The organism is Actinomyces sp. S4-C9, assembly GCF_000758775.1.
In the GTDB taxonomy this organism is placed as follows: Bacteria; Actinomycetota; Actinomycetes; order Actinomycetales; family Actinomycetaceae; genus Gleimia; species Gleimia europaea.
Map to the genome: position 1 here is coordinate 1 of NZ_JRMU01000011.1, position 57,671 is coordinate 57,671.

Here is a 57,671-nt window from a genome sequence, read left to right on the forward strand (position 1 = left end):
AATCGTTTTTTCTCACCATTTGGTCTCAGTCACGAGCCCAAACATTTCGAGAAAACCACGAAAGGCGTTGAAAAAGGTTCCGTTTCAACTACTTGCTTCGTTGTGGAACCGAGAATCTACTCTAGTAGGTTTCGAACCCCTTGTCAACTGACTTTTTGTGATCCGCACTACCTCGTAGTTCATCCAATCGGATCGCTCCGATCAGGACCGAAACCAAATTAGTCACGTCACTCATCTAGAATCAAATTTCCAGCGCGTGACTTGGCGCACCTAGAACTATTTCGCCAATACCCCGACAAACGGGGGGGATTCCTGTTCAGGAATCCCCCCCTACGGTCAGCCGCTAACGCAGAAGCTAGCGACCTCCTCGCAAATTTTAAATACGCTCCATGATCAGTTCACGAACACGCTTCGCATCGGCTTGGCCTCGCGTGGCCTTCATAATCGGGCCCATCAATGCTCCGATAGCGGCCATCTTGCCGCCGCGGATCTTATCCACGACATCTGGGTTATCAGCCATCGCGGCCTCCACAGCGGCGATCAGAGGACCATCGTCAGAGACCACAGCCAAGCCGCGGGAATCCACAACCTCAGCAGGATCTCCCTCGCCAGCCAGGACACCCTCAAGCACCTGGCGGGCAAGCTTGTCGTTAATCTTGCCGTCATCAACCAACGTCTGAAGTTCGGCCACTTGAGCCGGAGTCACCGCGAGCTCCTCGAGCTCAACCTCCGCCTCGCGCGCAACGCGGGACAGCTCTCCCATCCACCACTTACGAGCCGCAGCGGAGGAGGCGCCTGCCGACACCGTATCCTCAATCAAATCGATAGCGCCGGCGTTCACCACGTCGCGCATCTCCAGCTCAGAGAAGCCCCACTCGTCGCGCAACCTGCGGCGGCGCACTGCCGGGAGCTCCGGAAGCCCGCCACGCAAGCGCTCAACCCACTCCGGGCTAGCCACAATCGGACCCAAATCCGGATCCGGGAAGTAACGGTAATCCTCCGCATCCGACTTATCGCGGCCCGCCGACGTCGTACCATCCTCCGCATGGAAGTGACGCGTCTGCTGTACTACCTCGCCGCCATCAGCGAGAACCTGCGCCTGGCGAGAGATCTCATAACGCACAGCCTTCTCAATACCGCGGAACGTGTTCACATTCTTCGTCTCAGTGCGCGTACCAAGCGGCGAGTCCGGGGTCTCGCGAAGCGATACGTTCACATCAGCACGCAAATTACCGCGCTCCATACGAGCCTCAGAAACTCCAAGCGCCCTCGCGATATCACGCAACGCCTGCACGTACTTCGATGCGATCTCCGGAGCGCGAGCACCCGCCCCCTCGATCGGCTTCGTCACGATCTCAATCAGAGGCACCGACGAACGGTTAAAGTCCACCAGCGAATACGCCGCACCCTGAATGCGCCCATCCTCTGAACCAATATGCGTGTTCTTACCAGCGTCCTCCTCTACGTGAGCACGCTCAATCTCAACTCGGAACGTATCGCCATCATCCAGCTCAACATCCACCCAGCCGTTATGCGCAATCGCAACCGCAGCCTGCGAAATCTGGTAAGCCTTCGCCAAATCCGGGTAGAAGTAATGCTTACGAGCGAACCGGCTAACCTCAGAAATCTCACAATTCAAAGCAAGACCTAGGCGGATAGCCCACTCAATCGCAGTCTTATTAATCGTCGGCAAAGCGCCCGGCAAACCAATCGAAGCCGGCGCAATATTCGTGTTCGGATCGCCACCAAACTCATTCGGCGATTGGTCAAACATCTTCGTCTTCGTACCCAGCTCGACGTGAACCTCAAGACCCAAAACCGGGTCAAACTTCTCCACAGCCTCGCTGTACTTCATCAACTTATCCATGACCTAACGATCCTCTCCCTCGCGCGCTACGCCGTCCGCGCCCTCAATCATCGGGTTCTTATGTGCCACATCCTCCTGCGACTCAACCACAGCTGCCACGCGGTACATCACATCGTCACCGCGTACCGGGCCAGTCACCTGGAAACCAACCGGAAGGCCATGAGCAACACCAGACGGAACCGACATCGCCGGCATACCACCCAAGTTCGCAGGCGTAGTCGTAATATCACTCAAATACATGAGCGTCGGGTCATCCATCTTCTCGCCAAGCTTAAATGCCGTGGTCGGCGAAGTTGGTGACACAATCACGTCAACAGACTCGAACGCCTCCATCAACTCCTCCTGCAGGAGCGTACGCACGCGCATCGCCTGCACAAAATACTTATCGAAGAAACCCTTCGACAGCATTCGCGTACCAAAAATGATGCGACGCTTCACTTCAGAGCCAAAGCCCTCACCGCGGCTAGCCGCAATCAGACGCTCCGATGTAACCGGAGGCTCTGGCTCGGCGCGCAAGCCGTAACGAACGCCGTCAAACTTAGCGAGGTTCGACGACGCCTCCGCCGGCATAATCACGTAGTACGCATCCAAAGCAATGCCAAGGAGTGGCAGATCAAGCTCCACAACCCGCGCGCCCTTGCCCTTCAAGAACTCGAGCGTGGACTCAAAGCTTGCCACCACGTCGTCCTCATACGCATCACCAGACAGCTGCTTAACCACGCCAAGCTTCACGCCTTCCAACGGGCGTTCCCCTGCCTTCGCAGGCTCCAGGGCGGCCTCTTCCATCGACGGCCATGCATAATCCAACGACACCGCATCGCGATCATCAAAACCATCAATAACATCCTGCAACGCCGCGGCATCTGCCACCGTGCGCGCCACCGGACCCGCTTGATCCAGCGAAGACCCGAGAGCAATAATGCCCTGACGTGACACCGCACCATACGTTGGCTTCACACCAACCGTTCCCGTCATCGCAGCAGGCTGGCGGATCGAACCACCCGTATCCGAACCAATCGCAAGCGGCACCATAAACGCCGCCACCGCAGCCGCCGAACCGCCACCGGAACCACCCGGAATGCGCTCCAAATCCCACGGATTATGAGTTGGCCCAAAAGCCGAATGCTCGGTTGAGCTACCCATCGCGAACTCATCCATATTCGTCTTGCCCACGATAGGGAGCTTCGCGGCCTTAATCTTCTCGACAATCGTCGCATCATACGGAGGGACCCAGCCCTCGAGCATCCTCGACGCAGCCGTCGTCGGCACACCCCGAGTCACAACATTATCCTTCAGAGCAATCGGCACACCCGCCAGCGGATGCAACTGCTCACCAGCCGCGCGAGCCTCATCCACCTCACGCGCCGTCTTAAGCGCACCCTCCTCGTCAACAAACAGGAAAGCATTCACCACCGGATCAACCTCAGCAATACGATCCAGCATCGCGCGAGTCACCTCAACCGACGAAACCTCGCCCTCACGCAACATCTGTGCAAGCTCTAGCGCCGAGCGGAAAACCAAATCAGACTTCGCCATAATTACTCCTCACCCAAAATCTGCGGAACCTGGAACATGCCATCCTCAGCCGCAGGCGCCTGCGCCAAAACCTCTTCACGATCCAGCGTCTGACCAACCTCGTCATCACGCCACACGTTCACCAAAGGAATCGGATTAACCGTCTCCGCAACCCCCTGCGTCTCCCACGCTGCGAGGCGCTCCAAACGCTCCTCCAACGCACCAAGATCTCGAGCAAACCCGGCGGTCTCCTCATCGGTCAGGACAATATGAGCCACTTTTGCAATGCGGGCGACTTCTTCCCTAGAAATATTCGACATGCACCCAGTATAAAACCCCCAAAAACACGGACGCGAAACATGTCCAAAAAAAGCCCCAACCAGAGCAGAAACGGCGAGATGGTGGGGAAAACACGATTCAGCCCCAAAGCGGCAGAACTAACCCCACTTTTTGCCAGTTTCCCTCACGGACGCGGCTAACCACACCGCCTCACACAGTATTCAGACCCAAAGCGACAGAACTAACCCTACTTTTTGCCAGTTTCCCTCACGGATGCGGCTAACCACACCGCCTCACACAGTATTCAGACCCAAAGCGGCAAAACTAACCCCACTTTTTGCCAGTTTCCCTCACGGACGCGAATTGGGTAGCGGTTTGGGTAGCAGTTTGGTCGGGCACGTGGTGGGAGCGCAGCGAGTGCAGCAGTTTGGGTCGGGCACGTAGATAAGCAGTTACTTGATGCGGCGAGCCGCGCCAGCCTCAGCCCTGCATTAGAGTGAGGGGCATGAGGAAACGCGGGAAAAACCTATTCAATGCGCGCCAAGCACTACGAGTCGCCAAAATTGCCGGCATCACCACCGTAAGCGCTCAAATCGCGGCGGCCATCACGCTCACAGCCGTCGACGAAGTCCGCAAACGTCGTGCCCCCGGAGGCGGTGGATTCCCCGCCCTCCCCCCGCTAGACACAAACCTAGGCGACAACACCATCCGCACATACACGGAAGGTAGCTCCCTATACTCCGACATGCTCGAAGCGATCGAGAACGCCACTGACTACATCTACTTCGAAACCTTCATCTGGAAATCAGACAAAGTCGGCCAGCGCTTCAAACAAGCACTCATCCGCGCCGCACACCGAGGCGTACAAGTCTTCTGCGCCTTCGACGGCTTCGGCAACCTCGTAGTCAACCCCGCCTTCAAGCGCTTCCCTAAACACCCCAACCTGCACGTCATCATCCTGCCCGCCATCCGCTCCGGCGTAATCACCCTCAACCCGCGAAAAACCGGACGCGACCACCGAAAGGTCCTCGTCACTGACGGCAAAATCGGGTTCGTTGGCGGCTACAACATAGGTACGCTCTACAAAACAGAATGGCGAGACACCCACGTTCGCATCCAAGGGCCAGCCGTTTGGGAACTCGAAATGGCATTCGTTGACTACTGGAACGCGAAACGCTGGAACCACATGCCCAAACTCCCCGACCAAGGAGCACGCGCGTGGAACTCCTCCATCTACGCGGCTCTCAATCAGCCAAACAAGATGCTCTTCCCTATCCGCGGCCTCTACATCGACGCCCTCGAACGCGCCAACGATCACGCATTCATCACATCCGCATACTTCATCCCCGACCGCGAAATCTTTGCCTCTCTAGTTGACGCAGCGAAGCGTGGAGTCAAAGTCAAAGTACTCGTACCCCAACGCTCAAACCACGTGGTTGCAGACTGGATCTCACGCGCATACTACGATGACCTCATAAGTGCCGGAATTGAAATCTGGCAATACGAACACGCCATGATCCACGCCAAAACCGCAACCGTTGACGGACGCTGGTCAACGGTTGGCACCGCAAACATCGACCGACTCTCAATGTTTGGGAACTACGAAATCAACATCCAAACCTGGTCCGAAGAACACGCGGCGCAAATGGAAAAAATCTTCGAAAACGACCTCAGTACCTCATCTCAACTTCGCGAGGAAGAGTGGCGCGCCCGATCCATGCTCAAGCGGGGCGTTGAACAACTCCTCAAGCCGCTGGGCGTACTCATGTAAACCCTGTCTCAATCCGTCCGAATCTAGCTAGCTCAAGCCAGAGACGAGGAAGACCAAACAAAGACGAAGGGCCCAACCAACTGGTTGGGCCCTTCCTCAAAAGCGGAAACTACTAGCTAGCGCGGCGCACACGAGCGCGGCGACGCTTCAACGTGCGGCGTTCATCCTCACTCATGCCACCCCAAACACCGGCATCCTGGTTATTCTCCAGCGCCCACTGCAAGCACACCTGCTGCACCTCACAAGTAGCACAAACTTGCTTTGCCTCTGCCGCCTGCGCAATTGCGGGACCAGTGTTACCGATCGGGAAGAACAGTTCCGGGTCAACACTTAGACACGCCGCGCGACTACGCCAATCCATCAATACTCCTAAAGAGCGACAACGCAGGCAAAACCCGCGAACACAACAACATTCCAATGACGCTCTTTAGTCTCACCCACTGGGCAAAGTTACACAAGGGTTATGGAAACGTTTCACACTTTAGAACCGTGTGCAAATAGTCACGTTAACGCGCCGGCGCCCCGATTCTGTACCACACCTCACAGCAACCAGCCCAGTACGCAGCATCCTCCGCCGCGCCGAGCTTCACGAACAGAGGTAGCGAAACGGTGCGTAGAACGTGCCGGGGAAGTTTGCCCACCACCGAAACCTCGCTCCTTTCCGGCTGGTATCCGCCAGCAAGCAAGACAGTCTCGGTTACCTCCACTACCTCACGGCCATTTCTCGCCGCATCTACGAGAATCTGACTTTTCAAATCAGACGGAAACTCACCCACCAGCCATACACGCTCACTTGAGTTTCCCCCGCATGCCACGAGCGCCTTACTTCCAGTCGAGAGAACGCCGTCCTGCACTAGGGCCAATAGGCCTTCTGCCGGGTTGATTGGCCGCGCTACCTCCACTAGGGCGGCGCCTTCAGAATCAACAATGCTAACCGCGGCGCCCTCAAACCTGCCCCATGGGTGAGCGATCAACCCCTTGGCTCCAGTCCGCACCAGCCCCATACCTCGAGCCTGCTGTGCAGTAACCTTTACGAGACTTCGCCGCCACGTCCTCACCAATGAATAATCGTCAGCGCTAACCCCCGCCACAACCCCTGCTGCACGTCCCATCCACTCACGCAACCACTCTTGACCTTGAGCAAAGCCCGAGCCGTCAATGGCGCGCAGCAACGCACCTAAATCCTCAACCACCACGGGAACTCGCTTCCGCGCGGCGAAATCCATCTGATGGAGCGCTTCAAACACCTGCCTCTGCTTGGCCGGAATATATAGAGCCCCGCACGTACTTGCTATCTTTTCTAACAGCTCCCCCTCGTCCGCAACGACCGCGACTTTCTCCTCCTCCAGCCGCAGCGGCCGATATGTTCTGCCCGCAACGTCATCCAGCCACCCAATAATCGGACCACCTTCATCACCGATACCTGGCGGGTCGGCCTCGCGCGCCAAATCTGCACTAAAACCTGGTGAAACCAGCTCGGGAAGCGAGGGCCGCCAAAGCGCAGGCACCTCGCCCTCGCTGACGGTTTCTTGAAGCGCCCCCAAGTTTGATTCCAGATGCGAGAAGTAAGCCCACTGCACCTCTTTCATGGAACCAGCGTCAACCACTGCGCGGCCCGGCACTCGCGGCAGTTCGGAGGCTGCGCCGCTTGCCACCATCTCGAGGGAATCAGCCACGCTTGCCGTACGCAAACAGACGCGAAGAGTCAGATTTGCACGCATCGACGGAGTAACCACACCGCCCGGACTTTGCGTTGCCGCAATCAAATGCATGCCCAGAGACCGCCCTCGAGCCGCCAAATCAACCAGGCTCTCAAGCGTCTCCGGATGCGTCCTAATCATCGCGCGAAACTCATCAATAACGCACACAATACGCGCCGGACAATCATCCGGGCTTCGTTGCTCCCACTGGTCAACACTTACGAAGTCTCGCGCCGCAAGAGCTTCCTCTCGCTCCCGAAGTTCCGCGCCTAACCCAGCTATTGCCCTCTCCGTGTCATCTGGAGCCAGGTCTGTGAGAAGCTGTTCAGCGTGAGGGAGTTGCGCTAGATCGCGGAATGCCGCTCCTCCCTTGTAGTCGATCAATACAAGCCGTAACTTCGACGGATCCTTCTTCCGGCACATTTGCAATATCCACGTGCGAAGCGCCTCTGATTTTCCCGACCCTGTTGTTCCAGCTACGAGGGCGTGGGGACCATCTTTCACCAAGTCCAAGAACTCTGTTCCAGTCTCGCTGTTTCCGATCGGAACCGACAGATCTGGCCCAGCCATCGGCACTGGCAAATCTTCAACGAGCACGCGAGGCGGTATGTGCACCTCAGATACCCCCTCGCCAACTGGTAGCACCGGACGCAGCGGAACACCCGGTGGGCATTCGACGCGGTGGTCTGCCACGTGTTCCGAGGCGTTCAAAACCGTGAGCAGTGCCGCTCCTTCCTCGTCCCGCAACACGTTTGGGGATTGCCTAAGGACCCGGGCGTCAATGCCACTTTCGCGCGCGTATACGAGTGCTTGAGACAGCACCCACGTAGCCCAACCTTTCGCATCTGACAAAGCGAGCGACTCGCCTACACGAACCGAAACCACCGAGCCCGGCGAGAAGCGTACCCTTCCCAGCACGTACCCAGCCCTTTTTGGCAAGGGAAAACTGCACCGCGTCCATGTTGGTGCCGCAGAAAGATCTATTTCCACCTCCTTCGAGTTACGCCAAGAAGGCGCCTTTTCTGAGGATGAAGTTGCCGCGCCGGCTTTCCCACGCGCAGGCATTGAAAGGCCGTACAAAATACCCCAACGACACCCGGGTTTGCGCCGGCTTCGCAACGCCAGCACACCGTAGCTGATTGCGAGTGCCATCAAGAAAACAACAGTGACGGCTACCTGCCATCCCAACAGGCGACCTATCAGCCAGATCAACGACAGCATTGGTAGTAGCAGGAGCAACCCGCGTTTATTCATTGGCCGCGCTCCGCCCCATTCGAGCGCCTTCTGCAAGTTCATTGTCGAAGGGCGCGAGCGAACCTGCCACAGGTTTCCTCCCACGCAGAAAATCCGACCAGGGGCTACCTTTGCCGAAGCTTCATCAACCTGAGCTCTGCGAAGTGTCCTCGTCATTGAACGCAACAAGACCCACGACCGCGCAAACCCTGGCAATATTGCTGCTTTTCTACCGACCGCAAAACCGTTCGCGGAACCCAGATCTCGCAACGCCACCTCAAACCCACCACGACTGTAAATGCCTTTCACCTGCAAGTGCCTGCGCGAAGTTAACGGGTCTTTCACCTGTACATCCCCATTTCTGCCCATAATCACCGGCTTGGAAGTCACGGGGAACCCTAAACCAGCGTCAGGACCGGCAATGCAAAGCACATGAAGCGGGGAAAAGAGCAGATCATTCACGCTTACACTCAAGCCTGCGCTAACGGCCAAGGCCAGAAGGTTCTTCACAGCTGGGGAAACTGCTTCACTTCATTCGCCTGTGGATAAGGGATGAGTGGTTACCGGTTTATATGTCCGTGGTTTGAGGTAAGAATTAGGGCATGACTGAAAGCACGTTGGAACTACTGAGCGGCCGCGACGAATCCGGCGAGTTCTCGCAGAAAACCCCGAAAACCACAAGTGAAGGCGGGGCGCCCAGTGAGCGTGCCCGCGAGCGGTGGGGTGAGCTCGTAGAGATTATTGAGCAGGCGCGTGGATCGTACTACCAGGAAGACTCCCCCATACTCGCCGACGCTGAATACGACGCGCTGTACCGCGAGTTGGAGGATCTTGAGCGGCAGTATCCGTCTCTTCAAACTCAAGATTCTCCTACCCAATCGGTTGGCGGCTTTGCATCCGATGCTTTCAGCAAGGTCACTCACGAGATACCGATGCTCTCTTTGGATGACGTGTTCTCTGTAGAAGAAGCCCACGCGTGGATGGACCGTTGTATGAATGCACTGGGCGTGCAAACCATGCCAATGACCGCAGAGGTTAAAGTAGACGGCCTTGCCGTTTCAATCCTCTACGTGAATGGCAAGCTACAACGCGCGGCAACCCGTGGTAACGGAAGCGTTGGTGAGGATGTCACCGCGAACGTCCTCACCATTAAGAACGTGCCAGCCCAGCTCAGTGGCGAAAACGTGCCCGAGCGGGTGGAGGTGCGCGGGGAAATTTTTTTCCCCACCAAGGACTTCGAGGAATACAACAGCGCGCGAGCCGAGGCCGGACTTAAACAGTTTGTTAATGCACGCAATGCCGCCGCCGGATCGCTTCGTCAAAAAGATGCTGCTGAAACCGCGAAGAGGCCTCTTGCCATGGTGTGTCACGGTATAGGCGTTTTTGAGGGCGCGCAACGCATCCCGCAGTCCCAGCACGAGTGGTATGAGCTCATCGCTGGCTGGGGACTGCCTACCTCCTCTTATACACGGGTGGTGCGAAGCCACGACGAGGTCGATTCTTTCATTCGCGAATACGGGGAAAAACGTAGCAGCCTGGACTACGGCATAGATGGCGTTGTGCTCAAGGTGGATTCGAGGGTGAACCAGCAGGCGCTGGGCACAACATCGCGTGCTCCCAGGTGGGCAACCGCCTACAAGTACCCACCCCAGGAGGTGCATACGCGCCTGCTTGACATCCGCACCCAAGTTGGTCGGACGGGGCGAGTCACCCCATTTGGAATCATGGAAAAAGTTCTTGTAGACGGCTCTTACGTGTCTCGCGCTACATTGCACAACGCATCCGAAGTTAAACGCAAAGGCGTACTAATTGGTGATCTCATTGTGCTTCGCAAAGCAGGAGACATCATTCCCGAAATCGTTGCGCCCGTTGAGGATGCGCGAGATGGAACCGAACGCGAGTTCATCATGCCCTCCAACTGCCCATCATGCGGGGCCCGTTTAGCTCCTGCGAAAGAAGGAGACATTGATCTGCGTTGCCTCAACTTCGAAAAATGTCCGGCGCAGCTAACGGAACGGATAGTGTACATCGGCTCTCGCAAAGCCCTCGATATTGAGGGGCTCGGCGAAGAGGCCTCCCTTGCCCTCACTCAGCCCGAGTTGGACCGAGAAGAGGTGGCAGCAGCCCTGGTCTCTGGAGAGGCAGTATTACTTGCGGACGGAACCCTTCTCGAGCTTGATCCGTCCCAGGTTGAAACGCTGGGGCATGCGGACGAAATCACCGCCGCGGAAGGCCTTTTGCCAACACCCCAGAAACCGGCTCTTGGGACAACGGCTGACCTCTTTGATCTCAACGCCGATAGCGTGCGAGATGTGTGCGTATGGAGAAGGCGTGCGTTCCCTACAAACATTGCGAAAGAAGTTGGCGTTAAAGAAGGCTGGCAACAGGTTCGCTACTTCTACACTGCGGGCGTTCGCGATACTGCCGGCGGCGGTTGGAGAACCGAGCCACGCCCCACAAAAACCTTCGAAAAGATCATCACTGAGCTCGAGCGCGCCAAAAACGAACCGCTTTGGAGGGTACTCGTTGCGTTCTCTATCAGACACGTTGGCCCTCAAGCTGCTCAAGCTCTTGCAAACCACTTCAGTTCGGTGAACGAAATCGCGAACACACCGGTTGAGGATCTCGCTCAAGTTGAAGGCATTGGGCCAGAGATTGCAGGAGCCGTATCCGACTGGTTTACGCTCGAAGCCCATCAAGACCTTGTTCAAAAGTGGGGTGCCGCGGGTGTGCGCATGGAGGCTGAGCAAACCGAAGAACTTGAGCAAACTCTAGCCGGGCTTACGATCGTCGTGTCTGGAACCGTTCCCAACTACGATCGCGAAAGCGCCAAAGCAGCGGTTACCGCGCGAGGCGCCAAAGCCACCTCCTCCGTATCCAAAAAAACTAGCCTCGTAGTTGCCGGGCCTGGCGCAGGATCCAAGGCAACCAAAGCCGAAGAACTGGGGATTCCAGTTATCGATTCCAACCTCTTCGACGCGCTTCTTGCAGGCGGTCTCCAAGCCCTCGACCTTCAAGATGGCGCTGGCAAATAGGCGATAGAAGCCTAGAAACCAACGGAATATGAACCAGCGGCGGCTTTCTGCTATATAGGAGAAAGCCGCCGCTACTGATGCCAGTCGCCATATGCGTTTGAAAAACTAGGCTAACTAGCCCTTAACCGAACCGGACATCAAACCACCGACAAAATACTTGCCGAGCAGAATATAAACAATCAGCGTGGGAGCCGAGGCGATCAGCGCACCCGCCATGGAAGCACCGTAGTCCGCCATGATCGAACCATGAGCCAAGTTATTCAGGGAAAGCGTGACCGGGCCCGTGTCCGTGTTCGTCAAGAACAACGCAAATAGGAAGTCATTCCACGCGGACGTGAACTGCCAGATCAACACGACCACAAAGCTGGGAATCGAAATCGGAAGCACCACAGCGAAATACGTGCGCAACATTCCCGCACCATCCACTCGCGACGCTTCGATCAGTTCCGCCGGCACAGACTCGTAATAGTTCCTGAAGATAAGAGTCGTGATTGGAATTCCATAAACCACATGTGCCAAAACCAGCGTTGGGATGCCGTTAGGCAGACCGATGGTCAGGACCATTTTCATTAGAGGGATCATCACCGCCTGGTACGGGATGAACATGCCAAACAGGAGGAACGTGAAGACCACGTTCGCACCTGGGAAACGCCAGCGTGAAAGCACGAAACCGTTCATTGATCCCAAAATCGCAGATATAATCGACGAAGGGATCACGAGCAGGAACGTGCGGCCAAGAGGAGCTGCCAATGCGTCCCACGCGCGTTGCCAGTTCTGAACGTCCCACTCCTGAGGCAGATACCAAGTGCGCGAAGGATCTGCCTCCGCTGCCCCCTTAAACGAGGTGACAAAGAGGACGTACACCGGGATCAGGACCATCGCAAGGAAGAGAATCAACAGCGCGTAGCGAATCGCGGTAGTTCCCGGACTTCCTTTCTTCACCACGTGCGGGTTCGCGGTAGGCAAAGCATTCTTTACTTGAGTGCTCATGTCACTTCCTCTTCTTCGCGTCGTGGATCAGGTACGGCACGACCAAGATCGCCACAATCACCAGCAGAATCGTTCCAACCGCTGCAGCATTTGAGTAATCACCCGAAGTCATGTAGTTGTACATGTCGATTGCAGGAACCTTAGTGGAGTATGTGAGCTGATCCGTAACAGCCATGATCAGGTCGAATGACTTCAACGCCATGTGACCAATGATGATAACTGCTGACAAGGCTACGGCAGACAGCTGCGGGAAGATGATGTGTTTGTACAGTTGCCACTCGCTAGCACCATCCACGCGGGCCGCTTCGCGCAGGTCATCACTAATCCCCCTGAAGCCAGCCAAGAAAAGAGCCATAACGTAACCTGACAGTTGCCAAATAGCCGGAAGCGCAACCGCCAACACACCAAACGTGATGTTAGAGGTCCATGAGTTCTCGAGGAAGCCCAGTCCGAGCATCTGGAACAGGCGATTCAACCCCTTCGCTTGATCCCCCACGCCCGGGTTCAAAAGCCACTTCCACACGACACCCGAGGCGATAAACGAAACAGCCATCGGGAACAGGAAGATAGAGCGGAAAATTCCCTCACCTTTGATGGGGCGCTCAAGTAACCATGCCCAGAGGAATCCCAGAATGAGGGTACCGAGTAGAAATGCTGCCGTGAAAAGCAGGAGATTAATCAAGGAGTGTTGAAAATCTGGATCACCAAACAGATAGGCATAGTTTTCAAAACCAACAAAGCTGGTTTCTCTAGCACCGTTATATTGCGCGACAGTGTGTGCGTCGCGCATCGACGTGACAGTATTCGCAGCAATCAAACCGTATACAAAAATTCCAACCAGGATGATCGACGGCGAAATCAAGAGTAGCGGCGGACCATACTTACGCCACCACGATTTTGCACTGCGTTTGTTCTTAAAGGCCATGCTTTCCTCCGATGAGCGGGTGACGGACATGCCGCCACCCGCTCTACGCAACTGCGTTAATTGGACTATTTAGACAGCGACGATGCTGCTTTGACAAGCTCAGCCTGCAGACCCGCAACATCGGATGCGCCCTGCGCGAACTTGGCACAAGCAGCATTCATATCGTTCGATACTGCTACCGGAACCGCAGCACCGTGTGCGATAGAGGAAACAATCGTGTCTTCAGCGAAGGACTTCATCGCATCCTGCTGGTACTGGCCGAACTGCTTGATCTCATCATCGGTCAGATCTGAACGAGCAGGGATGGAGCCCTTAATCGTGTTGAAAGCAATCTGGCCAGGCTTGCCGGAAATGGTCTGTAGCCAAGCCTTAGCGCCGTCAACGTTCTTCGCACCTACCGGCATCGTGAATGAGTCTGCGAGAAAGTCAAAAATGCCATCAGAGCCCGGGACTGGGAATGCGACATAGTCCTCGTTGTACTTCTTACCAGCAGCCTCGAATGCGGCGATAGCCCAGTCACCCATCACGTTGTAAGCAGCCTCACCTGCGATAACCGGGTTCATCGCCGGCTCCCAGTCCTCATTCAAATAGGACTTGTCAGCCAAGTCGATAATCTTAGAGTAGTGCTCAAGGGACTTCGTAACCTCAGCAGAAGCCCAATCCGTAGAACCGTCAAACAAACCGTTGTAGCCATCTGCTCCAAGATCAGCCATTAGAACAGACTCTAAAAGCTCAAGCTGGGTCCAAGCCATACCAACCGTAATTGGAATCTTGCCGGCAGCCTTCACTTTCTCCATGTCCGCAATCCATCCCTCAATGTCAGTTGCCGGCTTTGCCGGATCAAGACCAGCTTCTTCAAGCACTGCCTTGTTTGCCCACACAACATTGGCACGGTGGATATTTGACGGTACGGAGTAGATCTTGCCATCAACGGTTAGACGATCAATCAGCGTATCGGGGAAAGCATCTCGAAGCTTGAACTCGTCATACAGTGCTGAGACATCCTCGATCTGCATGGCATCAATGTAGTCGGTAAGCTCAGCGCCAGCGTGAGCCTGGAACGTGTCTGGCGGGTTCTGTGCCGCGAGGTCAGCCGCAAGCTTCTGTTTAGCTTGCGAGCCGCCACCACCTGCAACCGCAGCGTTCTTAAACATGAAATCAGGATGCTCTTCTTCGAACACCTTAACCAGTGCGTCACGACCGTCCTTCTCAGAACCGGCTTCCCACCAAGTAACTACAGAGACCTCGCCGCCTGCCGTAGCCTCACCCGAACCAGTGCTTTCAGTCCCAGAGTCTTGTTGTGCACCGCCACCACATGCGGCCAGCATCAAGCTAATGGCCGCAAATCCAGCAAATGCTGCAATCCGCTTCATAACTTCTCCTTTGAAGTACTGCGTATGAAAACATGCTCTCCATCAAAGAGCTGATGTCAGACTACAGCACTTACACGGGGAGCAAATGAGGTTGAATCGACCGTTATATTACTGCAATACAGACCCCGACTTGCCTGTCATAACAGGGATGTGATCAGTTGTCCAAGTTTGCGTTAACCCGTACGACTGTGCCCGGTCCGTGCTTGCGCCTATCCCAAGTGATAGTGCCCGCAAGCTCGCCGGCAACCACCGTTGACACAATCTGGGTTCCCAGACCCGACTTGGCCTTATCCGGCTCAATGCCGAGCCCATCATCAGACACGGTCACCTCAAGTCGGCGCCCATTGCGCTCGGCCTCAATACTAACCAGGCCGCCATAGTCGCGATAGCCGTGCTCAACCGAGTTTGTCACCAGCTCCGTTAATACCGTTGCCAAGGCTTGTGCCGCATCCGCATTCACCTTGCCGAAGTGACCTCGCACATCAACACTCACCTGCTGGTTAGTCTTAGCCAGTACAACCGCCAGGTGCAGAACCTTCTTAGCAACCTCATCAAAATCAACAGTCTCGTCAACATTTTGCGAAAGCGCTGCGTGAACCGTAGCGATGGTCGTCACGCGCCGCTCTGCCTCTGAAAGGGCTGCGCGCACCTCCTCGCTATCGGAACGGCGCGCCTGCAATCTGATCAGCGCAGAAACCGTCTGCAGGTTGTTTTTGACGCGATGATGAATCTCGCGAATCGTGGCATCTTTTGTCATCAGTTCAAGCTCGCGTCGTCTCATCTCCGATACGTCACGCGTTAACAAAACCGCGCCCACACGCTTATCGCCTTCCAGTAGCGGCAACGCGCGCATTGTGACCGTAGCGCGCGAAGACTCCACCTCTGCCCTCCACGCCGCTTTCCCCGTCACAACAACCGCAAGCGTCTCCTCAATAGTCTGATCCTGTTTCAACACGTCCGTCACGTCTTCGATCAGCAAACGACCAACAGGGTTGTGCCGAATACCAAGCCTGCGCAAACAAGACACCGCGTTTGGCGTTACCTTTTGCACTACGCCCTCGGAGTCCAAAAGAAGCGCACCATCCATTACGCGCGGCTGGCCGTGAGTTACCGAAACTGGCGTGGCGTCATACGGATACTCGCCGCGCGTAATCATCTTGCACAAGATGTCTGCGACGTGAGGCGTCCAGGTCTCCGCTCCTCCCAAAAAACCGGGTGAGGACAGGTTGGTTTCTCGCGTTATCACCGCAACCGTCCGCCCACTACGGACCACCGGGATCGCAACTTCACTCATCGAATATGTCCCCATCCAACGCGCACCAGGAGGCGATGCAATCTGGCGGGTCTCCATCGCTTCTTCCAGGAGCGTCTGCCTGGACGGCTGGATATACATGTCAACCACGTCATCCATGTGGATCGTTGAAGCTGTGGCCGGGCGCGCATGGGCAATCGCAAGGAAACGTCCATCGTGCGTGCGCACCCACATCACCAGATCTGCGCCAGCCAGGTCCGAAACCACCTGCCAATCAGCAAGAATAAGGTGAAGCCAATCCAAATCCTCATGGTGGAGATTAGAACGGGCAGCGGCCTGCGCAAGATCAGTCAACGTATGCATAGTCATACTTTAAAACAATGAGGTCCAATGCACCTTCACACGGCCTCCCACTCATCCATCCCATGCGAAACGCAGCCACCCCCACGATAATGGATATAAATCGCGTTCGAATCTACCCTTGGAGGAACGCCATGGACTTTCATACATCCGTTTGTTACCCGGCGAACCTTGCCGCCGTGCAGCGACTTTTCCAAAGCGAGGACTTTTTCAAGGCCCGTGCCGTTGGCTCACCAGCCTCAGTGGAATCCGTGCACGTCGAGGCGCTTATCAGTGAAATCCGGGTCACCACCAAGGCCCGCATTGATGCGGCAGTCATCGACCTGCCGCCGGTTGCGCAGCGATTCATTCCCTCCTCAGGGATTGAAATCACAATAACCGAAACTTGGAATACAACCGACAACACGGGCGTTATCCAAGTGCATGCCGACAGCCTGCCGGTTTCAATGTCCGCCACCTGTGCTTTCATTGAAGAAGACGAGGCCGTGAGGCGTGATGTCAACGGAAATTTGAAGGTTAACGTGCCGATCATCGGACGCAAGCTTGAGCAGAAGGCGGTTGCGGAGGTTTCTAAAATCGCCGAGCACGAGCAAGAGATTGCCAGCCAATACTTGGTGTGATCGGCATGCGCGCCGCACGCTTGCAACTGTTGTTGTGAGCCCGGTAAGACCCGCGGCGCCAACCAGTTACTGTAACCACACTTTTATTCATATGAGAAGAGGACGACCATGAGTGATCAAGAAAAATACCTCTGGCTAGAGCGGGTTGGGAAAGGCTCATACCTGGGTAAGAACTCGCGCGGCCTCACCGTGCCAATCGGACATGGCGAGGACGAATTCACCCCTGGGGATTTGCTTCGCCTTGCCCTCGCTGGGTGTAATGCGACGAGTTCAGACTCTCGATTCGCCGCCGTACTTGGTGACGACTACCAGGCAACTGTGGGGGTTGAGAGCGACTACGATGAGGAGGAGAACCGCTTCACTAAGCTCGTTGTAGAGATCGTGACCGACATGAGCGGACTTAGCGATGAGGAGCGCGAGCAGCTGGAAAGCCGCGTACACCGAGCCATTGAGAAGCGTTGCACCATCGGCAATACGCTACGACACGGAGCGGAAAACAGCGCCGTAATCACCTGCGAGAGCGCCGAGTAACACCAACTACACGAGAGATGTTCTACCGAGGAGGAACGTCATGGGCATTGTCAAGAAAGCAAAGAACGGCACTCGAGCCGTAGCCGACGGGCTTGCAACCACGCGGCGATTTGTTAAAGACCTGCGGGGAGCCAATTCCATCCAGGATGTTATCGACGCAATGATCGACGTACCCACCTCACGGATTGAGAACAAAGTCAATCAGCTGCGCGCCAAACATCCTGGAGCCACACCCGCCGAAATCCAGGAGATAGTTACCAAACAGTTCCGCAAACTCGCAGCCTCTACGTCCGGAGCTGCGGGCGCGGCTGCAGCTGTGCCAGGCCTTGGAACCGCAGCCGCGCTTGGCCTTTCTTCCGCACAACTAACCGGTTTCGTATCCGAAGCTGGTTACTACGTGCTCACCCTCGCTCATATTCACGGCATTCCCTTAGAAGACAAAGACAAACGCCGACTCCTGGTCTTGACCGCACTGATGGGCGAACAAGGTGAACAAATCGCAACCTCGCAGTTTGGCTTCACCACGCTAACCGCACTCAAGGGTTACGCGAGCGACGTACAGCGCCAAACCATTAATCAAGTCAACCGAAAACTTGCGAAGATGGCCGCTAAACGAGCCGCACGCAAAGGTACGACCGCGATGCTAGGAAGGCTCATGCCATACGGAATAGGCGCGGGCCTCGGTTGGGTGATTGGACGGTCCATGGCGGGAAACGTCATTGACGGGGCCATCAATGCGCTGGGTACTCCTCCCGCCGCCTTCAACTACCCCATCACCATCGATGTCGAAGCGAACCCGCAAGAGATTGACATGAACCAGTGAAAGCCTGCGGCCGCCCTGGGCACGTTGATATTTACCTCCGGGTGGCGAGGACCCGCCAAGCGCCCGCGTTCAAGCAGTGGACGAGCTAGCGATTTTTTAGATCATCCCCGCAAATGTGGATAATCTGAGAAAGTGAGCCACCGCGACCGCCTCCAAAATCGAAATATTGAGGACCAATGAACACGCAGTATGAAGACCTACTCCGAGATGTCATGAGTAACGGCACGCCCAAGGGTGATCGGACCGGAACCGGCACGGTGTCGGTATTTGGCCGGCAACTGCGTTTCAATCTGCAAGAGGGGTTCCCCCTAATCACCACCAAACGCGTGCACCTGAAGTCGGTAGTTGGGGAACTGCTGTGGTTCTTACAGGGCGATTCAAACGTGCGCTGGCTACAAGAAAACGGAATCCGCATTTGGAATGAATGGGCGGACGAGGATGGCGAGCTTGGACCGGTATACGGCGTCCAATGGCGATCCTGGCCCACACCAAACGGAGAGCACATCGACCAGTTGGCTGGCGTGCTCGGAACGCTTAAGAACGACCCTGATTCGCGGCGCATGATCGTATCCGCGTGGAATGTGGCAGAACTGGACAAAATGGCACTCGCACCGTGCCACGCTTTCTTCCAGCTTTACGTGGCAGATGGCAAACTGTCGCTCCAGATCTACCAGCGATCCGCCGACCTTTTCCTCGGTGTTCCCTTCAACATCGCCTCATACGCGCTCCTTACGCACATGATCGCACAGCAGGCCGACCTGGAAGTTGGCGACCTCATTTGGACTGGCGGCGACTGCCACATTTACACCAACCACTTTGAGCAAGTACGCACCCAGCTTGAGCGAAAGGCATATCCTTTCCCGACCCTCGCGCTGCACAAAGCCAAAGACCTCTTTAGCTACACCTTCGACGACATCACCGTGGAGAACTACCAGCACCACCCCACCATCAAAGCGCCTGTCGCCGTTTAAGCCGACGACAGGCACTTGATGGCCCCGGGTTAGGCTTTTGCGAACTTCCTCCTCAGCAAAACGACAGCTGCAGCCAGCGCTACGATCGAGGAGGCCACAATGATGATCAGAGGAATACTGATCTGACTACCCTGGTCACCGGTAGAAATCGGCGATGCTGAACCCGCGGTTTCAGCAGCTTCTGTCGTTTCAGCGTTAGAGGCGGCATCTGACTGGAGCCCCTCAGCCGCAGGCAAACTCGAAAGCGCCTGCAGGCCCGAGGAAGCTACGGCAGCTCCCCCACCTCGAGATACTGTCGCAGACGAATATGAGCCAGACCCAAAGCCGTTTGCACCGCCCTGCGCAGGATTGTGCGGAGGAAGCACACCGTTTGAGGCTGTTCCTTCACTGCCTGGGCGAGCCGGCTCGGTGGCACCATGAGGCTTTGGGCCTCCGGGCTTTCCGCCCGGAGCCTCGCCCGCGCCACCCGGCTGGGTGCTGCCATCTCCCGCGCCACTATCGCCAGGTGTTGCAGGCGCATCGGGGTTTCCTTCGCTTCCAGGGGAACCCGCTTCGTCCTCGTCACCTACTTTGAAACGAATGTCAGCCGAAGAGCGAAAGTCTTTACCTCCTGCGTCAGTCCCCGACACTGAAACAGTCAACACGTACATTCCTGGCTTGGTGAAGGCCCAGTAAACGTGCTTGTGAAGAGGTTCTGGCGCATCGATCTGGCCAGGCTTCTTCGTGGAAGCGATCAGGTCAAGGCCGTTGAAAGAGTCGTGCGTGAACAGCCACCACGAGCCACCAGCTGGTGCTGTTTTTTGAGCTATCTCGAACTTGACGCCGTTTGGAAATGACGCCCGGTCAATGTGTTCAGAAGAGAAGCCCGGCCACACAATCCCATTCTTTTGCTGCATCGGAGACACGAATATCTCCGTTCCCTGCGGTCCCATGAAGTCAAACACCGGGTCGCTGAATGCCTTCGGTGAGCGCTTGACTTTTGAATTCTTCAAAAGCTGGAGCGTAACGGAGTCAGGGGTACGCGCGACCGAAGTTTTTGCGTGCTCGCGCGAATCATCGTTGACCACCACACTCACCTTGTCGTCAACAACTGCCGGGCCTATATCCACGTGACCGCGCGAAATAGTGACGGCATCATTTACGAGGCTGCCCGAGCTACTCTCTCCGGGGTTATCTGGATTCTCAACGGGAGGATTGGGATCCGTAGGTTCACTCGGATCAGGCTGATCGGATGGCCTCGTGGGATCGGGAGTTTCTGTCGGATCTGAAGGTGGCGGTGCCGGCTGATCCGATTCCTGTGAATCTCCCGGGGTTTCACCTTCGGGTTGTTGCCCTAGTTTTATCGGCTTCGGCCGCGTCTCATTCAAGGAGAATCCCGCCTTACCGCCCGAGAGGGAAACGGTTGTTGGTGTGATCAAACTGAGCCGCACCTCCATGTTGTCTCCAACGCAATCCCACCAGTCTCCGGAACTCCACTTTCGGTGCGTAGGCGTGGACACAAACTCAATGTCGCAAGTCGGGTAGGCGCTTCCCGGCTCGTAAGCGCCGCCTACAACTTTGAACCAGAGGTTCTTGTCTTCTGGAAGCACTGAAAGCTCAGCGCTATCCTCACTTGCGCTGAACTCAAAGTTCACCACGGGCGAGGACGGCACGTATTCGGCCGTTGAAAATGCGGGAGCGGGATCGCGCACGATCTGCTGCGGGAACTGGCCAAGTTCTGTAGTGGAACCGCTACGGATAGAGCGCGAAATCTCGACCGGCGCCGTAATCCAACGAGGCGAGGGCGCCCCCTTAGCCGGCACGAATACGGCCTGTAGCGAGAGGTCTTGCGAGCCGAGAAGCTCATTCCAACGGGCAACCCCGGCTTGGAGCGGCACCTCACCTAAGTAAAAACCGTCAGTATAGAAAACAACTGTTCCGGTATCGGCCGCGTTGCCAGTGCTGAAGGTGAGCGATGTGAGGCGTTCGTCCCCGTCGGCTTTCACATCCTGGTTGGGCTCCACGGTGAACTTTGGGGCGAACTCGCCAGTGCCCGTTTCGGGCGAGGCGTTGTATGCGGCAACGACGTCAGTTAGGGTCTCGGACTCAGGATTGGGGCCACCAACCTGCCACACCAGCGTCTGCGGAGCCGAAGCAACCACGCGGTTTTGGTGGTCGCGAGCTGTTGCCCGGAATACAACCTCGTAACGCCCCGGTTTGGTAAATAGAGTCTGATTGTGCGTGTGGTTTCCTGGATCTACCCACGTTTGACGCAGGTGCGGGTCATGAGAAGACAGGAAGCGGCGAATAGGATAGCCCTCGTAGTACGTCAGCATTTCCATCCGACCAGGCCCGTTAAAGCCCACAATTTCTAGGTCAAACTTGTTGTCACGAAACTTCTCGATCGGAATGTTCGTGTCCGCGCCGAACCCCGCCCAGATCGGCCCGTTGTTACGACCATTCACCGCTGGGGCCACATAGAGCATGTCGCCTGGCTCGGCCCCGATAAAAGACAGGTCGCCGTTTTCAGGAGCGTCCATCGAGTAGAGCTGTGAACCGGTAATCGAGTAGCCTCGACCAAGCCAATTGACCGTATTCTCTATCGGGGTGGACTGGCCTCCCGCATCCGAATTCAGGGTGAAGTTGTTGCCCTGCCAGTAGACCTTAGGCGAATCGACGTGCGCGTTGTACATGATCGTCTTGCCTGTATCGGGTCCGGCCATTGCAGGTTGAGTTATTCCAGCCGCGAGGACGAGGCCGGCAATCGCGGCGCTAACGAGTCGTCGCATATTCGGTTTCCTTTCTAAACCTCGGCGGGTTGCCAGGTCGTTTTGGCTCTTAGGAGAGGCTGCTAAATACATTTGGTGAATCTCTACAGTTATTTTTGCTAAGGAGAAGATCGGCGGCCTGCTAGCGAGCTACGGCCTCGGATTTCTTCTTCACATTGATTGATTTGGTGAGTCGTTTTTGGATGGTTTTGAGGCTGGTTCGAACTGCATGGAGTGATTGGAAGATCCACACTAGGATGAACTCTGCCGTGATCGCTAAGACCAGGGCCGCACCGGTTGGCACCGACCATGACCACGATGCCCACAGGCCAACTAGCGCGGCAAGGGTGCCGAGCATTGCTGAAAGCGCCATCATTGCACTGATTCGGCGGGTCAGGAGGCGAGCTGTTGCTGGCGGACCTACAAGAAGCGCAAGAACGAGGATGTTACCCACAGTTGAGACGGAAATTACCACGGCCAGTGCTGTGGCGACGTAGAGGACAACGTCGATAAGACCGGCGCGGTAACCGAGTGTTTGTGCGTATTCTCGGTCGAAACTAACCGCCACGATGCCGCGGTGGAAGATCGCTAGGACAGTGAGGATCAGGGCTCCGCTAATAGCGACGGTGAGGAGGTCTGCCCCAGTCACTCCAGTTAAAGAGCCGAAAAGGAGAGACTCGAGCGAACCGGTGTACGTGGGCATTCTGGAGACAATCACAAGTCCGACAGAAAATGCCGCAGCAAATAGGATGCCGATGATCGAGTCTTCGCCCACCGTTTTTCGGCGTGAAAACAAGGCGATGAGTAGCGCAACGATCACGCCGGCGATAGCGCCACCAAGGAGTGTGGACGTGCCCGTCGCGAAAGCAACTGCAATGCCTGGGAACACCGCGTGCGAGAGGGCGTCACCCACGAAAGATAGGCCACGCACCACAATATGGGAGCCCACAATTCCACACAGTACAGCCGACAGAATCGCCATGAGGAGAGCGCGGCTCAAGAATGCAAGTTGCGGGTTGGCCAGGTCGGCAAGAAACTCAATCGGGTTCACGCTCCGACCTCCACCTCAGTTAGCGATTGGACGGCGCGCACCAGCGCCGCGTTCTCGGACACCTCGTAGGTGGATGCCCAAAGTTCAGGCGCAGCTACGTTTTGCAACGGGCCTGCTGCACGCACCGTGCGGTTCAGCAGGATGAAACGGTCACACATTCCCGCAGCCTGCACGAGGTCGTGAGTAGACATGAGAATTGAGATTCCCTTGTTAGTAAGTTCCATCGCCATCTTCGCAAGCGCCTCTTGGTTAGGCTCATCGAGGCCGGTGAACGGCTCATCCAAGAGCAGAATTGACGGTTTCGGAGCCAGCGCACGGGCAATGAGGACACGCTGGCGTTGCCCACCAGAAAGTGCCGAAATCGGACGGGAGCGAAACTCCTTCATACCCACCGCATCCAGGGCCTCGTAAGCTGCGCGCCAGTGCTTTGCTCCGACCAATAATCGAGGTTTGAGCGACGAAACTACAACTTCTTCAACCGTGATTGGATACTCCCACCTCGCCTCCTGCTTCTGCGGAACATAGCCGATTGCGCGGCCTCCCCTCTTGAATGAGACTTCGGCAAACGCAGAGGTTTTTGACGCGGGCTTAGAGGGTTCGACAACGAGGGTGTGGGGTCCGGCCGTGGCGATAGTGCCGCTGTCTGGACGAAGAAGGCCAAGAATAGTGCGGATCAAAGTGGTCTTACCAGCCCCGTTGGGCCCAAGTAGCCCAACAAGTTCTCCGCGGTTGATGCTGAATGAGACGTCTTGCAGCACTTGCTGATTGCCGAAACTGACATTGACGTCCGAGACGGAAAGTACCACCGGCCTGACTCTCGTTGCTACAGGCTCAAGAGGCGTCAAGACAGGGCCTCCTTCTTACGGCTACGGCTCATGCGCCCCATAACTACAGCTGCCACCGCGATGATCAGCACGGCAATAGCTACACCGATTCCGACCGAAAGCGCCAAGCCGTTGCCCGACTGCTGCTCACTACTGGCTGCCGCGCTATCGCCGGCCTCGCCTTCGTTCTTAGGATTGGCAACGCCTGCAGGATTGTGCGACGACCAAGCAAGCTCATGTGCAGCCTCCACGCTGGCATCTGGACCAACAGCGAAACGCAACGTCTGAGTGTTCGAGACGAGCTCGCCATCAATAGTTGCCTGCGCAGTTACGCGAACCAGGTGCTCACCCCGCTGCGTGAAAACCCACGAGACATGCGTGTGCGTGGACGGTTCAACGTGGATCAGCTGACCTTGCTCCTTAGTGGAATCCCAAATCACCTGCGGACCGGAGAAGTTCCCGGCTTCAACGAAAGTGGTTAGGACACCCGGCCCCTCGTGTCCCTCGAAAATCAGGTCCACACCGCCCGGAGCCTTCTCAACCAACTGCGGATGCTGCGTATTCCAGCCAAGCCACGGCACTCCCTCAATCTCGTGTTGCGGGATCACCCAAGCCTGCCCCTCGGCTTTAGTAAACGCATACGCGGGGTCATCGGGAACCGTCAGCTTTCCCTCCTCGCCAATCACAAAAACAACGTCGTCGAGGTGGCGCCAAACTGGCTCCGGGTTCGTATCATCGCGCGCCATCAGCTCAAACGAATCCGAGAGCGTCGCCCCCATGTCCACGTGTCCGGCCGAAATCTCAACCCGCTCGCCCTTTGGGGCAACCTTCTCGTTGCCTGTCACAGTCTGTGTAAGCGCCGGGTCAACATCTGAATCGGCCGGCATCACGGGCAGGCCAGCCTCCGCCACGGACGCGGAAGATGTGAAGGCGGTTGTATTCAACAACGCGGGAACTAGTTCGGGAAGGGTGGGCATCACCGACGTCGCTAGCAAGGTAACCCCAACAAGACTTGAGATTGCAGTTTTCATCAGATTCCTTTCAAAACTGGTTGTGAGGCACGCGGCCACGCCCCCTGTGACGTGGGATCCAAACAAGCCTTCAAAGACGTAACGTTCGCTTCGACGAGACTCACGTACGTCGGCGTTTGCTGTGTCAAACTGTCCGCGTAGATCGAGCACAGATGCACTCCAGCGCTTTCTGCCGCGCTTTCTAACTCCGCCTGATGCGCCGCCGACGCCGGGTTTTCAAAGACCGCCGGCACGTGCAAGTCTCTAAGCTGGCGAGACAGAATCGCCATGTCGCGCGAACTGGGCTCTATCGATGGGTTTGGGGCAACGAAGCCGGCAACTTCGAGGCCGTACCGTGAGGCCAAATACCCGAAGGCGTCATGCGCGGTAACGAGCTTGCGGTTTTGCGCGGGGATGGAAGCCAGCACCGCGGCGGTCCACTGGTCAAGCTGACGAAGCTCCGCCTTGAACTTTTTTGCGCGAGTCGCATAGGCCTGCGCGCGCTCCGGATCAGCCTTCGTAAGCTCCTCGGCAATGACATCCACGTACGCGATCGCGTTGTTCACGTCATGCCACAGGTGCGGGTCAATCTCACCGTGAATGTGCTCACCTAAAACAGCCTGCGCCAAAATCCACGTGTCCTCGCCCGGCTTGCCCAAAAACGCCCAGTTTCCTTGCGGCACTTTCGCAAGCGTCCGGTTTGGCACCACGATCTGCACATCCTGCGGGTCGTAATAAACAGACTTGCCGTCCTCGTCCGCGAGCAGGCGGATTCCCTGAGGCGTCGCCGTAATATCCACGTGTCCCGCGTCCAAATGCACGAGGCCAGTGTCAGGCTCTACACCTACTGCGAAACGGATCGCGACCTCGTCTTTCGGCGCGGCACTTGGGGCCTTCGAAGTGGCAGCCTGCTGTTCTTCGGCAGTTAGGGTCTCGGAGGTGGCATTTGAGCTATTGGCACTTGGGGTCTGGGAGACAGAGCGCGGCTCATACTCGTCAGTTTGGGTCTCGGAGCCATTTGGGTCCGGCACCCCCTCGCCCTTCGAAGCATCCTGCTGCCCCGCAAGAGACTCCTGATTTCCCGAATGAGGCTCTTGCACGAGGTTCAGAGTGTAAGTTCCAGCCTCGCTAAATGCCCACGACATGTGGGTGTGCGCGTCAGGAGGCAATGCCACAGCATCAGCCGAGCCAAATCCATCAGCCGACGTGATGTACGGGCGCCCCTCGCCAAACGTTCCGGTGGTAAAAGCCGCCAGCCTGCCCGGGCCCTCCATCGAGGTGGCACGGATCTGCCAAGGACCCGGTAGCCGGTCTGATCTGAACCCGAGCCACACCGTCGACAGAGCAAAATCCTCCACCAGGCGAATGTGGCGCCCGCCGTACGCGGGAGCCTTATCTCCCAAACTGATCAGCGGCACGCCCTCGCGTAAGTTTGCCCTCATCGTGTGACGAATGGCCCCAGATTCCAGCAGAAGCCCGTTTTCAAACGCAAGGTCTGCCCATGCCACGTCACGCACTGCACGTAGCGGCGGCTCGTAGGAATGAGGGTCCGCTCCAGCCGGCACGAGGCTGGTGACCGACGCGTCCTGTCCAGCCACGTTGCGCACCAGGTCCGCGATGATGGGCGTCGATGCAACCACCTCAATCCGGTCATCCTTCGACGCATTCGCGGGCGCGCATCCTCCAAGCAGGAGCACCGCAACCGTTGCTACGACCAGTGGCTTACTACTCACGAAACTGAAGGCGAGGACGGCCTCGCGACCCTTATGAGAAGAGCACCCGCAACAATCATGCTGAGCGCTGCGCCAAGCCAGAGCAGGATTGGTTCGGAACCCGTCGTAGCGAGGCGACCTCCTACAACACCGCCCGCAGCCTCGATCTCAGCTATCTGTTCAGGGCTTAGTTCGCAGTCTGCTCCCGAGGCTGTCTTACCAACAAACACCTTTGCGGTGCCGTTACCGGACGCACCAAACCAGCGTTTACCAACAATCTGGCCGAACGATCCGGACTCAAAAACTGCCATCGCTCCGGGCCCCTGCACACTATTCACTGTCCAAGTAACCGGGCCGGTAGTAGCTTGCGATAGCGACGGATGCTGCGTGTTTGCGCCCACCCACGGCACGCCCTGCATTTGCGTGGAACTAATAATCCAAACGGATGCACCTTGAGGTGCCACAAACTCAATACCCGTCGGCGCCGCGACCTTAGCCGCATCGGACAGTCCAAATACGAGTTCGCCCGGGTTCCTCCAAGTTGCCGGCTGCGAACGGTCATCCTTCACCAGCATCTTGAGTTGGCCCGACTCGACTACCGATCCAACATCAAAGTGACCTGACGTCGCATTTCCACTACCCCCAACATTGAAGGTGAGGGTGCCCGTAGCACTGAGCTTCTTTCCCGATTTCATGGTTGCCGTCTGCGTGAGCGAAACCCGGTAGCTACCCTCCTTCGCGAACACCCAGTTTGGGTGCACGTGGGTGTTAGCCGGGATCGTGTGACTTCCCGAGGCCGAGCCTGCCGCTGGGACCGTCACCTCTGTTGGGATGCACTGTTCTGCTGCAGGCGCCGGCTGCGTCGGATTCGCTTGGCTACCGGCTGTGGATGGTGCGGCTGGTATACCTCCCCGCGGTTGCTCACCCGTGGTTTTTGCGGGCCCAGCTTCGCCCTCTTTCCCGGGTTGGCTACCCTGCTGGGTGCCACTCTCATGCGAGCCGCCCTCGCGGTGGTTTACCCCTGACTTTCCGGGCTCCTGCGATTCCTCGGAACCGCTAGATCCGTTGGACACCTCGGCACCAGGTGCGCTCGAGGTATCGGGCGATTCGGTATTCAGACTGGAAATGCCAGCTTTAAGGTCTCCGACGATCCAGGTGAGCGTCGCCGGCTTCGATGTGACGGTACGCCCCTCAGCAGTTATCGAGGCGCGCGCGGTCATCTGGTATGCGCCCGGCTTCGTGAACAGCCAATTCGCGTGCACATGAGCGGGCGTCTCCTGAGAGATCACCGCGCCCGCACCCAAACGCGGACCCCCGGCCGTGACAGCCTGCGACTTGCCAGAGAAAGTGTCTTGCCACAAGAACACCTCACCCGGGCCGGTGAGCTTATCAATCGTGATTGTCACCGCGGCGCCAGGTGTCCGATCTGCTACCGACATCGAATCCCATCCCGGCCACAACAGGCTCTGCGACTGAGTTTGTGGCAGCGCGTAACCAGCGTGCTCAATGCCCGCGATCTTGGCCGTGACATCCGTGAAGGCTTCTTGTTTCACGTGAAGTAGCACGTCCTCCGACGCGTGGCGCACATGCGACCCTGTCACGTCCTCCTTCACCGCGAGCGAAACTTCCTCACCATCGAAATCCACCGCGAACGCGTCCACATGCCCGCGGTCTAGCACAACCCTCGATTTCATATCCGAGGAGGCGGGTTGCGCATACCTGTTTTGCATACGGGACCCAGCTTGCGCCGCACGCGGTTGTGTCGTGGCCTTTGCGCCCGAGAAATGCGCAGCCTCAGGTTGGCCGGGCTGAACCTGCGCAACTTGGGGCTGCGCGCCCGGCTGCACCACACGAGGCTGGGCTGCTTGGGCATCTGGAACGCCGGCGAAGACTGCCGCGGCGGCGAACACCGAGGCAACGAGGGCGGAGGTGAGGTGTCGTTTAAGCATGGTTTACATGATAACGCTTCTCATTACTCTTATCAAGCAGGTGTCTTGGCGGACCTGCACACCCCAGAGGCGCTCCCCAAACGGTATTCAGACCCAAACTGGCAGAAACAGCTGTGGAAGCAGACACTTTCCCTCACGGACGCAGATGTCGCTACCACCTCATACGGTATTCAGACCCAAACAGGCGAAAAGCACCCTCAGATTCACCACTTCCCCTCTGAATACCGTCAAGCGCAGCTACACACCACAGCATTCAGACCCAAACAGGCAAAACCGACACCCAAAACAAGCAGTTCCCCTCACGGACGCAAAGTGGGCACGCTGGCGTTGCCCCCACAAAACGGGTATCACCTCGAAACAGCGCTTCTAAACAGGGGGGACGGACCAGGTGTGCGCTTAGTCGCGGCCTGCCTGCTTCCTCCTCTTGAATCGAGAACGCAGACGCTCACCCCAACGATTTGACCTGAACTCCGGGTGCAACCACGCCACCCCCGCCGAAGCCGAAACCGCCCCAACTGCCAATAACAACGCCGCTAACGGCGACACCCCGTACAAAGCCGTGCCCGTAATCGGCGCAAAAACCCAGGTCAAACCACCCGTAGCGGACAGAAGACCGGCGACAGATCCCTGCTCATCCGGACCAACCTTTAGCGACGCTCCCGCGTTATAGCCAGGCCCCGCAAGCCCAGACCCAATGCCAATGAGCGCAACGCACAATATCGTGACCCACAGCAAAGACGACAGCGCGATTCCAGATACGGCTGACGCAACCACCATCAAACCCACGCGCAGCAACCTGCGCGGCGGCCACACCAACCGAGGCACCAAAACCAGCTGCGAGAAAATCGCACCAGCCGCCTGACCAAGCATCGCAAGTCCCGTGGGAAGCACCGCTCTATCCGGAGCAATACCAAAACGGTCCTGCACCACAAACCCGATGCAAATCTGCACGATCCCCATCGCGAAGAAGAGACCAAAACCCGCTGCTAAATACGGCCGCACACGCCGGTCTAATGCGGACATTTTTGGAGGCTTCACCCCTCCCTCGCGCTTTGTCGACTTCGGTAGCGTGACAAGCGCGATAACGAGGGCAATACCCACACTCACCGGCGTTGCGTACACCGGCGCCATCAACCACCATGCGGCCAGTAGTCCCGACAGGAGCGCACCCACCATCGCGGCCACGTTAAAAGCCGACCCGAATGCCGCCATTCCGCGCACTCGAGAGGCTTCGTCGGGGGTGATCTCCGCGATTAATGCCTGCCCGGTTGGAGGGACAGCCGCCACTGCCGCACCGAAGAAACCACCCCTCGCCAAAATAATTCCCAACGCCGCCAAACCCGCTGGGATCAGCGCCGCTGTGCGGAGCCAAACCGTCAAAGAGAACAACAACCCCGCGCAAAGAGCCAAAACCAGCGCCGACAACAGCACCGGCCTTCGCCCCCACGAAAGCGAAGCCCTCCCCCACGGTTGGCTCAACAAAGTCACCATGATCGCGGCCAACGAAAGCGCCGCACCCATATGCCACTCCGCGAGGCCGAGCGCCCTCGACAATGGAGCAATCGCCGCATTCAATAAAAACTGACCAATGTAAGTAAAGAAAACAATCGCAACAATCGCCCGCAACATACGCTTAACATCAGTCATACATTCAGCATACGAAGCCGGCATGCGACCCCAAAACCGCGCTCGCGAAAAGCCGCGAACATCACCAACAACACACTGCCTCAAGCGTTGCAGGCTTCCGAGGGGCCCCGACGAGCCGGAAGATTCCGAGGCGAGGATGCGACTGCGAGCTGGCGTAACCTGTCCGTGAGGAGAACTGCCAACCCGTCCTCGCATATCCAAGGCATAGACTGAATGCATGGCTATACCAAAATTTGTTGCAGACCTGCGTGAGCACATTGGAAATGCGCCGCTTTGGCTGTCGGGCGTCACCGCGGTTATCACGAACGATGAGGGCACCGAAGTGCTGCTGGTGAAGCGCTCCGACAACGGACATTGGACTCCCGTCACAGGTATCATCGACCCCAACGAGGAGCCCGCCAACGCCGCCATCCGTGAGGCCATCGAAGAGGCTGGCATCATGTGCGAGCCAACCCGCATCCTCTCTATCGGCACAGTTGGGCCGGCCACTTACCCGAATGGGGATGTGAGCTCGTACCTCGACATCTCTTTGCACATGCGCTACATCAGCGGCACGCCAAGACCAGTTGACGGCGAGAATTCCGAAGTGCGCTGGTTCCCCGTGGACGCGTTGCCTGAGATGAACGAGCGATTCAAGCGCACCATCAGCGTTGCCCTCGCCGACCCGCAGCCCACACTCTTCAGCTTCGACCCAGCCGTCGCCGAGGCAGCCGCGGAAATACCCGACCTTTAAGACACTCGATTCCCGGGCGCTCCTAGAGCCGCAGGCTCGACTCGAACCCATACCTGTTTCCGCTGCGATGGCCTGCACTCAGGCGCCCTCGCCCACAACGATTCAGACCTAACGTGCCGCTTTATCGGGTGCGAGACCCATACTGCCCTTTTTGCACCCAAATCTAGCAGTTCCCCTCACAGTCACTGCAGCCAGGCGCCTCCTCAACCGGCATTCAGACCTGAGCTGACAAGAAACAATCCTAAACCGGACGCTTCCCCTCACGCACCCTCTCGCGCACCCGGTTCCTACACAGCTTTCAGACCCAAACTGGCAGCGAAGCCCTCGTAGAGAGGCAGATTCCCTCACGGATGCGAGTGAACGCGCAGCCTTGAACACGAGCGTGAGGGCAAGCGGCAAAAACAGTTCCCAAATCGGCGCTTTGGGTCTGAATCGTTACAGAAGTATCCACCTCAAGCCGCATTCGTGAGGGGAAACGACCATCTTGTCAACCAAACCGACACTTTGGGTCTCAATCGATATCGCGCCGCCCACGTAAGTGACGCCGCCGGACGCGCCACTACACAGAGGCAAGCAACCCCGAACGGTGGCCCACTAAATCACCGACGTCGCAGATACGTCGTCACTCTCCATCTCGCATCACCAGACCGCGGCCGCCACTGCGCGTCCGACCGCGCCGGATCGGCCCACCAAGATTCAGTATCAATAGTCGGCGCGTAAACCAGATCGGGAGCAACGGCAACCTCAAGATCCAGGTCCGTCACCACAAGCTCGTCAGCGATACCCATAGCGTCAGCGTAAACCCGCGCTCCCCCAACGATCCATACGAGTTCCGCGGAAGTTTGCGCCACCGCGACCGCCTGCTGGAGCGAATGAGTGACCTTGGCCTCCTCGGCCACGTAATCCTTCTGCCCCGTAATCACCACGTTCAAGCGGCCCGGCAGAGGCTTTCCGCCAAGCGCCTCCCAGGATCCTCGCCCCATAATCACCGGGTGCCCGAGCGTTGCCGCCTTGAAATGCTTGAAATCCTCCGGCACATGCCAGAGCATTTCGTTCCCATTGCCGAGGACGCCATTCTTGTCCTGCGCCCAGATCATCGCGATAGTCATGGGACACCCCCGCTTTCCGTTTACAACGCCAACCTCCATTATTACCCGTCAAGGCCGCCGCAAACGCAATGCCGTGAAAATTCGGGCAAGGAGGCTCAACGGCGAGCAGATCGTAGACGCAGGTAGAGCGCAAGCGTCAACGCGGCCAGCGAGAAGGTCGCGATGAAAGGCTGCAATGGGGCCCAGAACCCGAGGGCTCCAGCCGTGCCGAGCAACAACAAAATGATCTTGTTACACACCGGGCACGCCACCGCAAACAAAGTGAGCATCACCCCACCCAGCAGACGCCCGTTCTTCTGGAACTCCATCGGCGGGGCCTGCACGGCAAACCACGCGAACGTGAGTGCCGTCGTTGCACCCACAACCGGGTACTCCCACCAGCGAATAGGCACTTCGCGCCCAAAAATCGGGTTGGGGATCAGGTCCGTTGGCAGTCCTAGGAAAAGCAAAACCCCTACCGCCCATGCCGCAGCGATCAGTAGGCGCCTGCGCCGCTCCGCCCTCCTCGCTCCGGTCGCACCAACGTAGTCGGCGCCGAGCCCCTGCGGCATTGGTTGCGAAAGCACCTTTACCGTCGAGTTCTCCATGGTTCACCTTCCTCCTTCACCCACCACACGATACCCCAGGGGGTTTCGCCCCGCGAGCGTTCCCCGCTCAATGAGATTTTCATTCAGGAGGAGTCAGCTACCCTCTCGCCATCAAGAACGTCCCGGTGGCTGCGGTTAGGCGCTGTGCGACGGGAACTGCCCGTTTAGGCCCCTAGCCGGGGACTCTAACGAGTCCGCGCGCAAACACCAAAGTGGCCCCGACACACGCGACAATCATCGCAAAATTGCGTGCCTGTTGCTTAGTGATGTGCGACGAGACTTTGCGCGCCGCGACGGTGCCAAGCCCTGTCCCGACAAGACCCGCCACGAGGGTCGCAACTGCCAGGCGCCCGTCGTGCGGGCCATACCCAACTGCCAGTTTCAGCGGAATGTTCACCGCGTTCATCGCCAAGAAATACACCTGCAATGTCGCAGCGAAACTGCGCTGTGGCCACTGCGCCGCCCGCGCATAAGCCGTAAGGACCGGCCCCGCCTGCCCCACCGACGCCGACAAAAATCCACCCATTCCGCCGGTGAAATACATGGGGAGACGCCCCTGTGCTCGAGGCATATTTCGCGCAACGAGGGTGAACGCAACGAGAGTCAGCATTATCAGCCCCACCACAACGTCCATCATGGAGGCATCCAAGTTGCGGGTTAGTAGCACCGTCGCGAAAATCACCGGTACCGCCGCCACGGTAAAACGAATCGCTATCGCCCAGTCCACGTCCTTACGCTTCTCGAGGAGCAACGTCCCTGCCGTCACCGAGCCAATAACATTGCCCCACAGCACCCCTTCCGCGGGGCCAAACAAGGTGATAAACACCGGGACTGCCACCAGCCCAAAGCCCATGCCAGCAATGCTCTGAACGCCCGACGCCACCAATGTCGCGCCCACAATAACCAAAAGCGCCCACGCCATTCCCATGCCCTTCACCATACTCCCGGCCGCTTTCTCGCGCCCAACGCGGCACCATGCAGTTGCCAGGCAAGCTCCCTGTATACCTTCTCGCTTGCTACCGCCCTGTATTCACCAGCGGGCGCCTTGCGATCGCGGCCGCGCTCATCCACCATGCACCCCATCCGAACGGGTCCGGACATGCACTCCTACAATCGCCGTTCATCGAGCCTCCAATTGGCGGTGCCCGGTGCCAGACCTTCTGCCTCTCGACTGTAGGCTGAGTTCAACTTTGCCCTGGTCTGCTCATTTGTGAGCTTCTACCGGCCTCGGAAATGCGCTTTTCTATTCGTTAGAAACCGCAATTTCGAAGCCTGATTTGCAAGTGGTGACGAACAGCACCCGCTAAGCGTTTGAATTCCAGCCACCGGTTTCATACAGTTGAAATACCGACGCGGGGTGGAGCAGTTCGGTAGCTCGCCGGGCTCATAACCCGGAGGTCGTCAGTTCAAATCTGGCCCCCGCTACGAGAAAAGCCCGGTATCTCGACGAAAAGTCGTTGAGATACCGGGTTTTGTTTTGTCTCGATGAGGCCGATTCCCTACCTTATTCCCTATGTTTCATCCCAGGCCGCTATCGCGTCCCGAGTGAGGCGCTGGAGGTCGTCCTGCATGTGAGCGCCGTACCCGAGAATCGGCTGCCCAGGGCGACCTCCACCTACTCGGGAGGTCGATATGAACGAGAACACACAGGAAGCGTTCGAAGCGTGGGTCGATAGCGGTATGGCAGAGCCACGGCGCTTTGATGAGTCGTACCAGGGCTACTGGCCCTCGTTCCAGGATTATCTCGCTGAGGAGGTTGAGGAGATGCAACGCAGCTGGACAGAGGAGGCGGTGAGGTACTTCGATTGGAACCTCTACGAGCGCGATCAACTGCACTCGTACACCGTGTGTGATGCCCCTAACGGGGGTGTGTACGTGTTTCTCGACCTGTGATGCGAGAGACCCCCTAGCCAGGTGGCTAGGGGGTCATCTTTTCCCCGGGCTCACAGGCTGTAGCCGTCGCCCTCGCGCTCGGTGTCCTGCCCGTCGCTCGGAGCAAGGTTCGCAACAACATCGCGAACGTTATGCTCGACTCTCCGTTGACGGTGCTCATGACGCTTGAGATCACGCTCGCGCACCGGATCCTTGTAAGTCGTCATCGACTTCATCTGCTCACCGAAGCCGGGAGACTTAGCAAAGGTGAGATACGCCTCCCGCTTGGCCTCAATGAGCGCCTTCACGGCGGGATCGTTAACTCCCTTGACCAAGGTATCGGCAAGGACCCGCACCCCATCCATGAAGAACGTGCGGGCCTGCTCGCCCGAGAGTGGTCGAGATGCCCGGACGTTGGCAAGATGCTGCCCCGCCTCCTGCGCTACCGCCTGCGCCCTGAGGGCGTGCTCGCGTGCTGCTTGCTGAAAACGTTCAGCCTCGGCGCGACCCCGCTCGTAGCCTTCTCGGTGGCCTTCCTCGCGAGCAGTCCGACGCTCTTTCTCGACCTCTTTCCGGGCAAGGTTGACGCGGTACTCCTCACGTTCAAGGTCCTCACCGTCGCTGATGAGTTCTTCACGAGCGGTGGCGAGCTGGCGATGTTCGTCGCGTAGCGCGCCGTAAACCGCTTTGGTCTCGCTTTTGTCATGTCGGAGCGGATCGACCTCGCGTTCAACCGGCCACCCACGTTCGACCATGTAAGCCTTCAGATCGTCCTGATAACGTTCAAGTTTCTGCCTACCCGTGAGCATCTTGCCGTCCTCCCCCTTTACATCACGGTGCGCGGCGTAGGCCCGTGACCACTCCGGGCGAAGTTGCCCCTCGTGCTTGGGATCAGCGGCGAACGTGTCCGCGAGCAGTTGTATGTGGGGCGTAGTTTCTGAGTGCTGAATGTCGAAGCCGAGGATCCCGTCGAAACCTCCCGGGATGACGTTGTTTCCGAGGAAGCGCACAACGTCGACGAAGTACTTTTGAGCCTCGTTACGATCGCGTGCGATCCAACGTGAACGACCCTTGCCGTAAAAATCCGGGACCTCTTTACACATGCTCTTGGGCAGATGAGCAACGAACATGGAAGTCGTCACCGTTCCGCCTCGCATCTTGCCATTCTTGTCCGGCTTATCTTCACGCAGCGGTGAGGACAATCGATCCACCCTTGCCTGCCCGTAATCGATTACCTCCTGCATGGACGTGGCGCGAACAAACTTGCCCGTTCCGTCGTTCACGAACGCGCGGTCAAGAACCTCGTCCTCAACGACGATATTCGTGTTCTCGCGCGCCCAATACTCGACCGCCTTCGGGTCGAGTTCGCGCATCATTTCATGGACAATCGCGCGCCGTTCCCCGACGGCTTTCGTGTGCGTGACCCGAAATCCGGTGCGTCCTGTTGCGTCGCTCATTTTCTTCGCCTCACTCGTTCATGTTGTTCTCTCGTTCGTCGTCGCAGTGGCGGTGCGAGCGGGGACCCCTGCTCCCTGCGGTCGCTTGCCCCTTCTCGCGCCTCCACCGCATCCGTGTGCCAAATCTTCGGGTCCCCGGTCGCTGCGCTCCCTGCCCAAAGATTTGCCCCACGGATCACACAGCTGTAACCACGGGACCCTCGCTTCGCTACCCGTGGTCACACCTGTGTATTAACCCCCTAAGACACTTACGCTTCGCTCCAGTGTCCGGGGGCTGCTCCGCAGGGGCGGTACCACCTCTCCAGACCTGCGCTTGCTCGGTCTGTTTGAGGTGGTACCAAGGCCGTCACCACTGTGCCGGTGGCACACTGGTTCCGTCCTGGTCGTCGCCGTTATCAGACCCCCACGGGGGGTCTGACTCCGGCTCCTCTGGAGTGCTGTTCTTGGTGCTGTTCACACCAAAAACATGACGCACTTCCTCGGCGATTACAGGGTCGTTCAGGGTCTGAACAAGGGCCTGAATCGCCTCCGTCGTTTCCGCAAAAACGAGGGTTGCGACCGCCTCTCCGAGGGCCTGTTTTGCGGAAAGCAATTCATCCGCGCGTGCACGCTTGAGTTGATTGCGGAGCGTCCGGGCGCGGGTGTTCGCCTGCTCCAATTCCTTCTCGATCTCGGCTGATGTCTTGGTCATGATTTCGTTCCTTTCGTTGGGTTGGTTGGTGGTCTGATTGTGGAACGGCTAGAGGTCCCACTGGTTCTTTGGACGAGGAAGTGTTGCCCGTGGTTTACCGTCGATGTATTCGATCTCCACCTTCGGAATGAGGTCGATTTTCCCGATCGCAGCGAGTTCGACTTTCTTTGCCGCGAGCATCTCCCGCTCGCGCTGCTTCCGGGCCAGCTCATTGGCCTTGCGCCGCTCCTCAGCGGCCTTATGCTCGGCGGCCCTCCGGTCGGCCTCGATGACCTCGAGCACTTGACGAGCAACGGCCCACGTCCGGGTGCTGAGCTCGGCCTTCTCGCGCGCCTCAATCTCCTCTGGCGTGGGCTCTGTCTCAATGATCTTTTGTCCGGCAGTCGCAAACTCACTCAAGATGTCGTCGACACTCACGGACTCGTCGTCCGAGCCGGTTAGCCGGGCGCGTTGTTCCAGGATCGGCGCGACGGTGCGCGCCTCGATCTGGCGAATCGCGGACTCCCGTTCGGCGGCATCGGTGATCGCCTGGCAGCGGCGATTCAAGAGTTCGAGGTTGTGACGCAATCGCTCATGCCGCTCGTACTGTTGGTACTCGCGGGTGCCGTTGAGAAAGCCGAGGTTCACGTAGATCGAGAACTCACCCTCCTGCACCGGGATGATGAGGGGAAAACGGCGGTATGCCTGATCCTTGTTCTCCGAGGTCTGGACGACCTTGACCCCCATCCTGTTTGTGTAGGCGTATTCCCCAGCAAGGCCGTTGAGAAACGTCTTGTAATCGTCAGGCCCGGTGACGATGTTGACCCGGTTAACCAACTGTGTGTGAGAACCCTTGACGTTGACGATGACCTTCTCCGAGGCGTCGCGGTACGGACCCAGGACCCGGAACAACAGACCCCGGTCTCGACGACAAGCGTCAAGCATGGTAGAAGCTCGAAAATCCGACCAGATGATGACCTCCTCGCCGTCGTAGTCTTCAAATGAAACGTTCGACCCGCCCACGGTGAAGTAGGGCTTCTCCGCCGTCGGGTTGAGGGACCGAGCGAGGGCATGAGCGAGGAGGTCTTTGCCTACCCCACCAGGCCCAAAAACATAAAAGTTCACGACCTCCAGGGGAGGGGCCAAGCTGGCCAGATAGTCGGCCCGCAGGCCCTTGAGGTGGCTCATCACCCCCGGCGCTGACCAGAGTTCAAGGTCGTGCTTACGCACGTGATCGAGGCTCCACTCACCACCGGCAACCTTGAGAGCGGCCTCCTTGCGACGACGCTGGAGCGCCTTGCCCAGACCCTTCTCCTGGCGGGCTATCTTGTGCTCCTCCAGATCGGTACGCCAGTCCCAACCCTTCGAGGCGTGAACCTCCGAGTCGTCATAAAGGTGCTTGCCTGCTGCCTGCTGCTTGGGGTTCTCGTGGGTGAGGTATTCAACAAGGTCGAGAAACGCCGACGGGGGCTTTGGCTCCACACACTGCGGTGGCACTCCAAACGCACGGGCGACCTGAGCAATTGACGCAAAAGAACTGCGTTGGATCACAACGTGGACATGCGGGGCTTTAGGCGCCCCCTGGACGAGGGCGGAGTTCTTTGCGACCTCGGCAGACGTGTACACATCCTTGTCGTGCAGAATCCAGGCGAAACGCTTCACACCCTTCTTCGCGAGCGCCTTTCCCACCTGCTCCGTGGTGATAAGGGTCTGGCCTGTGGACGGATGGCTCAGGTTCTGCGTAATCATAAAAACACGACCCCCTGGCTCATTCGCGTAAGCCCACGGCCCCCCGTCTCGATAGGGATCCTCATCGGTACCGACGAGACCGAGGAACCGCAGTGCCTCGGGTGTGGATTCAGAGTAGTCGTTCCAGTCGTTTTTGGTCGTTTCACTCCCAAAAACGACTGAACCGACTGCGCGGGACACAAGCCCAGTGTCCCGCGCATTATCGTTGGTATCACAGGGAAAAGTAGGGGTCGAAGAACCCGGAACGACTAAAACGACCGGGTTTTTTGGTTGCTCTGAAATGCCCTCAAACCCCTGTTTTTCGTTCCACTCCGCCGTCGAAAGACAGTCGTTTTCACACGAGGGCGTGCCCCCTTCGGGGGCAAGCGTCGGCCCCTCCGGGGCCTCCCTCGCGGGGGAGAGGGTGAGGTCGGCGGGGTTCATCGCTGATCTCCCGTCGTCTCGACACGAGTATCCCGAAGGAACGCATCGAGGTCCTTAACGAGGTACACGATGCGCGGACGACCAGCGCCTCCAAGACGCGAATACGCAGGCCCCAGGCCACGAACTCGCCAGTTGGCGAGCGTCTGACGGGATAAACCAAGATAAGTGGCAGCTTCCTCAGCAGTGAGGGCAGCAGGGGTGACGAGGGTAGTAGGGGTAGACATTGAGGTCTCCTAGACATGAAGCATCTAGGCGACCCGAGTGGGATAGTCCCCGGTTGCAGCGGTGCTGCGTCGCTTGTGTGTGCGGTTCTGATGACCGCGCCGTCCAGTACGGCGTCCCCTATCTGTCCCCAATAATACCAGATCGCACCTCACAGGGCAACAACTGGGCTGTTGAATTGAACCACAGTTGCTAGTCCCTATGTATCATAGAGACATGCCTAGAGTTCAAATACCCTCAGGAACGAGCACAATCGACTCGGTGACCCCCGTCCGCCTGCCGAACGGGAAATACCGCATCCAATGGAAAATACGCCTCCATGATGGACGCCTCCTCTCGCGCGACACGACAGGCTCGACGAAAGGCGAAGCGCGAGCAAGGGCGCATACCAAGGCGGCCGAACTGCTGGCTCAGGGCGGAGCAGGTGGCAACTGGAAGCCCTCATCACTGGCAACCGAGTACCTGGAGAAGGTCTCCAAGCCCATCGTCACTGACTCCTCAAAACTCTCGAAGAACTCAAAGAATCGCTACAAGACCGTCCTTGCCTACCTCGACGAGGCGTTCAAGGGGTACTCGATCGCCTCGGTAACGCGACGACGCACCATCGAAGAACTCTTGAAAAAGATCGCCACCGAGCATGGATCGGAAAGTGGCCGTCACGCAAAAGGCGTTGCCAGCCGATACTTCTTCGAAGAACTCATCAAAGACGACGTAATCGAATACAACCCCCTCGCTGGTGCCCGGATCGACCTCGGGAACGTGAAGAAACGCGAAAGGCCCGAAGGTGGACGTGCGCTCACCAGCGCCGAATACGACCGTGTACTCACACACCTTCTCACCGTGGACCCCGCCGAGGGTGCGGACCCACCAAAGCGAGGGAGATACACGCTCGAAGATCGCGTGGCCGTCCACAGGAACTGCATCGACCTCACCCTGCTTCAGATGGCCACGGGGTTGCGCGTCAGTGAAGCGAGGACGCTTCTGTGGTCCGATGTCATTGAAGACGGCAACGGTCGCCCTGCGTGTCTCATCAGGGCTGAGAATGCGAAGACAGGCAACCCGCGTGTTGCGGCTCTCGTCGAGCCTGCGGTGTACGAGCACCTGCTTCGACGAAAGGATGAGATCGGCGGGCAATATGTTGTCGGTGCGCCGTTGAATCCCGACACCGAGTGGGACAGGTTCAACGCCCAGAAAGTCCTCAAAGGCTTCTACGTCGAACTCGCCAAGGCGTGCGAGGTGCCCCTGCTGGAAACGCACCGAACGCACGTCTGGCGGACAACCCTCAATACCCTGTATCGGACAGACGTTGACGCGCTATTGCGTGCTCGAACACTCGGGCACTCGCTCGATGTCAACGCGCAGGCCTACAGCGATCTATCCGACCTCACGAGCCTCTACGAGGCCGCACGGGCACGGCGCGAGGAAAGGTAGGGAGTCCCTACCTTATTCCCTATGTTTCATCGTGAATATCCCACATCGAGCAGTATCAAGCGGTAACCTAATCGGCGCACTTACCGCATGATTCCAACGAATACTTGGCTCTACCGCGCTATTTCACTGTGAAACAGTTCAGACCCCGGAGGTCGTCAGTTCAAATCTGGCCCCCGCTACCACTCAAATCTCGCCACATCGAAATGTGGCGAGATTTTTATTGCTCTGCAGCAGCACGACATAGTCATCAAATTGAGGGTGAACACGTCGGCCGATGAAACAGCATCCAAACCAAAGCTCATCCCGCCACCTTCAACGATTCAGACCCAAAGCGGCGAAACTGACAGCACAAACAGGTACTTCCCCTCACGCACGGTGCTACACCTGGCAGGCTCGACCAGCGTCCCGACCCAAAGCGGCAGAAATCCCCTCCCAGATAACCACTTTCCCTCACGCACCATCACAGCACTGCTCCTTCCCCTCACGCACAACTACCACACCGCTCCTTCCCCTCGGCGCCCAACCACGCCTCCTTTCATCTTCTCCACTTCGCCCCTTCCGCCACGCATGAATTAGAGGAAATCGCAGCGCTTTTTCTTCAGCACACCAACCTCGCGAGGAATCTGAAGGTGTACCGCTCCCGATAAAAACTGTTTATCCTTGTGCTAAGAACGCTCACAGAAAGGTGGCGGCCAGGGACCAAGGCCATGAAAACGGGAAAGATTTTAGTTTCAGCGCTACTCGTCGCGGCGCTAGTATTTGGCTTCGGCTTCATCGCATATCACTACCTGACAAAATCGCAAAACAGTTGCGCCGAAGCCACCGAAGACCACGCAGCCGCTGTAAAGCAGTACGAAACAGAAGCCGTGAAAGCGCGGGAGTTACTCAACTTCTTCAACGACGAAAACTCCTTTGGGTACTCCACCAGCGACGAAGCCACTCCCCTCATCAAAGCCACACGAGAAGCACTGAGCGAAGCACCCGAAGCTGTCGCGACTTGTTCCTCCGCTGCCGACGCGAAGGCCATAACTAGAGCCACTCGCGAAGCCAAGGAGCACACAAAAATCCTCACCGAATCAGTCCAAAGACTCACCGAAGGCGTACTAAATTACGCTGCGCCTCTTATCAGTGAGAAGAACGGCGAATACCGAACCGCGATTACGGAGGCTCTAGCTAGCGCGAAAGCGAGCTTAGCGAAAGCAAACACCTCCGAAGGGTACGGGAAGGTCGAAGGATCACTAAATCTGCTGATGGGTGCGCAACGACTAGTCGACTCGCCGCCCGAAATACCCGAGGTGCCCAGCGAGCTGAAAAGTCTTGACGATTTGCGCGCGGCCAACGCGACACTCGACCGAATAAGCGAAATAAAATCTAACGCGGAACACTACTCCACTGCCCTCAAAGGATCCATCGACAAATACAGCGACGAGCTGGACAAGAAAAAAGAGGAGATGAAGAGGGAAGAGGAAGCCAAGAAACGCCGAGAAGAAGCGGAACAAAAATCCTCTTGCAACGACATCATCGTAGTTGGGAAGCAGTGCACTAACTACACGGAGATCCAGTATCTTGCGTCAAACGGCTGGGATCTGGACAGCGCGATCCAGGACGCGCAAAGCGAAGGGTGCGCCAGCATCAAACCTGACAGCAATCCTTGCGGTAACTGACGTTATACGGCCCTGCCTCCAGAGGGAGCCAGCGAATTAGACCTGCCTCCAGGCTGCTCGCTCTTCTCTAACGACAGCACCTTAGCGACATCCGTGCCCCTGTTAGCATGGCGTCCTGAGCGACCGCTCCGCTTCGAGACCGAACCTACCGCGTGACACAAGACACCTCAACTTGTCATCTTGACATGGTTCGCAGCCACGTCCGTGAGGGAAAGAGCCTGTTTCTGCCGATTTGTTGACAGTTCCCGTCTGAATCGCGCGCGAGGCCGATGCTCCAACCACAATCGTGAGGGAAACTGCCAGTTTAGATGCCTGTTTTAGCCGCTTTGGGTCTGAATCGATTCCCTGCGACAAGCCATTGGGCAGATACTGCTCGACTGAATAAAAAGCAGGCTGCCACCACGCGGTAGAGGCCTCTAGGCCAGAAAGATTTCGGTAGAGTCGCTTTAGGTCTGAATACCGGCAGAGAGAGAAACCATGTGCCCTTGTGGTTCCGCAAAACCCTACGAACAGTGCTGTGGCCCGTTCCATCGGGGAGGCAACCCGCCCACGGTCGAACTCCTTATGCGCGCCCGGTATTGTGCGTTTGCACGTAAAGACCGCGACTTCCTGCTCCGTACCTGGCATGCGCAAACCAGACCGAACTCCCTCACCTTCGATGACGCCATTACATGGACAGGCCTCGAGATCATCAAAACCGTGAAGGGACAGCAACCCGACTCCATGGGCATGGTCCACTTCCGCGCCCACTACCTCACCCCGCAAGGCCCGGGCATACAGGAAGAACGCTCTCGATTCATCCGCACAGAGGACGGCTCGCCTTGGGTTTACGTCGATTAATTTTTGAGGATGAAGCTGGCCCCTCGCCACGCCACAGTTTCGCTTGCACCGTGTTTGACCAGGATTGCACGCTGTTCGCGCCTACAGAGGACAACGAGGTCATCTAGGCTCCTGCTGGACGCTCGGATTATCATCCGAGCACCTGGCGGCTAATAGCTAGGTTTTGTCAGCGAGATGATGGGCTTGCGCACCTCGAACTCGCTACTAGTGGACGTGGTGGTACGCTGCTTCGGCATGTCGAAACTGGAACCAGCTACATTAACTTTCGCGTCCCACACGGTTGTCACGGACACGTGAGTTCGGCCTTCGTTGCGGTAGGTCCAGGTGATTGACTCGTTCGGATAAGGCGCGCCATCGGTGGAAACAACCAGTTCAGAGGCACCTCCACCGGGTTCGTTGAACTGGATCTGGTGCTCTCGAACGCTCCAAGTTACAGTGACGTCAAACCCATCGACGTTTACCGAGTTAGTCGGCTTCTCCCCAGTCATGTAGACAATTGTTGGCACCGTGGCAAAAACCCAACCCTTGTTGGGTTGAATGTTCACTCGCATGCCTGCCAAGTTTGCGTCATCGACCGCTTTAGCAACTATCTGTGACAGATCTACCGGACGATACTCAACTCCACCATCGGTGGTACTACCGCCGGTTGGAGTCTGAACCCGGCCAGTAACCGGATCAAAACACAGCTGATGCGCATGACTGCCATTAGAGAACCGGCGCAAACCGCACACCTCAAGCGTGTCCCAACCTGCTTTGCCAGCCGAATCAAACCGCACGCCCTTAGAACCATCAGGGAGTAAACCCAAATCATAGATGCCGACATACTTCAGTAGAGGAGAAGTAAAAACATCGAGCGGACTCGCTTTTTCAACACTATTCCAGGGTGAGCTTCCTGGCTCAGAAACAGTATTGACAAATGGAAAAGGAAAGCTGATAGTCGCAAAAACCATAAGAAGCGCGCCGAGCGACTGTGTAAGGCTAATCACCGAAGGCCTCCTCTTCAGTGCCAGCTTGGGCATCTGATACCTTCCAGCCTTCATCCCAAGAAACCTCCACAGCAAAAATTATGGTGTCTTGAGGATGAATCTTGGGGCTACTCGCACCATTCTCGTAAAACTTGTACTCGGGAACATTGGCTTGCAACTGTGTACCATACTCCGCTCGAGGTGTAGAGCCTCCATCTAGGCTCCCATTTACTCTGATGTCATCAGTGTAAAAGCCCTCATAATACGCATCTGATTCGGCAATCCCCTCGATAAAATCAAGCATATTTGCACACGATTCAGAGCCGGACACACAAATTTCACGCAAGGGTTTCGGATCCCGTATGGCCACCGAGTACATGAATATCTTCATCGCATACACAGAAAATGCCTGCGCTCCTAGTACGGAGTGCTCGTGCGCCTCGGCCGGCATTTCTGGTTTGGGGTGCGGGTAGAGCACGTCTGCCGGTGGGATTGTCGGGGCCGTACTTGGCGCTTCAGTTGCAGCTTGGGAAGCAAGAGAAGTTTGGGCCTCCTCGGCCCCGTTATTCCCCGGTGAAGAACACCCTGCGATGCCCACGCTAAACAAACTTAGTATGGCCACAGCTGTCATGGTTTTGGGATGGCGCATCGCACTGAACTCCTCGAATGTGAAACCTGTACAAGGAAAGTACGACATACGAGCGCCAATTCCTAGACCGTCTCAAAATTCTGTGAATAACTCGGATTAGAAATGAGCGCTTCTCCAACTCGGCGTCGCGCCAGTTTCGAAAAAGATGACAATCTGCGTGTCGAAGGCACGCCTTGAAAAAATTTAAGAGAACTTCTGGCACTATGGATCTGAATCGCGAGCGAGAGCCAAACACCGGTTGGAGAGGAGGTGCCCCGATGAGCGCATTTCCTCAACCTGAAAAGTATTGGAACACCGAGGAGGGCGAGACACACAACGAGTCTGAGACCCAAAATGCCTGCGAATACAACCTCCCTCAGCTTCAAGACAATGATTTCCAAACAGATGCTGCACGCATCGAACACGCCTCCGCCACTTCCCCACGGGCACCGCGTAAGCCCCGAGTGAGTGGTAATGCCAATGCCGACCACTTGCGCGCAGAACGCAGTTCATACCGGGCACCTCTGCCGCCGGGTGGTTCACAGAAAAACACGGGCAAGCGACCTGAACCTTCACCAGATACAACAAGTGAAATGGCGGCGGCCTCGAAAAACTCTGCGGTTACGAAGATAAGAAACACTTTTCAGACCCTAAATGCCGGCCGCAACAAGCACCGAGATGCCGCTGATAAACCACAAAAAGACAGGGTCGTAGCCGGCGTGCTGGCCATTTTGTTGGGAGCGTTTGGAACCCAGAACTTTTACCTAGGTAAATACAAACTAGCGGTTATCCAGCTGCTGATTACCTTGCTATCTGCACTGGGGCTCGCTCCCATCGTTGCCATGTGGGGAATTCTTGAGGGAATCATGTACCTGTTCGGTTCAGACCCGAAGTGGAAAGTTGACGGGTGGGGGCGTCCTCTCGCAAACTAGACCCCCTGCTTTGCGTTACAGGACAAATCACGATTCAGACCAGAAGTGCCACAAAAGCCTCCTTACATGCCACTTCCCGTCGGAATCTCAATCGTGCAGAGGCGGATTCGTAGCGATTCCGACCTAAACCGTCTTGACCGCCTCGGATTCCTGGCACTTCCCGTCTGAATACGGCCCAGCCCCGCATAGTCTGCCTCCGACCGCACCTCCATCGCCGGCCCGCCCCTGCTCACATGTTCTCCATGCCCTACCAGTTTCCCAAGCCGGGCTCTCATAACAGAATCCACACCCCTCGTCGGATAGCACCCCTCGAAAATCACAATCATGATGCCCTTTCACGCATGGGAAATATTCACGACATCGCAACATGGGCGCAATCAGGTCGCACTATCACGAGGCGCAAAAACAGTAGCCGCGTCAGACTCGCCTACGGCCTTTGGGCGCAAATTCAACCCGGCTCCCCCTGGGAAATCTGGGAGGCCGTCCAAAAGGAGCGAGCCCGCCGTGTACTTGACATGTCCGCCGAAGGCACGGCCCTAGACGGAATCATTGCTGCCCTCATCCACGGCGCACCGATCCCACACAAAACCTGGGAAATCGAGCTCATCACAGGAGTCAAGCATTCCCGCCACCACTCCAAATGCAAACTACGTTTCGTAGGCGAGTCCACTTACCAGTGGTTCGGCAACGCCCTCGGTCTTTTGCCCGCACAAGCCCCATCGGGATCGCCCGGAACGAGCCTCGAGGCATCCGCATCAATGCACAGCCACAATCTGCCCCGAATCCACGAGGCAGTAGTCAAACGAAGCTCCAGAACACTTCCCGCTTCCGCCTACACAACAATCGATGGCATGAAAACGCTGAGGTGGGACTACCTCTGTGTGGAGCTACTGGCGCGCCACCCCGCACGGCATTGTGTGCCCATAGTCGACTGGTTCATCCAACAACGCGTCCGTGAACACAAACGTGACCGGGCCGCCGTCGAAGCAACCTTTCGGACCATCCTTCTAAGGTTCGAAACAATCCTGGCAAGCCGAAAAGATCACCGCGGCAAACGACGCGCACGACGCAATCTGCGCCTCATCTCCCCCTGGTCGGAAAGCATCGGCGAATCGCTACTAAGACTCGAACTTCACCGTTTCGGATTTCCTCCTGCCACCGAGCAATTCGAAATCGGAGAAGGCAGACGCCGCTACTTCGCGGACTTCGCCTACCCATCGAAGGGGCTAGCGCTCGAATTTGACGGCATGATCAAATACGACGGCAGCCTGCTCAGCCCCGAGACTGCCCTACATGACGAGCGTCAACGAGAAGAGACTATTCGCAGCAAACTCCCACACCTCGAACGGTTCACCTGGGGAGAGTTCAAATCTGGGAGCCTGTCCACTCGCCTCGGCAAGCTTAGATCCAGATACTTTCCCGGAGCATTAATGAAACGCCTCATCTGAACATTGAAACGAAGCACCACCCCACGTGTTGGAGCCTATTTCAAGACTCGTGCGTGTGCTCCCCCGCGCTATGACACAACTTTTAGGCCGGCAACGCCCGCAACGATCATGCCAATGAAGACCAACTTCAAAGCTGTTAGTGTCTCAACCCCAGCGAACGCTGCCCACAGCACCGTTGTTGCCGCACCAATCCCAACCCAAATCGCGTAGGACGTTCCAACCGGCAAGTCACGTAGCGCCAAATACAGGCCACTCACAGAGATTATCGAACCGACCACAAAACTCAGCACATTTAGCAACGTAAGAGCACCACCCGCCATACGGTCCAATGCACTTGCCCACATGGCCTCAAACATCGCGGAAACCACTAGAATCACCCACGCCATCAGCGTCCTCCTTAATCAACTTCGAACGAGCCCGCCGCTAGAGTTAGCGCCGATTCAAATATCGCGCGAACATTCTCATTCGTAACCGCAAAAATAATCGTTTGTAAAGCCCTGCAAGCACCATTCTCCGCACTGTTCCAGGCCATCACAGCTGAAGCCGCGACCCGCGCAACCTCTTCCATTCCCCAACCGTAGGCGCCAGCAGAAATAGCTGGGAAAGCCACCGATCGGGCACCCAACTGTGTGGCTAACTCCAAAGAGTTCCGGAATGCCGACTCGAGCAGATGCGGATCTTCCTCGCCTGCATGACGATTCGGACCAACCGTGTGGATGACCCAGAGTGCCTGCAAATCATAAGCCTTTGTAGCTACGGCCTGCCCAGTTGGTAGCCCGTCCGGCAACTCCGTGTCCCGTATCCTGCGGCATTCTTTAAGCAAACCCGGACCGGCTGCCCGATGAATTGCGCCATCAACCCCGCCACCTCCCAGCAGCGAGGAGTTTGCCGCATTCACAATCACATCGACTTCGAGCAAAGTTATATCTGCTACCTCGACGATTAGGTTCAAAACGGCCTCCCTTCCTGGCTACCCGCTACAACCGTATGTCATGCGCGTCCCGATCGCGTGCGAGACCCAAAGTGACACAAAATCCTGATCATGGAGGCACTTCCCCTCTCGAAACCGTTAGGCGCTCGAGCGCCCCGCTAGCTTTCAGACCCAAAACGGCGAGAACAAGGGAGAAATCAGGCACTTTCTCTCACGCAGCGCGGCAAGGCAATCCGTTTGTGACCGCATTCCGACCCAACCGGCCAGAATTACCACCAAAATAGGCATTTCCCGTCGGGCACGTGGTTTAGAGCTGCCAACCGAGAATTCGAGCCTTATGCAGAGGCCGGGCCCACCAAAAGCGCGGGCCGAAGCCAGGCCCATGAGCCCTCATCGCCGGAGGCAACGCCGCGGCGCCCACCCCCGGGTAAAGCAAGGCCTCCCGCCTACCAGCTTATCGCTGGCAGACGGGAGGCCCCAAGTTTACGCTACTACTTAGCGGCTGTGCCCTCCGGCTCAGTGGGCGCGGCCGTCGGTTCAGGCGCGTCAACAGTGAGCTCCTCAGGGCTGAGCTGAGTTTGCGTGTCCAGCTCGTTCTGCAAACGCAGTGCTTGAGTCAAGTAGTTCTGCAAGCGTTGTTGCTGCTTACCGTACTCGGCCCAATCGCCAGCCTTCATCGCGTCCTCACCCGCAATGATGGCATCACGTGCACCTTGCAAGGCGCTGGTCAGCTTCTGCTGGGTCGACAGGTCCAAATCCTCACCGTCTCCCGATCCGGATCCGTCCGTACTTCCCGTGCCTTCAGCTAGCTCCGCCGCCGAGTCACCCTTGAATGTCATATCGAGGGCGCCCTCAAGCGTCTCACTAAAGCCAACGGAATCACCAAACGCGGTCATGACCTTACGCAGAACCGGGTACTTGGTTGAACCCGTACCCTGTAGGTAGACCGGCTGCACGTATAGCAGGCCGCCACCAACAGGCAGAGTCAGCAGATTTCCGAGGATTACCTCGGACCCTTCTTGGTCCATCAGGTTCAGCTCTCGCGCAATCTCCGCGTTCGCGTTGAAGTTGTTCTGCACCTGGCCCGGCCCCGGCACCGTGGTCGAGGATGGAAGCGCGAGCAGACGCAACTGACCATACCCCTCACGCACCTTACCTGCCTCAGACCCCGTCTCAGAGTCAACAGCGAGGAAGCCTGCCATCGGTTCTCGATCCGCACGTCCGCCCGGCACGAATACCGAGGTCAAAGAGAACTCTGCGCTTTCTTGGCCCGGCATCTGCATCGTCAAGTAGTACGGAGGCTGAACTGGCGTAGAGCCATCAACGTTTCGCACTGACGTGGGGTTTTCGGACAGCCTCCAACGGTCACCGCCCGTGTAGAAATCGCCGGCCTCGGTCACGTGATATGCGGCAAGCAACGACCTCTGAACCTTGAACAGGTCCTGCGGGTAGCGAAGGTGCGCCATCAGGTCACCCGAAATGTCCGCGAGCGGCTTCACCTGACCGGGGAAGGTCTTCATCCAGGACTTAAGGATCGGATCCTCCTCATCCCACTGGTAGAGGGAAACTGAACCGTCGTAGGCATCAACCACTGCCTTCACCGAGTTACGCATGTAGTTGATGTTCGGCTGCGCGGCGTACAGCGCTGAATCCTGCGTGGAGGCATCCGCAGTTGCTGCGGAAACATTCACGTGCTGCGCATACGGATAGTGGTTCGACGTGGTGTAAGCATCCACGATCCACACGAGGCGTTTAGGCGTGGACGGGTCACCATCCACGTCCACCACTGCCGGGTAGGGCCTACGGTCAAGCGTGAGGTAGGGTGCAACCTTCGAAACTCGTAGTGCCGGGTCACGGTCGTACAGAATCTGCGATTCAGAGTTAATCTGAGACGCGAAGAAGATGTTCGTCGACTGGAACTTGATTGCAAACAGGAGTTTGTTGAAGAAGTTGCCAATGGACGGGCCACCATCACCATCGAACGTGGTTGGAACCTGGCCGCCGGACTGCTCATCGGGGTAGTCCAACTCGAGCGGGTCGGATCCTTCAGGAGCGCCAACAATCGAGTATTCGGGCGAGTTCGGCGAGAAATACACCCTCTGCTCATACTCTCCAACGTCGCCGGTGGAAGGAATACCGTCCTCCCACCACTGCGGCTCACCCTTCGAGTCAACCCTGTTGCCGTAAGCGGCCACCACGCCGTATCCGTGCGTGAAAATGGTGTGCCTGTTAACCCAGTTCTGTTCGTTGTTGTCGAGGCCCTCGAGGTCGATCTCGCGAACCGCGATAACCGTGTCCCTCTTCTGACCGTCAATCTCGTAACGATCAACGTTCAGCTGATCCTCGAACGTATAGTACGAGCGCGACTGCTTTAGCTGTCGAACAGTCGGTGAAATTATGTCCGGGTCAATAAGACGGATCTGCTGCGTTGACGCCGCATCGTCACGGAGCTGGCCAGTGGCGGTATCAGTCCTCGCCGCGTAGGTCTGAACTTCAACATCCTCGAGGTCATATGCCGCAAGCGTCGCGTCAATGTTGCGCTGAATGTAGGGCGACTGCAGGGCGCGCTCGTTTGGACGCACCTTGAACTGTTGGATCAGCGCAGGGTATGCCATTCCCAGAACAAGGGCGGAAACCACCGTAACAGCAACACCCGCCACGGGCAGGTGCCATGTGCCGCGGAAGGCCGCAACCACGAAGAGTATCGCTACAAGCACCGAGATAACCGCGAGTATCAGCTGCGCCGGAATGTAAGCATTAACCTGCGTGTACAGGGCGCCATCCGAAGGTGATCCGGTGGTCTCAACCAGCGCCCGGTAAGGGGCAATCCAATAGCGCAGGCCAACCACTAGCGACAGGATTGCCGCAAGGATTCCAACCTGACGCCGAGCCGGCCTCGTAACCCGAAAACGAGGAGCCACCTGAATAGCACCGTAAAGGTAGTGCACCACGATGGAAGCGAGAAGGCTCACGACAAACACCGTTGTGAAAAGCGAGAGGATCATCTTCAAGAGCGGCAAGGTGAACACGTAGAACGAAACGTCGGTGTTGAACTGCGGATCCGTAACTCCGAACGGAGTTCGGTTCATCCACATGATGATCTGCCGCCAATCTGCGGCAAGCCCGAGGCCAGTGAACAGACCGATAACCAGCGGAACTCCCCAGAAAATGACGCGTCGCAGCGACGTCATTTTCTCCTGATACTGCATTAGGCTTTCGCTACGGCCTCCAAGCATTGAACGCGGACGTTTCTTGTGCGCCCAGTTCATGTTCAGGCCAACAATAGTGGCGTTCACAACCGTTGCCACAGCGACAATCGCTAGAATCGACAGCCACTTGGTCCACAGCACTCGTTGGGCTTCCAACTGGTTGAACCAAAGGACCTGCGTCCACAAATCGGACGCAACGTAGATGAACGCCCCAAGAATCACAAGCACCAAGATGGTGATCCGGAAAGGCGTCATCCCTTTCTTAGGATGACTGGGCTTTTGCGGCCGAGGCTGCTCAGGAAAGCCCTGGAATGGAAAACCGCTCACGTTTTTCCTCTCGAAAACTAGCGAGTTTGCTTACATCGTCCGTCCAGTCTACCGATTGGCGAGGCATAAGGCACACGGGAATAATGGTGCTTAGCATACCTGCCTTACGCGCTACCGATCGGGGCTGAACGTTCTGGTTCAAGTGTAGGGCGAGCTACGGACAAAGGAAGTGAACAATGTTTAACGAGGACGAGGCTGCACCAGCCTCCCCCAAGTCAAATGGCGTAACCGGTGCCCAGCTTGGCCTCACGCACGCTGTGCACGAGATTGAGCGAGCGGCCTCGGCCTTGGGGTGGGATCACGCCTCCACTGTTTACGCACTGGTACCCACGGGAGAGTTGTTGGCTTTGGAGGAAGTCCCCGCGGACATGCGCGCACACCTCGAGGCCAGCTGGGACGGCACCGAGACCGCCCTCACTGCAGTCATTCAGGAGGATTTGCCTGGCGAAGATCTGGAGGAAACCCTCGCGCAACTGGGCTGGCCCGAGTCGGTTGCGGGCGCAGCAGTTGCCACCGAACGAGTGATGGTTCCGCCCGCCGTGCAGGAGCAGGCGCCCGCCGATCCGGTAGAGGCCGTCGAGTTCTTCGCTAATCACCCTGACCGGGACGAGGTCCGCATTGTTGCGGGCGTTCTCCGTACCGGCGAGTCCTGGTGTGCTGTGCGAGCCCGCTCGCATGATAACGATGATGAGGTCGCCGAAGGCACCAACCTCGTTCCCGGCCTGGTTGAAGCCTTGTTCACCACGTTCATACCCGCCGAAGAGCGCCGGCCAGGAGGATGCGGTAGCGGCTGCGGCTGCGGGTCCGGAGGAGGCTGCGGGTCCGGGAGCGGACAAGGCGACGACGCTGGCTGTGGGGGCGGCGGCCGCGGCTGCTAACCTCCCGCTCTCGCGGCGGCTTCACACTTCTCGCGCTAGTTGTTCTACACTCCTCGCGCTAGTGAAGGTGCGTGAGGGGAAGTGGCGGTTTTGCACGCCGAATCTGCCAGTTCCCCTCGGAATACCGCAAAACGATACGGCTTCAACCACATCCGTGAGGGGAAGTGCCTAATCAGCGCTCGGTTTTTGCCAGTTTGGGTCTGAATACTTGTAGATAAGTAATCGCCTTGCCACGTCTGTGAGGGGAAGTGCCTAATCTAAGCCGGGCACACGCCAATTTAGGTCGGAATGGTGTACGCCGCAGGAACCCTGGGCCAGCGGGAGAGGACCCGAAGCGCCTTCATGCCCGGCGAAGGATCACTTGGCCTCGCACACCGGGTGATCGATAGTGGCTCCCTTCGAGATGGCCTGCACCGCCTCGCGTGCTTCCGCGAGCGTCGAAACCGGCCAAACCTCTAGGCCATCGGGGATGTTTCCCACCGCCTCGTCGCAATTCGACTTCGGGGCAAGGAACCACTGGGCACCATCACGCTTTGAACCGTACATTTTCTGCACAATGCCGCCGATTGGCTGCACCGCACCGTCATATCCGATCGCACCGGTGCCCGCGATAATCGCACCGCCGGTTGAATCGCCGCCGGTGAACTTGTCGATGATTCCGAGTGCGAACATCAAACCGGCCGATGGGCCGCCGACGTTCTCCAGGTGAATTGTTACGTCGACAGGTAGTTTCACGTCCGCGCTCAGGTAGATACCGAACCGAGAACCCATAAAGTCCGGCCCCGTCTCCTCAGGCAGATAGGTGCGCATGGCAAGGGTTTTCTTCTCACCGTTACGCAAGATTTCCAGTTTCACGGGTATTTCTGGCGGGAGAGTCTTTGGAAGCGCGAACGGAACCGACGGTCGGTCAACCGCATGCCTCTCCCCATCCGGAGTGATGATCGCTTGGAGCACATCGCCCTCCTCGACCACACCCTCAGCGTGCGATCCCGATGTTGCGCCCGCAACCGTCATGGTCACGTCCACGTCGTAGCCGAGCTCCTCCAACGCCACTGAGGCGGCGGTCGACTGCGACGAGGTCATTTGGATTTTACTGAGCTCATCCAATTCTTCGCGGGTAAGGTCACGCGGATAGACCTCCTCCACCGGCCTTACATTGCTCGACGGATCTAGCTTCGCCAGTAGAAAATCCACGAGGGACACGTGTGCATCCGGACCGCCTAAACTCGACACGGTGACCATGCGTAGCTGCCCCTCGGACTGCTTCGCAACGTCGGGCGCGGCAATTTCGATTACAGGATCGCCATTCATAGAACCGAGGACGTCGTACGTCGGCCCCGGAGACGTAATCACATACGGCATCGGAACCGCGAATGCAATGACTCCGACCAGAACTAACGCGCCTATTAGCGCGCCCCACCGTCCGATTTTTCTACGGAGGGAACGTTCACCGGCAGGCTGATTCTCGCCGTCCTCGTTAATTTCCGAAGGAGCGTTGTAATACTCGATAGCCATGTGTTCCTCCAACCGGCCTAGCACTGTGTGGACCGCCGAAACCATTTTGCGCGAATGACTCGAACTTTTCCAAGTGCAAAGAGGCGCGGGGTCATTATGTGCGTGAGGGGAGCTGGCAGGTTCAGCCCCCAAAACCGTCACTTCCCCTCACGGATGCAGTTGAGTCTCTACTCACCAATGCGTATTCAGATACAAAGTGGTCGAAAAGGGAGTCTGATTGACCACTTCCACTCACGCAGCTGATTCCAACCAAGCGCTCCTTCGACATTCAGACCGGAAGTGGCGGGTCTACGCACGAAACCAGCCACTTCCGCTCACGCACGTGAATGCCATCCCATATCTTTAGCAATCTCGCGCACTACAGCCCACTTCCCCTCACGCACGTGAATGTCATGGTTCAATTCCCGGCAGTTACACCCCTTCTTCTCCACCACTTCCCTTCACGTATAGGATCAGTTCGCTACGGGCTAAACCGCTAAATACCAGCCAAAAACACCCTCATCCCACGCTCTCTCAGCGCGACATTTCAAAAGAGGCGGTAATTTGTAGGACATGAGTGAAAACAACCCGGACATGTTTGACTCGAACGATGACAGCAAGAGGTCGCCGTGGGAGGACATACTGCGAAGCATGCTCGGCAGGGAAGCTGCTGACGAGATGATAAAGGCGGTGCGCTCTAGCGGCGTTGACCCCGCGTCGATGGGCGCCGGCATGAAGTTCCCCGGCACTCCCGAAGAGATGCGCTCGATGCTTGGGCAACTGAACTACATGATGAGTTCAAGTAGCGGTCCAATCAACTGGAAGATGGCCCATGAGATCGCCCGCCACCGCGCATGGGGAGACGGCGACTTGCAGATTTCTGCAGCGGAGGGCCAGCGTATCCGCCAAGCACTACAGGTTGGCGATTTGTGGCTGGATGCGGTCACGGATTTAACTCCTCCGCAAGGTGAACGCCACGCATGGCGCCGCTCTGACTGGGTGGACAACACCCTTGACACGTGGAAGCAGATGGTCGAGCCGGTTGCGGTGAATGCAACGCGCGCCCTCTCGGATGCTTTGAAGCAGCAGATGGATCAGATGACGAATCAGGGAATCGGCGAATTGCCGGAGGGGTTGTCTGCCATGTTCACCCAGGCGCAGCCCATGATGGAGCGTCTCTCCGCAGCGGTTTTTGCCGGCCAGATCGGCGAGGCCCTCGGTGGCCTCTCTCATGAAGCGTTCGGTTCAACCGACGTGGGCATTCCGCTAACCGATGGGGGTAGTACGGCCCTCGTTGTTCCTAATGTGAACTCCTTCGTGGATGGTCTGGATATCCCAACGGATGAGGTTTACCAGTTCCTCGCATTGCGAGAGGTCGCGCACGCCAGGCTGTTCCATTCCGTGTCCTGGTTGCGGTCAGAGATCTTGCAGTCCGTGCAGAACTACGCGGCCGAGATCCGTATTGATACGGATGCGATTTACGAGGCTGCCACTTCGATTGACCCCACTGACATGGCGGCGCTCCAGGATGCGATGACAGCCGGGGCGTTCAACGGGGAGCCCACTCCCGCGCAGGAGAAGGCGCTTGAGGATTTGGAGACTCAACTTGCACTCGTAGAAGGTTGGGTTGAGGTGATCACTCTCGAAGCTGGCCGCCCGTACCTGCCGCACATTGAACAGTTGCGCGAGTTGATGCGTCGCCGGCGCGTTTCGGGTGGCGCCGCGGAGCAGATGCTTGAAAAACTGATTGGCCTTAAGTTACGTCCTCGCCAGGCGCGTAATGCGGCGCAGCTTTGGCAGATTGTTTCAAGCGAACGAGGCCGCAATGAGCGCGATGCTCTTTGGAATCACCCCGACTTTGCTCCAACGGCGACGGAGCTTGCTAATCCGGAGGCTTTCCTGCTTGCCCGTAAGCAAAAGGCCGACGCCGATGCAGACATTGACGCCGCTCTGGAGCAGTTGTTGGAGGGCACCCTGGGCTGGGCTGAGGGGCTTGAGCCGGGCCAAGATTCGGAGGGCGATGCAAAGCGCGTAGGCTCCCCCGATACCGTTTCCGATGCGTCAGATTCTGATGCCAACGGATCAGGCTCTCAGGATAGGGGGTCAGTGTCTGGTGTTGAAGGGTCGGATTCGGATCATAGCCGGGATGGGTCCGCCGACGACTCCGGGGATGATGCTACCTCTCGCGATGACGAGGATCAGTAGCGAAGGCAATACCAGGCATACCTGACCTCCGGGGTTAGTTATGTTCTCTTAGAGGACGTTGATGCGCGAAGCTTCGGCGCCCTCGTCATCCGCCTTTTCATCGGCCTGGGCATCTCGACGGGAACTCTCCTATCCGTCCTGACATAGAAAATGTGGGAGCTAAGGCTCCCACATTTTTGAAGTTATGAAATGCTACATCGTGTTTACGATGAGTCCGATGTGCGTGTAGAAGTTCAAACAGCCAAACAGCCCGATCAGAATGCCGCAAATCATCCACAAACGCATCACGAGAGCCATCAGGCCGCCGCCCTTAGCTTCGCTGTTGGCCTCATTCGAGGCCCGGAAAACGCCAAACGGGAACAGCACGCAAGCCAGGCCGATGACGAAGAAGAAGACCGACATGAAGATTGCTTCAAACCAAGGCCAGGTAGCGAAGAAACCGGAGATTGGTTCCTGAGGCGGCGCGGTGAACAGCCTGTACATGACGCCGGCCAGGGAAATACCCCAAAGCCCCAAGCCCAAACCACCCGCGAAGATGGAAAGTGGCTTAGCGGTACTCAGCAAATCTGAGTAAGCGTCCTCAGACTCCATAAGGTCATTGCGACGCTTCCAAAGGTAAAAACATGCGAAGATCAGCAACGCACCGAAACCGAGGCAGGTCTCACCGAAGATGATGTTGTCGTACGCGAAGCCTCCAGCGGCTAGTGGCCAAGTAGTGGTCATGTGGAAACCGGTAGTCACCAGAATCAGCCCAAGAGCACCGAATGCCATCGAGTAGCCATCAGCCTTAAACGGCTTGCCCTCCAGCGACTTCCTCAAGTCCCCCAGCATCATCGCCAAAGCGATCAGCGCAGCACCTGCTGCCACCGCCATAATCGTGTTGTATGTCGGCATAGCCGACCAGTCGATCATGCCAGGGCTCTCAACGCCCCAAAAGAACTCATCCATGATGCCTCCCACAAAAACGTCTATTTAACGGATGACCTCCGTGATCAACATTCAATAGTAGCCCGGAAAATTAAAAACTGTGAATGCCCTATGGATTATCGGTTCCTATGGATAGGAGAGAAGCAATTTACTAAACCGGTTGGCGATCTCTGAATCTGTGAAGAACCCTCCAGGTAACCTCAATCAGCCCGACGCAGATAGCTCCGACAACCGCCCCGAGGATAATCACCTGAATATTGCTCGTGTCGAGCTTCAACAATGGATGCAGAACTCGGAAAGCAACAATTGCGCCGTAAGCGAGATAGGCGGCAAAGCAAAGACAGATTCGCCAATAGTTTTAGGGACGCGCTACAACCTTCGGGCTCTTCAACCGCCAGTTCACCTCTGAATACCGCAACGCGGCTCAACTGCAACCACGTCCGTGAGGGGAACTGTCCAAATGGCACCTCGTTTTGACCGTTTTGGGTCTGAATACCATCAAGAGTCGAAACCCCTCACCGCATCCGTGAGGGAAAGCCGCAAATTGGAGACTGCTTTCGGCCATTTTGGGTCTGAATCACGCACGAGGCGGTGACTGCAGCTACATCTGTGAGGGGAACTGTCCAAACGGCACCCCGTTTTGGCCGCTTTGGGTCTGAATCGATGAAAGAGCAGGTTTTCCACAGCGGCGACCCACCCCTGGACCCTGCCGGCACATTCTGGAATCGTGAGACCCATAGAAAGACACAAGCCCGGTCAACCTGCTGCCCGGTTGGCACAAGTAG

General features: G+C 57.3%; 45 protein-coding genes and 1 tRNA gene. 16 read left to right on the top strand and 30 right to left on the bottom strand.

The genetic code is table 11. The features are described from left to right. Window positions 1–376: 376 nt before the first annotated feature. Genes gatB through gatC form a run of 3 tightly spaced genes read right to left on the bottom strand, consistent with a single transcriptional unit; the run spans window position 377 to window position 3,702 of the window. Complete coding sequence (gatB, locus tag HMPREF1628_RS05485; RefSeq protein ID WP_034509125.1) at window positions 377–1,867, bottom strand: Asp-tRNA(Asn)/Glu-tRNA(Gln) amidotransferase subunit GatB; 1,491 nt, start codon at window positions 1,865–1,867, stop codon at window positions 377–379. Window positions 1,868–1,870: 3 nt separating this feature from the next. After that, on the bottom strand, window positions 1,871–3,403 hold the full coding sequence (gatA, locus tag HMPREF1628_RS05490; protein ID WP_034509130.1) for an Asp-tRNA(Asn)/Glu-tRNA(Gln) amidotransferase subunit GatA: 1,533 nt from the start codon (window positions 3,401–3,403) through the stop codon (window positions 1,871–1,873). Window positions 3,404–3,405: 2 nt separating this feature from the next. After that, the gene (gene gatC, locus HMPREF1628_RS05495; protein ID WP_034509134.1) at window positions 3,406–3,702 is read right to left on the bottom strand and encodes an Asp-tRNA(Asn)/Glu-tRNA(Gln) amidotransferase subunit GatC; all 297 of its coding nucleotides are present in this window, start codon (window positions 3,700–3,702) and stop codon (window positions 3,406–3,408) included. A gap of 464 nt (window positions 3,703–4,166) precedes the next feature. On the opposite strand from gatC, the gene HMPREF1628_RS05500 reads away from it, so the two are divergent. Continuing rightward, window positions 4,167–5,432, top strand: a complete 1,266-nt coding sequence (locus HMPREF1628_RS05500) for a phospholipase D-like domain-containing protein (RefSeq protein WP_034509137.1) — start codon at window positions 4,167–4,169, stop codon at window positions 5,430–5,432. Window positions 5,433–5,544: 112 nt separating this feature from the next. Here HMPREF1628_RS05500 and HMPREF1628_RS05505 read toward each other — a convergent pair whose 3' ends face one another. Both HMPREF1628_RS05505 and HMPREF1628_RS08655 read right to left on the bottom strand, forming a co-directional pair. Further along, window positions 5,545–5,793: a WhiB family transcriptional regulator gene (locus HMPREF1628_RS05505; protein ID WP_034509141.1), complete on the bottom strand. Its 249-nt coding sequence runs from the start codon at window positions 5,791–5,793 to the stop codon at window positions 5,545–5,547. 145 nt (window positions 5,794–5,938) lie between these two features. Continuing rightward, window positions 5,939–8,827 carry an FHA domain-containing protein gene (locus tag HMPREF1628_RS08655; protein ID WP_156956899.1) on the bottom strand — a complete coding sequence of 963 codons (2,889 nt, stop codon included), beginning with the start codon at window positions 8,825–8,827 and terminating at the stop codon, window positions 5,939–5,941. Window positions 8,828–8,967: 140 nt separating this feature from the next. Between HMPREF1628_RS08655 and ligA the strand changes: the two genes are divergently transcribed. Then, window positions 8,968–11,400: an NAD-dependent DNA ligase LigA gene (gene ligA, locus HMPREF1628_RS05515; protein ID WP_034509144.1), complete on the top strand. Its 2,433-nt coding sequence runs from the start codon at window positions 8,968–8,970 to the stop codon at window positions 11,398–11,400. Window positions 11,401–11,514: 114 nt separating this feature from the next. Here ligA and HMPREF1628_RS05520 read toward each other — a convergent pair whose 3' ends face one another. The 4 genes from HMPREF1628_RS05520 to HMPREF1628_RS05535 form a co-directional block, all read right to left on the bottom strand. After that, entirely contained in the window at window positions 11,515–12,390 is an 876-nt protein-coding gene (locus HMPREF1628_RS05520; protein ID WP_232219394.1) for a carbohydrate ABC transporter permease, read from the bottom strand. A 1-nt stretch (window position 12,391) separates the two neighbouring features. Next, the gene (locus HMPREF1628_RS05525; protein WP_070664685.1) at window positions 12,392–13,315 is read right to left on the bottom strand and encodes a carbohydrate ABC transporter permease; all 924 of its coding nucleotides are present in this window, start codon (window positions 13,313–13,315) and stop codon (window positions 12,392–12,394) included. Between the two features lie 65 nt (window positions 13,316–13,380). After that, the gene (locus tag HMPREF1628_RS05530; protein WP_034509150.1) at window positions 13,381–14,688 is read right to left on the bottom strand and encodes an ABC transporter substrate-binding protein; all 1,308 of its coding nucleotides are present in this window, start codon (window positions 14,686–14,688) and stop codon (window positions 13,381–13,383) included. A 154-nt stretch (window positions 14,689–14,842) separates the two neighbouring features. Further along, window positions 14,843–16,303, bottom strand: coding sequence for a sensor histidine kinase (locus HMPREF1628_RS05535; protein WP_034509152.1), 1,461 nt, complete (start codon window positions 16,301–16,303; stop codon window positions 14,843–14,845). A gap of 131 nt (window positions 16,304–16,434) precedes the next feature. On the opposite strand from HMPREF1628_RS05535, the gene HMPREF1628_RS05540 reads away from it, so the two are divergent. From HMPREF1628_RS05540 to HMPREF1628_RS05555, 4 genes are all read left to right on the top strand, one after another. Next, entirely contained in the window at window positions 16,435–16,920 is a 486-nt protein-coding gene (locus HMPREF1628_RS05540) for a DUF2505 domain-containing protein (protein WP_034509155.1), read from the top strand. A gap of 108 nt (window positions 16,921–17,028) precedes the next feature. Then, the gene (locus tag HMPREF1628_RS05545) at window positions 17,029–17,451 is read left to right on the top strand and encodes an OsmC family protein (protein ID WP_034509157.1); all 423 of its coding nucleotides are present in this window, start codon (window positions 17,029–17,031) and stop codon (window positions 17,449–17,451) included. A 40-nt stretch (window positions 17,452–17,491) separates the two neighbouring features. Next, window positions 17,492–18,274, top strand: coding sequence for a hypothetical protein (locus HMPREF1628_RS05550; RefSeq protein WP_052038909.1), 783 nt, complete (start codon window positions 17,492–17,494; stop codon window positions 18,272–18,274). A gap of 176 nt (window positions 18,275–18,450) precedes the next feature. After that, window positions 18,451–19,245: a thymidylate synthase gene (locus tag HMPREF1628_RS05555; RefSeq protein WP_034509160.1), complete on the top strand. Its 795-nt coding sequence runs from the start codon at window positions 18,451–18,453 to the stop codon at window positions 19,243–19,245. Between the two features lie 29 nt (window positions 19,246–19,274). Here HMPREF1628_RS05555 and HMPREF1628_RS05560 read toward each other — a convergent pair whose 3' ends face one another. The 7 genes from HMPREF1628_RS05560 to HMPREF1628_RS05590 all read right to left on the bottom strand — a co-directional run bounded on the left by HMPREF1628_RS05560 (window position 19,275) and on the right by HMPREF1628_RS05590 (window position 30,185). Then, window positions 19,275–22,013: a choice-of-anchor M domain-containing protein gene (locus HMPREF1628_RS05560; protein ID WP_052038910.1), complete on the bottom strand. Its 2,739-nt coding sequence runs from the start codon at window positions 22,011–22,013 to the stop codon at window positions 19,275–19,277. A gap of 121 nt (window positions 22,014–22,134) precedes the next feature. After that, window positions 22,135–23,043, bottom strand: a complete 909-nt coding sequence (locus HMPREF1628_RS05565) for an anchored repeat-type ABC transporter permease subunit (protein WP_034509163.1) — start codon at window positions 23,041–23,043, stop codon at window positions 22,135–22,137. Next, entirely contained in the window at window positions 23,040–23,888 is an 849-nt protein-coding gene (locus HMPREF1628_RS05570; protein ID WP_232219395.1) for a metal ABC transporter ATP-binding protein, read from the bottom strand. The genes HMPREF1628_RS05565 and HMPREF1628_RS05570 overlap by 4 nt, the downstream gene beginning before the upstream one ends. Next, entirely contained in the window at window positions 23,885–24,898 is a 1,014-nt protein-coding gene (locus HMPREF1628_RS05575) for a choice-of-anchor M domain-containing protein (RefSeq protein ID WP_052038911.1), read from the bottom strand. The genes HMPREF1628_RS05570 and HMPREF1628_RS05575 overlap by 4 nt, the downstream gene beginning before the upstream one ends. Beyond that, on the bottom strand, window positions 24,898–26,610 hold the full coding sequence (locus HMPREF1628_RS05580; RefSeq protein ID WP_052038912.1) for a metal ABC transporter solute-binding protein, Zn/Mn family: 1,713 nt from the start codon (window positions 26,608–26,610) through the stop codon (window positions 24,898–24,900). The genes HMPREF1628_RS05575 and HMPREF1628_RS05580 overlap by 1 nt, the downstream gene beginning before the upstream one ends. Further along, on the bottom strand, window positions 26,607–28,538 hold the full coding sequence (locus HMPREF1628_RS09175; protein WP_052038913.1) for a choice-of-anchor M domain-containing protein: 1,932 nt from the start codon (window positions 28,536–28,538) through the stop codon (window positions 26,607–26,609). The genes HMPREF1628_RS05580 and HMPREF1628_RS09175 overlap by 4 nt, the downstream gene beginning before the upstream one ends. A 396-nt stretch (window positions 28,539–28,934) precedes the next feature. Continuing rightward, on the bottom strand, window positions 28,935–30,185 hold the full coding sequence (locus tag HMPREF1628_RS05590; protein ID WP_232219396.1) for an MFS transporter: 1,251 nt from the start codon (window positions 30,183–30,185) through the stop codon (window positions 28,935–28,937). A gap of 217 nt (window positions 30,186–30,402) precedes the next feature. Here HMPREF1628_RS05590 and HMPREF1628_RS05595 point away from each other — a divergent pair, with 217 nt between their 5' ends. Further along, window positions 30,403–30,918 (top strand): NUDIX hydrolase, encoded by a 516-nt coding sequence (locus HMPREF1628_RS05595; RefSeq protein ID WP_034509171.1) that lies wholly within the window; start codon window positions 30,403–30,405, stop codon window positions 30,916–30,918. Between the two features lie 599 nt (window positions 30,919–31,517). On the opposite strand, the gene HMPREF1628_RS05600 is transcribed toward HMPREF1628_RS05595, so the two are convergent. From HMPREF1628_RS05600 to HMPREF1628_RS05610, 3 genes are all read right to left on the bottom strand, one after another. Beyond that, window positions 31,518–32,027: a dihydrofolate reductase gene (locus HMPREF1628_RS05600; protein WP_034509176.1), complete on the bottom strand. Its 510-nt coding sequence runs from the start codon at window positions 32,025–32,027 to the stop codon at window positions 31,518–31,520. Window positions 32,028–32,122: 95 nt separating this feature from the next. Beyond that, a complete protein-coding gene (locus HMPREF1628_RS05605) occupies window positions 32,123–32,614 on the bottom strand; it encodes a hypothetical protein (protein ID WP_198030409.1) in 492 nt (163 codons plus the stop codon). 172 nt (window positions 32,615–32,786) lie between these two features. Next, on the bottom strand, window positions 32,787–33,554 hold the full coding sequence (locus HMPREF1628_RS05610; RefSeq protein WP_034509179.1) for a sulfite exporter TauE/SafE family protein: 768 nt from the start codon (window positions 33,552–33,554) through the stop codon (window positions 32,787–32,789). A 411-nt stretch (window positions 33,555–33,965) separates the two neighbouring features. Here HMPREF1628_RS05610 and HMPREF1628_RS05615 point away from each other — a divergent pair. Next, window positions 33,966–34,039, top strand: a tRNA-Met gene (locus tag HMPREF1628_RS05615). A 207-nt stretch (window positions 34,040–34,246) separates the two neighbouring features. Continuing rightward, a complete protein-coding gene (locus HMPREF1628_RS05620) occupies window positions 34,247–34,507 on the top strand; it encodes an antirestriction protein ArdA (RefSeq protein WP_052038915.1) in 261 nt (86 codons plus the stop codon). Between the two features lie 50 nt (window positions 34,508–34,557). Here HMPREF1628_RS05620 and HMPREF1628_RS08660 read toward each other — a convergent pair whose 3' ends face one another. The 4 genes from HMPREF1628_RS08660 to HMPREF1628_RS05640 all read right to left on the bottom strand — a co-directional run bounded on the left by HMPREF1628_RS08660 (window position 34,558) and on the right by HMPREF1628_RS05640 (window position 39,009). Then, window positions 34,558–35,943: a hypothetical protein gene (locus HMPREF1628_RS08660; RefSeq protein WP_052038916.1), complete on the bottom strand. Its 1,386-nt coding sequence runs from the start codon at window positions 35,941–35,943 to the stop codon at window positions 34,558–34,560. 346 nt (window positions 35,944–36,289) lie between these two features. Next, entirely contained in the window at window positions 36,290–36,634 is a 345-nt protein-coding gene (locus HMPREF1628_RS05630; RefSeq protein WP_034509181.1) for a hypothetical protein, read from the bottom strand. 48 nt (window positions 36,635–36,682) lie between these two features. After that, window positions 36,683–38,362: a Rep family protein gene (locus HMPREF1628_RS05635; protein ID WP_198030411.1), complete on the bottom strand. Its 1,680-nt coding sequence runs from the start codon at window positions 38,360–38,362 to the stop codon at window positions 36,683–36,685. A gap of 419 nt (window positions 38,363–38,781) precedes the next feature. Beyond that, window positions 38,782–39,009, bottom strand: coding sequence for a helix-turn-helix transcriptional regulator (locus HMPREF1628_RS05640; protein ID WP_034509447.1), 228 nt, complete (start codon window positions 39,007–39,009; stop codon window positions 38,782–38,784). Between the two features lie 214 nt (window positions 39,010–39,223). On the opposite strand from HMPREF1628_RS05640, the gene HMPREF1628_RS05645 reads away from it, so the two are divergent. The 3 genes from HMPREF1628_RS05645 (at window position 39,224) to HMPREF1628_RS05655 (ending at window position 42,942) form a co-directional block, all read left to right on the top strand. Beyond that, window positions 39,224–40,438, top strand: a complete 1,215-nt coding sequence (locus tag HMPREF1628_RS05645) for a site-specific integrase (RefSeq protein WP_198030412.1) — start codon at window positions 39,224–39,226, stop codon at window positions 40,436–40,438. A gap of 707 nt (window positions 40,439–41,145) precedes the next feature. Continuing rightward, entirely contained in the window at window positions 41,146–42,102 is a 957-nt protein-coding gene (locus tag HMPREF1628_RS05650) for a hypothetical protein (protein WP_034509185.1), read from the top strand. Window positions 42,103–42,579: 477 nt separating this feature from the next. Then, the gene (locus tag HMPREF1628_RS05655; RefSeq protein WP_084703264.1) at window positions 42,580–42,942 is read left to right on the top strand and encodes a YchJ family protein; all 363 of its coding nucleotides are present in this window, start codon (window positions 42,580–42,582) and stop codon (window positions 42,940–42,942) included. Between the two features lie 149 nt (window positions 42,943–43,091). Here HMPREF1628_RS05655 and HMPREF1628_RS05660 read toward each other — a convergent pair whose 3' ends face one another. Continuing rightward, complete coding sequence (locus HMPREF1628_RS05660; protein WP_232219398.1) at window positions 43,092–43,718, bottom strand: hypothetical protein; 627 nt, start codon at window positions 43,716–43,718, stop codon at window positions 43,092–43,094. Between the two features lie 202 nt (window positions 43,719–43,920). Continuing rightward, window positions 43,921–44,604 (bottom strand): DUF6318 family protein, encoded by a 684-nt coding sequence (locus tag HMPREF1628_RS05665; RefSeq protein WP_034509193.1) that lies wholly within the window; start codon window positions 44,602–44,604, stop codon window positions 43,921–43,923. Window positions 44,605–44,813: 209 nt separating this feature from the next. On the opposite strand from HMPREF1628_RS05665, the gene HMPREF1628_RS09095 reads away from it, so the two are divergent. Further along, window positions 44,814–45,467 carry a TM2 domain-containing protein gene (locus HMPREF1628_RS09095; protein ID WP_198030414.1) on the top strand — a complete coding sequence of 218 codons (654 nt, stop codon included), beginning with the start codon at window positions 44,814–44,816 and terminating at the stop codon, window positions 45,465–45,467. A 341-nt stretch (window positions 45,468–45,808) separates the two neighbouring features. Beyond that, complete coding sequence (locus HMPREF1628_RS08665) at window positions 45,809–46,915, top strand: hypothetical protein (protein ID WP_052038918.1); 1,107 nt, start codon at window positions 45,809–45,811, stop codon at window positions 46,913–46,915. Window positions 46,916–46,983: 68 nt separating this feature from the next. On the opposite strand, the gene HMPREF1628_RS05680 is transcribed toward HMPREF1628_RS08665, so the two are convergent. From HMPREF1628_RS05680 to HMPREF1628_RS05690, 3 genes are all read right to left on the bottom strand, one after another. Continuing rightward, window positions 46,984–47,301, bottom strand: a complete 318-nt coding sequence (locus HMPREF1628_RS05680; RefSeq protein WP_034509196.1) for a DMT family transporter — start codon at window positions 47,299–47,301, stop codon at window positions 46,984–46,986. An 11-nt stretch (window positions 47,302–47,312) separates the two neighbouring features. Continuing rightward, window positions 47,313–47,867 carry an O-acetyl-ADP-ribose deacetylase gene (locus tag HMPREF1628_RS05685; RefSeq protein ID WP_034509198.1) on the bottom strand — a complete coding sequence of 185 codons (555 nt, stop codon included), beginning with the start codon at window positions 47,865–47,867 and terminating at the stop codon, window positions 47,313–47,315. Between the two features lie 470 nt (window positions 47,868–48,337). Next, entirely contained in the window at window positions 48,338–51,382 is a 3,045-nt protein-coding gene (locus HMPREF1628_RS05690; protein WP_034509202.1) for a UPF0182 family membrane protein, read from the bottom strand. Between the two features lie 176 nt (window positions 51,383–51,558). Here HMPREF1628_RS05690 and HMPREF1628_RS05695 point away from each other — a divergent pair, with 176 nt between their 5' ends. After that, window positions 51,559–52,260, top strand: coding sequence for a PPA1309 family protein (locus HMPREF1628_RS05695; protein ID WP_034509205.1), 702 nt, complete (start codon window positions 51,559–51,561; stop codon window positions 52,258–52,260). A 357-nt stretch (window positions 52,261–52,617) separates the two neighbouring features. Here HMPREF1628_RS05695 and HMPREF1628_RS05700 read toward each other — a convergent pair whose 3' ends face one another. Next, complete coding sequence (locus tag HMPREF1628_RS05700) at window positions 52,618–53,775, bottom strand: YlbL family protein (protein WP_052038919.1); 1,158 nt, start codon at window positions 53,773–53,775, stop codon at window positions 52,618–52,620. A gap of 552 nt (window positions 53,776–54,327) precedes the next feature. Between HMPREF1628_RS05700 and HMPREF1628_RS05705 the strand changes: the two genes are divergently transcribed. Next, entirely contained in the window at window positions 54,328–55,959 is a 1,632-nt protein-coding gene (locus tag HMPREF1628_RS05705; RefSeq protein WP_084703268.1) for a zinc-dependent metalloprotease, read from the top strand. A 192-nt stretch (window positions 55,960–56,151) separates the two neighbouring features. On the opposite strand, the gene HMPREF1628_RS05710 is transcribed toward HMPREF1628_RS05705, so the two are convergent. Continuing rightward, window positions 56,152–56,907 (bottom strand): DUF981 family protein, encoded by a 756-nt coding sequence (locus HMPREF1628_RS05710; RefSeq protein ID WP_034509208.1) that lies wholly within the window; start codon window positions 56,905–56,907, stop codon window positions 56,152–56,154. Window positions 56,908–57,671 lie beyond the last annotated feature (764 nt).

What these genes read in the sequence shown, in the direction of transcription:
- HMPREF1628_RS05545 (WP_034509157.1), top strand. Translation starts at nt 17,029, where the DNA reads ATGAGTGATCAAGAAAAATACCTCTGGCTAGAGCGGGTTGGGAAAGGC.
- HMPREF1628_RS05505 (WP_034509141.1), bottom strand. Translation starts at nt 5,793, where the DNA reads ATGGATTGGCGTAGTCGCGCGGCGTGTCTAAGTGTTGACCCGGAACTG.
- HMPREF1628_RS05635 (WP_198030411.1), bottom strand. Translation starts at nt 38,362, where the DNA reads ATGATTACGCAGAACCTGAGCCATCCGTCCACAGGCCAGACCCTTATC.
- HMPREF1628_RS05500 (WP_034509137.1), top strand. Translation starts at nt 4,167, where the DNA reads ATGAGGAAACGCGGGAAAAACCTATTCAATGCGCGCCAAGCACTACGA.
- HMPREF1628_RS09175 (WP_052038913.1), bottom strand. Translation starts at nt 28,538, where the DNA reads ATGCTTAAACGACACCTCACCTCCGCCCTCGTTGCCTCGGTGTTCGCC.
- HMPREF1628_RS05590 (WP_232219396.1), bottom strand. Translation starts at nt 30,185, where the DNA reads ATGACTGATGTTAAGCGTATGTTGCGGGCGATTGTTGCGATTGTTTTC.
- HMPREF1628_RS05550 (WP_052038909.1), top strand. Translation starts at nt 17,492, where the DNA reads ATGGGCATTGTCAAGAAAGCAAAGAACGGCACTCGAGCCGTAGCCGAC.
- HMPREF1628_RS08665 (WP_052038918.1), top strand. Translation starts at nt 45,809, where the DNA reads ATGGGAAATATTCACGACATCGCAACATGGGCGCAATCAGGTCGCACT.
- HMPREF1628_RS05525 (WP_070664685.1), bottom strand. Translation starts at nt 13,315, where the DNA reads ATGGCCTTTAAGAACAAACGCAGTGCAAAATCGTGGTGGCGTAAGTAT.
- HMPREF1628_RS05620 (WP_052038915.1), top strand. Translation starts at nt 34,247, where the DNA reads ATGAACGAGAACACACAGGAAGCGTTCGAAGCGTGGGTCGATAGCGGT.
- HMPREF1628_RS05640 (WP_034509447.1), bottom strand. Translation starts at nt 39,009, where the DNA reads ATGTCTACCCCTACTACCCTCGTCACCCCTGCTGCCCTCACTGCTGAG.
- HMPREF1628_RS05710 (WP_034509208.1), bottom strand. Translation starts at nt 56,907, where the DNA reads ATGGATGAGTTCTTTTGGGGCGTTGAGAGCCCTGGCATGATCGACTGG.
- HMPREF1628_RS05665 (WP_034509193.1), bottom strand. Translation starts at nt 44,604, where the DNA reads ATGTCGTACTTTCCTTGTACAGGTTTCACATTCGAGGAGTTCAGTGCG.
- HMPREF1628_RS05535 (WP_034509152.1), bottom strand. Translation starts at nt 16,303, where the DNA reads ATGCATACGTTGACTGATCTTGCGCAGGCCGCTGCCCGTTCTAATCTC.
- gatB (WP_034509125.1), bottom strand. Translation starts at nt 1,867, where the DNA reads ATGGATAAGTTGATGAAGTACAGCGAGGCTGTGGAGAAGTTTGACCCG.
- HMPREF1628_RS09095 (WP_198030414.1), top strand. Translation starts at nt 44,814, where the DNA reads ATGAGCGCATTTCCTCAACCTGAAAAGTATTGGAACACCGAGGAGGGC.
- HMPREF1628_RS05540 (WP_034509155.1), top strand. Translation starts at nt 16,435, where the DNA reads ATGGACTTTCATACATCCGTTTGTTACCCGGCGAACCTTGCCGCCGTG.
- HMPREF1628_RS05560 (WP_052038910.1), bottom strand. Translation starts at nt 22,013, where the DNA reads ATGCGACGACTCGTTAGCGCCGCGATTGCCGGCCTCGTCCTCGCGGCT.
- HMPREF1628_RS05645 (WP_198030412.1), top strand. Translation starts at nt 39,224, where the DNA reads ATGCCTAGAGTTCAAATACCCTCAGGAACGAGCACAATCGACTCGGTG.
- ligA (WP_034509144.1), top strand. Translation starts at nt 8,968, where the DNA reads ATGACTGAAAGCACGTTGGAACTACTGAGCGGCCGCGACGAATCCGGC.
- HMPREF1628_RS05610 (WP_034509179.1), bottom strand. Translation starts at nt 33,554, where the DNA reads ATGGTGAAGGGCATGGGAATGGCGTGGGCGCTTTTGGTTATTGTGGGC.
- HMPREF1628_RS05700 (WP_052038919.1), bottom strand. Translation starts at nt 53,775, where the DNA reads ATGGCTATCGAGTATTACAACGCTCCTTCGGAAATTAACGAGGACGGC.
- HMPREF1628_RS05600 (WP_034509176.1), bottom strand. Translation starts at nt 32,027, where the DNA reads ATGACTATCGCGATGATCTGGGCGCAGGACAAGAATGGCGTCCTCGGC.
- HMPREF1628_RS05575 (WP_052038911.1), bottom strand. Translation starts at nt 24,898, where the DNA reads ATGAAAACTGCAATCTCAAGTCTTGTTGGGGTTACCTTGCTAGCGACG.
- HMPREF1628_RS05705 (WP_084703268.1), top strand. Translation starts at nt 54,328, where the DNA reads ATGAGTGAAAACAACCCGGACATGTTTGACTCGAACGATGACAGCAAG.
- HMPREF1628_RS08660 (WP_052038916.1), bottom strand. Translation starts at nt 35,943, where the DNA reads ATGAGCGACGCAACAGGACGCACCGGATTTCGGGTCACGCACACGAAA.
- HMPREF1628_RS05605 (WP_198030409.1), bottom strand. Translation starts at nt 32,614, where the DNA reads ATGGAGAACTCGACGGTAAAGGTGCTTTCGCAACCAATGCCGCAGGGG.
- HMPREF1628_RS05595 (WP_034509171.1), top strand. Translation starts at nt 30,403, where the DNA reads ATGGCTATACCAAAATTTGTTGCAGACCTGCGTGAGCACATTGGAAAT.
- HMPREF1628_RS05680 (WP_034509196.1), bottom strand. Translation starts at nt 47,301, where the DNA reads ATGGCGTGGGTGATTCTAGTGGTTTCCGCGATGTTTGAGGCCATGTGG.
- gatA (WP_034509130.1), bottom strand. Translation starts at nt 3,403, where the DNA reads ATGGCGAAGTCTGATTTGGTTTTCCGCTCGGCGCTAGAGCTTGCACAG.
- HMPREF1628_RS05630 (WP_034509181.1), bottom strand. Translation starts at nt 36,634, where the DNA reads ATGACCAAGACATCAGCCGAGATCGAGAAGGAATTGGAGCAGGCGAAC.
- HMPREF1628_RS05695 (WP_034509205.1), top strand. Translation starts at nt 51,559, where the DNA reads ATGTTTAACGAGGACGAGGCTGCACCAGCCTCCCCCAAGTCAAATGGC.
- HMPREF1628_RS05655 (WP_084703264.1), top strand. Translation starts at nt 42,580, where the DNA reads ATGTGCCCTTGTGGTTCCGCAAAACCCTACGAACAGTGCTGTGGCCCG.
- HMPREF1628_RS05650 (WP_034509185.1), top strand. Translation starts at nt 41,146, where the DNA reads ATGAAAACGGGAAAGATTTTAGTTTCAGCGCTACTCGTCGCGGCGCTA.
- HMPREF1628_RS05530 (WP_034509150.1), bottom strand. Translation starts at nt 14,688, where the DNA reads ATGAAGCGGATTGCAGCATTTGCTGGATTTGCGGCCATTAGCTTGATG.
- HMPREF1628_RS05520 (WP_232219394.1), bottom strand. Translation starts at nt 12,390, where the DNA reads ATGAGCACTCAAGTAAAGAATGCTTTGCCTACCGCGAACCCGCACGTG.
- gatC (WP_034509134.1), bottom strand. Translation starts at nt 3,702, where the DNA reads ATGTCGAATATTTCTAGGGAAGAAGTCGCCCGCATTGCAAAAGTGGCT.
- HMPREF1628_RS05555 (WP_034509160.1), top strand. Translation starts at nt 18,451, where the DNA reads ATGAACACGCAGTATGAAGACCTACTCCGAGATGTCATGAGTAACGGC.